This is a genomic window from Ruegeria halocynthiae, from assembly GCF_900106805.1.
Taxonomy (GTDB): Bacteria; Pseudomonadota; Alphaproteobacteria; order Rhodobacterales; family Rhodobacteraceae; genus Ruegeria; species Ruegeria halocynthiae.
On record NZ_FNNP01000004.1, the window covers coordinates 1 to 56,435 of the forward strand.

Genomic DNA, 56,435 nt, shown 5'->3' on the forward strand with positions numbered 1-56,435 from the left:
ACATTGGGCGCCGAGCGCAACGCCAAGGTCCGCCACGTCGTCGCCACCGGCAGCGCCTATCAGGAAATCCTGAAAACCGCAGAAGGCGCAGGCTCCGACCTCATCGTCATCGGTGCACACAAACCAGACCTCAAAGACTACCTCCTGGGCCCAAACGCAGCAAGAGTCGTCAGACACTCAACTGTGTCCGTATATGTCGTGCGTTAACGAAGACGAGCAGAAAGTGTTGAACATTGCAAAAGGTACAAGGCTAGGCCTGTGGGCTTAAAATGCAGCTGCATAGGTTCCTGATGACAGACGGCCAGTTGATCGGCGTTGCGAAGACCATGCCCTGGGACAGTAAGTCTTAACCCAATAGGGGTCGCCCAGCATATGTCAGGGGCAATCTTTTTCGCTTGCTTTGTCAGAGTACTCGTCCGATAGGGCGATATGTTCAAAAGCCGCGCGATAACCTTCATTCTGATCACACTTATGATCGACGCCATCGGCATCGGCATCGTGTTCCCCATCATGCCTGACTTGATGGATCGTGTGGGGGCGGGTGACACCGGGCAAGGGGCCTTTTGGGGCGGGCTGTTGATGGCGGCCTATGCTGGGGCATTGTTCCTGTGCGGACCCATCGTCGGCAGCATCTCGGACGCGGTTGGCCGCAGGCCCATCCTGATCGCGGCACTGATCATGCTGGCGCTGGATTATGTGATCATGGCACTGGCCGACAATTTCTGGCTGCTTCTTTTCGGGCGGACGTTAGCCGGGCTGGCGGGTGCGACCTATATCACCGCGACGGCCTATATTGCCGACATATCCTCACCAACCGAAAAAGCCGCAAATTTTGGCCTGATCGGTGCGGCATTCGGGATCGGGTTTGTGCTTGGTCCGGCCATCGGTGGTATTGCAGCCGAGATCAGCATCACCGCACCGTTCTGGATCGCGGCGGTTTTGTCGGCGGCGAATGCGATGTTTGGCGTATATGCTTTGCCCGAAAGCCTGACTCCGGAAAAACGCCGCCCCTTTGGCAAGCGTGATCTGAACCCGCTTAAATCGATCTTTGACGCGTTCCGGTTTCCGGGGCTGGCCGTGCCGCTGTTGTGCATTTTTATCTTTGAATTCGCAAACATGGTCTATCCAACCCTTTGGGCCTACTGGATTCGTGAGGTTTTTGGCTGGTCAACGCTTTATATCGGCCTGTCTCTGGCCGCGTACGGTGTGCTGTTGGCGTTCGTGCAGGCTGGTCTGATGCCGATCTTTATTCGGTGGATCGGGGATTACCGAACCCTGTTGCTGGGGATGGCATCGGCGCTGATCGGGATGATTGGCTTTGGATTTACTGCGACGGTTACGGCGCTCGTTATCTTTATTCTGCTGGCTGCGTTGTCTGATCTGGTTCCTGCATTGATCACGGCAATGGCTTCAAATCAGGCGGATGAAGACCGGCAGGGCCTGGTGCAGGGGGTTATCGCGTCACTGTCTTCTGTCGCGGCGGTTCTGTCCCCGTTGGTGATGACCGTTATCTTTCAAGCTTCGGTCGATGGTGAAGGGACCTATCTGCCGGGTGCACCATTCTTCTTCTCAGCCGCCATGGTGTTGGTGATGATGCCTTTTGTGTTTCGTCTGCGCGGTCATGCGTCATCCTGAAAACAAACGCACCCGCAGCAAGCTGCGAGTGTGTTGAATTCATAGCAGGTCATACGTGGTTACTGGATTTCGCCCATGCAGAGGTATTTGATCTCAAGGAAATCCTCAGTCCCGTATTTTGATCCCTCACGGCCTAGACCAGATTGCTTGACGCCGCCAAAGGGTGCGACCTCGGTCGAGATCAGGCCAGTGTTGACGCCGACCATGCCCGATTCCAGCGCTTCGGCCACGCGCCAGACGCGCGCCAGATCGCGGCTGTAGAAATACGAGGCCAGACCGAATTCGCTGTCATTAGCCATGGCAACAACATCGTCTTCTTCCTCGAATTTGAACAGAGGGGCGACGGGGCCAAAGGTTTCATCCTTCGCCACCACCATATCGCGGGTCACACCCGTCAGAACGGTGGGTTCAAAGAAGGTACCGCCCAGACCCGAGCGTTTGCCCCCCAGTGTAACAGTCGCGCCCTTGGATACCGCGTCCGAGATGTGTTCCTCGACCTTGGCAACCGCCGCGTCGTTGATCAGAGGGCCCGTTGTGATGCCGTCGCCGAACCCGTCACCCACGTTCAGGGCCTTGGTTTTCTCGGCCAGCTTGGTAGCGAATTCGTCATAGACGCCCGCCTGCACATAAATGCGGTTGGCGCAGACACAGGTCTGACCGTTATTGCGGAACTTGGCGATCATCGCACCGTCAACTGCGGCGTCTACATCGGCGTCATCGAACACGATGAAGGGCGCATTGCCGCCCAGCTCAAGCGACATCTTCTTGATGGTGCCCGCAGCCTGACGCATAAGAATCTGACCTACACGGGTCGAGCCGGTAAAGGTGATCTTGGCAACCTTGTCATTGGTGCAAAGTTCATTGCCGACGCCTGAACTGTCGGTGCCGGGGATCACGTTGAACACGCCCGCCGGGATGCCCGCGCGTTCGCCCAGCACCGCCATGGCGATGGCTGACAGCGGCGTCAGCGTTGCAGGGCGCGCCACGAAGGTACAGCCCACTGCCAGCGCCGGACCAACCTTGCGCGCGATCATCGCGTTGGGGAAGTTCCATGGCGTGATCGAACCCACTACGCCTACAGGTTGCTTTAGCACAACGATGCGCTTGTCACGCTGGTGGCCAGGAATGATGTCACCATAGATGCGTTTAGCTTCTTCCGCGAACCATTCGATGAATGACGCACCATAAAGGACTTCGCCACGGGCCTCTGCCCAGGGCTTGCCCATTTCGGCGGTCAGGATGGTGGCAAGATCGTCGGCATTATCGACCATCAGATCGAACCATTTGCGCAAGATCGCTGCGCGTTCCTTACCCGTCTGTGCAGCCCATTCTTTCTTCGCTGCATAAGCCGCGTCGATCGTGCTGGCGGTGCCTTCGATGTCGATGTCGGTTACGTTGGCGATCAGATCACCGGTGGCCGGGTTATGGACAGGGAAAGTCGCGCCACCCTCAACCCATTCGCCGTTGATATAGGCGCGGGTCTCCAGAAGGCTGGGGTCTTTCAGCTCCAGCTTGGTCACTTTGGTATCCAGCATGTTCAGGCTCCTTTGGCAGCGTCGACCGAAGCTTCAAGGATATCCATGGCCTCGGCGAAGATTTCATCCTGTACCGTCAGCGGTGCAAGGAATCGAATTACGTTTCCATATACGCCACATGTCAGCAGGATCAATCCACGCTTCAGGGCCTCGGCGCGCACGGCGTTGGCCATATCTGGGTTCGGGGCGCTGCCGTCAGCGGTATTGAACTCGGTTGCGATCATGAAGCCCGGGCCGCGAATATCGACGATTTCAGGTGTGCGGGCGCGGATCGATTCCAGGCGCTGTTTCAAACGCGATCCCAGCTCATTGGCGCGTGCGCAAAGGTTTTCTTCCTCGATCACATCCATCACTGCATGGGCAGCGGCGATTCCCAACGGGTTGCCGCCATAGGTGCCACCCAGACCTCCGGGATGGGCTGCATCCATCAAATCGGCGCGCCCGGTAACAGCAGCCAAAGGCAAACCGCCTGCCAGACCTTTGGCCATTGTCGTGATGTCTGCGGACACATCATAGGCGTCCATGGCAAACAGGTTGCCGGTGCGAGCAAAGCCAGTCTGAACCTCATCAGCGATCAGAACGATGCCGTGTTCGTCGCACAACGCGCGCAGGCCGCGCATCAGTTCGGCGGGGGCAGGGTAGAAGCCACCTTCGCCCTGAACCGGCTCAATGATGATCGCAGCAACGCGGCCCGGGTCGAGATCGGCCTTGAACAGCTTGATCAGTGCGCCCAGCGATTCTTCGGTTGATGTGCCGTGCAGTTCGACGGGAAAGGGCACGTGATAGGTGTCGGGCATCATCGCGCCGAAACCAGCCTTGTAGGGCTGTACTTTTCCGGTCAGCGACATGCCCATGAAGGTCCGGCCGTGGAATGCGCCGCCAAAGGCGATTACGGCCGGGCGTCCGGTGGCAGCACGTGCGATCTTGACTGCGTTTTCAACCGCTTCGGCGCCAGTGGTGACAAAGACTGTTTTCTTGGTGAAATCACCCGGCACATTTTCGTTCAGGCGTTCGGCCAGGCGGATGTAGTTTTCGTAGGGCAGAACCTGATGGCAGGTATGGGTGAAGTTCGCAGCCTGTTTTTGCACCGCCTCCATGACCTTGGGGTGGCAGTGCCCGGTATTCACAACGGCGATACCTGCGGCGAAATCGATATAGCGCTTGCCCTCTACATCCCAAACCTCGGAGTTCTTGGCGCGCTCGACATAGATCTGCGTCTGCATCCCTACGCCCTGTGCGATCGAGGTGTTACGGCGTTCAGCAATCTGAGCGTTCAGCATCTTGCGACCTTTCCGGTTATCGGGCGCTGCGCCCGTATGTTTGACCGCGCGACTGTAGTAGCTGCGCCTGCAAGCGAAAGCCTGTTTCTTGTGATTCATAAGCCATTGATTTACCGTCCTGGGACTATTGAAGTGTTGCGGATATTGAACATGAAGAACACCAGTCAAGAGGATCTGACCCTCGGGCTGCGCTTGCGAACCCTGCGCGAACGGGCGGGCCTGTCGCAGCGGGCGCTGGCCAAGAAGTCGGATGTTCCGAACTCGACCATCTCGCTGATCGAGTCGGGCAAGATGAACCCATCGGTCGGCGCGCTCAGGCGGATATTGCAGGGGATACCAATTGGCATGTCCGATTTCTTCTCATTCGAGATTGAGCCCGAGCAAACCGTGTTCTACGCCGCAGAAAATCTGACTGAGATCGGCAAGGGCGGGCTGTCGCTGCGGCAGGTGGGTTCGAACCTGCATGGCCGCGCAATGATGATCCTGCAGGAAACCTATGAGTTGGGGGCTGATACGGGTCGGGTGATGTACGTGCATGAGGCCGAAGAGGGCGGCATTGTCATCTCGGGCCGGGTCGAAGTGACGGTGGGCGATCAACGCAAGGTGCTGGGGCCGGGCGACGCCTATTACTTTGACAGTCGCACGCCACATCGGTTCCGTCAGGTTGGGCCCGAAGTTTGCCGGGTTGTCAGCGCCTGCACACCGCCGACTTTCTGAGTATCGGTGCGAAATATCAGCACTATGCATCATAGTGTTGCAATATTGGGCAGCCTGATCCACAGTATGGTGCATAATGCGGGAATGTCCCTGCATATCTCACCGGGCGATCCCAGCCCAATTCGGAGAATACCGGAATGAATAAGAAGCCAGCCACTCTGCCACGTGGCTATCGCACCTGCACCGCTTCGCTTGCTGTCGCCGACGTTCCCGCAGCGCTGCAGTTCTATGAGCGTGCGTTTGATGCAAAGGTCCAAGCCCATGACGCGGATGAAGCCCCCGGGTTTGCCTCGATCAAGATCGGCAACTCAATGCTGTTTGTCACCGCCGGATGGGGTGCGCATGGCCCTGCCGTACCGGGCACAGTCACACCGGTCGGGCATCACATGTATGTCGAAGATACCGATGCCACCCTCGCGACCGCGCTGGATAATGGTGCCAGCCTGATCGCCGATGCGACCGATACCTATTGGGGCGAACGCTGCGCCACGATTGCTGATCCTTTCGGCCATGTCTGGACGTTGGCGACGCGTGTTGAAAACCTCAAACCAGCGGATATCAGTGAACGGCGCAAAGCGCTGCTGGATGCCGCTCAGACCGAGGCTGCATGAACGACGCCCCGCTTCCAACTTTTACGATTCGCCAAAACGATCTGGCCATCCTCGCGGCTGAAAACCGCATCGGGGACTATCCTGTCGCCGTGCGTACTGCGCGCGAGGTGGTCAGCGGTGGCTTTGCCAACCAGTCAGCCCATCCCAACACCTGGACAGTCTATTTTCTGGTCGATGGCCAGTGGGCGCTGGTGGAGTCCACCCGTGGTCTGCGACGGGAGTGGTCCAGCCTCGATCGGTTGGAAAAGTGGCTGCGCAGTTGCGGGTTCCGGTTCTTCTGGGTCCGCAACGACATCGATTTTGTGGAACCGCAGGCAGAAGATACCGCCGAGGAAGAGGCCGTATGAGGGCAGTGGCCTCTGAATTCCATGGCCTGAGGACAGCAGGCTTGCACGAACACACGGTTTTATGTTCCGATGAAGAACGCCGGATCACAACGGCGGTCGCAATCGGCAAGAAAAAGAGAAGAAAAACGAAATGACCCCCTTTGCGATAACCGGAATCCAGATGCATGTCGGTGCGTTGCAGTCGAATGTCGACGCGATGCTGCATAGGATCGACATTATGATGGCGCGGTTCCCCTGGACTCAGATGGCGTTGTTCAGCGAACTTGCCCCTTATGGCCCGCTCGACCGTTTTGCGCAGCCCTTTCCCAATGATGATCTGTCGCGCTTTCAGGATGCGGCGCGGCGTTACGGAATTTGGCTGATCCCCGGCTCGATGTTTGAAAAACGCGAAGACGGGCGCGTTTTCAATACCTCGGTGGTGATCAACCCGGATGGTGAGATTGTATCGAAGTACTCTAAGATGTTTCCGTTCAAACCCTATGAACAGAACATCGCTTCGGGCACGGATTTCTGTATTTTCGACGTCCCGGATGTGGGCCGTTTTGGCCTGTCGATCTGCTATGACATCTGGTTCCCCGAAACCACACGCCACCTGACCTCGCAAGGGGTCGAGGTTCTGCTGCATCCGGTCCTGACCGGCACCACCGACCGCGAGGCCGAGCTGTCGATCGCCAAAGCCACCGCTGCACAGTTTCAGTGTTACGTGTTCGACGTGAACGGCCTAGCTGCCGGTGGCGTTGGCCGATCGCTGGTCGTTGACCCATCGGCTACCGTGCTTCACCAGTCGGCGGGACAAGAGGACATCTTCCCGATTGAGATCGATCTCGATCAGGTTCGGCGCCAACGCGAGGTCGGGCTGAAAGGTTTGGGGCAGGTTCTCAAAAGCTTCCGCGACCGCGAGGCGGACTTCCCTGTTTACGACCGTACCAGCGGCGCGGATGCCTATCTACACACGCTAGGCCCGCTGCGCATCCCGCAGAAAGGCGACGTTGCAGGCGTCGCTGCATCCGACCCCAGAACGGCGCTGGGATATAGTGAAGACGCCGAAACCAAGCCCGATAATCTTTATCTCTACAAAGGGCGCTCTGGCACAGACTGATCCCGAAGCAGCTTTTCGGTATCGGCAGAAAGGACACATTTCATGCACGGCATTTCCGATAGCGAAAAGCTCCACACTATCTCGGATTACTACAGCGCCTCGCAACTGAGGGCAGACCGGTGGAGCGCGTTACGGGAAACAGCCGAATCTCTGGATCAGAGTGCAAGCGATAAGGATCGGGACCGCGCACGGCAGTTGCTTCAGGCGCTGGCCCCGATCGAGATGTATTTTGCCTTTCCGGGTGGGTCGGCCTTCGACTATTTGCGCCGGTTGCTGGATCACGGCAATTTTGCGGATTTCTCAACAGCTGTACGCCGGGTATCGCGGGCGCTCACCTCGGGCGCGTATCGTCGGCGCTCGATCCCGCTGATTGCGGATGAGACCGAAGTTGATGAGTTCGAGGATGAGTCTACCCAAAGCCATGAGGCCCGCGCTTTGGGGCGGCCTTATTTTGAGGTGATGATCGTCGACAATGTCAACGAACATCAGGAGCGCTTTCTGCAATCCAGCCTGCAACGGATGCGCCGCAGCGAAGATCCGTTCATTTACGAAACTGTGGTGGTTCCCAGTGTCGAGGACGCGCTGATCGGGGTTCTGTTCAACCAGAATATTCAGGCGGTCATTGTCCGTCCGGGTCAAAGCCTGAAGTCCAAGAATGAAACCAACGTTTTGGGCCGCTATATCAGCCTTTATGGTGAGGGCGCTGATCTTGATACGCTGTCACCCTCAGAATACGGGCCTGAAACCTGCCGTCGGATCGGAATGTTGCGCCCGGAACTGGATGCCTACCTGATTACCGACCGCTCTGCCGAGGATATTGCGGGTCTGGATCTGGGTCTGTGCCGGCGTGTGTTTTACAACCAAGAAGATTTTCTGGAACTGCACCTCAATATCCTGCGCGGGGTGCAGCGGCGCTATAAAACGCCGTTCTTTACGGCCCTCAAGGAATACTCAAAGCAGCCGACCGGTGTGTTCCATGCCATGCCCATCAGCCGCGGCAAATCCATCACCCGCAGTCACTGGATTCAGGATATGGGGGCGTTCTACGGTTCGAACATCTTCATGGCGGAAACATCAGCCACTTCGGGCGGATTGGATTCCCTGCTGGAACCCAGAGGCCCGATCAAAGAGGCGCAAGAGGCCGCCGCCCGAGCATTCGGCTCAAAACAGACCTTCTTTGCCACCAATGGAACATCGACCTGCAACAAGATCGTCGTTCAGGCGCTGGTCCGACCCGGCGACATTGTTCTGGTTGATCGTGATTGCCACAAATCGCATCACTACGGCATGGTGCTGGCGGGGGCGAGCGTGGTCTATATGGACAGCTATCCGCTGCACGAATACTCGATGTACGGCGCGGTCCCGATCCGCGAGATCAAGCACAAGCTGCTGGCCTTGCGGGCCGCGGGAAAGCTTGACCGGGTGCGGATGGTGCTGCTGACCAACTGCACCTTCGATGGCATTGTCTACAACGTACAACGGGTGACGCAGGAATGTCTGGCGATCAAGAAGGATCTGGTTTTCCTGTGGGATGAGGCGTGGTTCGCCTATGCAAGATTTGCACCCAATTCCCGTGTGCGGACGGCTATGCGGTCGGCCAATATTTTGCGCGAACAATTCCGTACAACCGAACAAGCCGAAGCTTACGAGGCTCAACAAGCGACTCTCGAAGGCGCGGACGATGAGGTATGGTTGAACACACGCCTGATTGCGCCCCCCGATGCACGGGTCCGGGTCTATGCCACGCAATCAACGCATAAGACGCTGACATCCTTGCGGCAGGGCTCGATGATCCACGTCAATGACCAACAGTTCAAAGGTTCAGTGGAAGAGGCCTTTCATGAGGCCTACATGACCCATACCTCGACCTCGCCGAACTATCAGATTATCGCCTCGCTGGATGTAGGTCGCAGACAGGTCGAGATTGAAGGCTATGAATTCGTCCAGCGGCAGGTCGAAAGTGCGATGGCGATCCGCCGGGCGGTGTCGACCCATCCGCTTCTCAAAAAGTACTTCAGGCTGGTTACGGCGGGTGACATGATCCCTGAGGAATATCGTGAAAGTGGCATGACCAGCTATTTCGATCCCGATCAGGGTTGGGCCGATGTCTGGGATTGCTGGGCCAAGGACGAGTTTGTTCTGGATGCCACCCGCATCACCCTGCATGTGGGCGCGACGGGCTGGGATGGCGATACGTTCAAGACCAAGATCTTGATGGATAAATACGGCATCCAGATCAACAAGACCTCGCGCAATACCGTGCTGTTCATGACCAATATCGGCACCACGCGTAGCTCGGTCGCTTATCTGATCGAGGTGCTGGTCGAGATCGCCAAAGAACTGGACGATCTGATGGACGACGCGTCGAAGATGGAAAAACGGGCTTTTGACAAGCGCGTCAGCAACCTGATCGAACACGTCCCGCCTTTGCCCGATTTCAGTCGGTTCCACGATGCGTTCCGCTGTGAAGCAGATACCGAAGCTGGTGACATTCGCACGGCGTTTTTCTTGTCTTATGACGAAGACAATTGCGATTACGTCGAGCCCGACAAAGACATGCTGGAACGCCTGGAAGCTGGGGAAGAGATGGTCTCGGCCACCTTCGTGATCCCCTATCCGCCGGGCTTTCCAATTCTGGTGCCGGGGCAAGTGATCAGCCCCGAAATTCTGAAATTCATGCAGGAACTGGATGTTTCGGAAATTCACGGATTCCGCGCCGACCTGGGTCTGCGCATTTTTAGCGAAGACGCTTTGAAATCAGTGAAGAACCCCTAAGGGGTCAGGGAGGACAACAAATATGCCAAAAAAGGTACTGAAGAACATCTCGGAGATCCGCCGGTATTTTCACACCAACAAGGACCCGATCTATTTTGTATCGGCGACCAATTTTAACCTGTTGGGGCTGGATGAATGGGTGATGAATTTCACCTATATCTGCTACATGGATTGCTTTGACGGACGACACCCGAACGTGTTCGTGCCTTCCGAAATGCCGCATGATGAGTTCCAGTCAATCGAAGACATCAACAACTATCTGCTGCAGCACAAAGAGGTCATCGATCTGGTCAAACGGCGCGGTGGCAAACCAAAATTCGTTTTCCTGATGTTTGATGAAACGACAGAGAAACTGGTCAAGGAACTGGGCGGTCAGCTGTGGTTCCCCAAGGCCAAGCTGCGCACAAAATGCGACAACAAGATCGAAACCGTCCGTATCGGCAACAAAGCGGGCGTGCCTTCGGTGCCCAACACGCTGAGCGTGGTCAAAAGCTATGACCATCTTCAGAAGATCTGCAACAAGGCCGGGCTGGGCCACGATCTTGTGCTGCAATCGGCCTTTGGCGACAGCGGTCACACAACTTTCTTCATCAAGTCTGAGGCTGACTTCAATAAACACAAGGATGAAATCGTCGGCGAGGGCGAAATCAAGATCATGAAGCGCATCGATTGTCGCGGCGCAGCGATCGAGGCCTGTGCGACCTCGGAAGGCACAATTGTTGGCCCGCTGATGACCGAGTTGGTGGGTTTCAATGAACTCACCCCTTATCGCGGCGGTTGGTGCGGGAATGAAATCTTCTCAACCGCGTTCCCTCCGAAAGCCCGCGAACAGGCGCGGCAATTGACCTTCCAGTTCGGTGAGGAATTGCGCAAATCCGGCTATCGCGGCTATTTCGAACTCGACTTCCTGATCGACAAGAAAACCGACGAGCTGTGGTTGGGTGAGCTGAACCCCCGCATCACCGGCGCCAGCTCGATGACCAACCATGCGGCCTTTGCCCATGCGGACGCGCCGCTGTTTCTGTTCCACTTGCTGGAATTTGCGAAGAAGCCATTCGAGCTGGATGTCGAGGAACTGAATGCCCGTTGGGCCGACCCGGACATGATCGACAGCTGGTCACAGATGGTGATCAAACACACCGATGACAGCGTGGATCGTATCACTCACGCTCCGCAATCGGGCATCTACAAGATGCTGGAAGATGGCCGCGTGGTGTTCGACCGGTTTGACTATCACCGCCGCGCGGTGGGTGAGAATGAGGCATTCTTCCTGCGTATCTCAAATGTCGGTGATTACCGCTACGAAGGTGCTGATCTGGGCATACTTGTGACGCGTGGGCGGTCGATGACCAAAGGTTTCAAGTTGACGGACAAGTCCAAAAAGTGGATTCACGGCATCACGTCGGCCTATACGGCTGAACCTCTGCCCGCTGCGCAGCCGATGGAAGACCCTGCGTTCAAAATTATGTAGAAAGCTCCATGGCGCTTGTTTTTCGCTCAATCGACGAGGCGCAGCCCGGTCCCAAACTGGCCGGGCTGTTTGCCGAATACTGGCCCGCCTACCGCAAATGGTGGGCGCAAGAGGGGTATTCGGCCCGCCCGACCTATCGCGAATGCCTGCGCGCCTTGCAACAGCACATGCCCGAGATCCTGCCGCTATATGAAGAGGTGGTCGAACTTGTCGGCGGCAGCGACAGCCAGGCACGGTTTCTCAGCTTCTATTGCCCGCCGAAGTATTTGTCGGGATGCAGTCAGGCGATCTGGCGCGGCAAGACGCCGTTTCTGGTGCGCAACTATGACTATCACCCAAAAACATTTGATGCGGCGCTGCTGAAAACCTGCTGGGACGGTCGCGGCGTGATCGGGATGAGCGATGGCGTTCTGGGGCTGCTTGATGGGATCAACGATACCGGTCTGACCGTTTCGCTCACCTTCGGTGGTCGGCGCGAGGTGGGCGACGGGTTTGGCGTTCCGTTGATCCTGCGCTATGTCCTGCAAACCTGCGAGACAACGGCCGAGGCGGTCGACTGCCTGTGCCGCATCCCCTGCCATATGAGCTATAACGTCACCATTCTGGATGCCAAGTATAACCACAGCACGGTTTACCTTGCGCCCGACCGGCACCCGCAAATCTCGGATCTGCCCGTGGCGACAAACCATCAGGGCCATGTCGAATGGTCGACACATGCACGCTTTACGGCCACCGTGGAACGTGAGCGTTTTCTGCTTAACCGCCTAAACCAGCACCCGGAGAGCGAAAAGCGCTTCATCGATGCCTTCCTGCGCCCGCCACTTTATTCCACCGCGTTCAAATCGGGTTTCGGTACGCTCTATACGGCGATCTATCGGCCTGCGAAGAAGCAACTGCAACTGCGTTGGCCCGGCGCGAACTGGGATCTGTCTTTCGACAGCTTCAACGAAGATGAACTGAGCTTGTTGTTGCCGGAGAATCCCGAACCCGCGGTCTGAGATCGCTTAATTGCGCGTGTCTCGGGCAGGGCAGCGAAGAACATGGATTGCTGGCACCCGTCAAATACCTTGCTCTTGGACAGGTGACGCAATAGTTGGGGCGCGTCGCGCGCCGGTATCAGAGATGATCCGGCGGGATTGATATCACACATGTTTAGACCCATTTGGACCTGATACAGCATGACCGGCACTTCCCAGAATTGGCAGAAATTCCTACCTTACATCGCCACCGCACTTGTTATGGTTCTGATTTGGGCTTGGTACCTGACCGATCTCGGGGTCGGGAACATCTATCATTACGATGAGTTTTACACCTACGACCGCAGCTCCGGGTTTGCCCGGAATGGCGATTGGCTGGCGGTTTACTCAAACAACGAGCCAAGCCTGAAGAAGCCACCCATGCAATACTGGATGTCGGCGCTGCTTATGCAATTTGGGGTGTCCGACATTCTTGCCCTGCGCCTTCCGTCGATGATTTTTGCGCTGGCCGCGTTGATGGCGACCGCATTGCTGGCGCGGGTAATGATCCCGCGAAGCCCATGGGCAATGCTGCCTTCGGTGCTGTTGGTGGCCAGTTCGCTTCAGTTCTGGCAACATGCCACATCCGCGATGCTGGACACCGGCGCGGTGTTTTTCTCGACGCTCAGTATTGCGGCCCTGCTTGCAGCAATTGAGAAGCCGAAATACTGGCCCTATTTCGGCGCGACCATCGTTCTGGCCGCTTTGCAGAAAAGCCCGACACCGCTGGCCTTTCTGGCACTGGCGTTGCTGACGTTGAAAATCACCAACAGATGGCAGGCAGAACCCTTCAGCGACGTCTGGCGGAACAGAACCTTTCGACGGACGCTCAAATTCGCCATACCACTGGCCTTTGCCTGGCCGATCCTGCAAGAGCTTCGCTTTCTCTTTGATGGCTCGCTGGATGGCAACATCAAAGGGGAAATGCTGGACCGCTTCCGCCCGTCCCTCAGTGATCGTGGGTTTGGAAAGCTCTACGATCTTGTAATCGCGGGGGACCCCTGGCCTCGATTGTTGGGGTTTGTTGCCATTTGCGCACTTCCTTTCGTGCAACAGCGTCCCAGACTTCTGGCCGCGACTGGTATTGCGGTTTTCTTCGTCATTATGATGTGGGCTGCCGCAGGGAAGGTATACGCAAGATACACGCTGCTTATACTGCCGATGCTGATGGTGGCAGCAACGGGTTTGCTGTTTTCGGTCAAGCGCCTGCGCTGGGCCGGAATGGGGGCTGCGCTGGGCCTGTGTTTCCTTTCGGGTGGCGTGTTCTATGACCGCGCGGCCACAGATCTGGGCAAGGGCAGGGTGCGACTGGGTGTGCCCGAGGCAGAGATTCTGGCACCGCTCGGCGCGAAGTTGCAATCGGATGAAACGCTGCTGGTCTGCGCATATGACCGAAAGATGCGTGTCCCGCCCGGGGCCGCTTCGGTGTTCGCCTCAAATGGCAGGCCGTTCATCTACCTCAGACGACTGCAATTGCAGAAATATCTGGACAGGTTTGGCTATTCTTCCGGTCCGTTGCGGGGGCTGTGCACCGAAGCCGAACTTTCTGAGCTGGCGCCAGGGCTTGTCGGACTGGCGACAGAGCCGACAGCGGTCGACGGTTTGGTCTATTGGTCGGCAACCGGTGTAAGGGATCCGTCAGACTAGGCAAAATCACGCGATCCAGAAGGTAACTATGTGCAATGCTGCGGTTTGCGGTACGGTCGCCACTTGAATTTCTATCGTTGATCAATCAAAAGCCACTGTGACGGAAACAAACGAAGTTTATCGCGATGCATGTTGATCATGATGCCAATGCTGACAATCGACCTACTGTGTCGGTCGTGATTCCCATGCATAATGAGCAAGGGGCAGTGTCCGGTCTTGTGCAGGGCATTAGTGCCGCTGCCTCGGAACTGCCTGCGTTCGAGATTATCGCGGTGGATGACGGCTCGACCGATGGCACCTACGAGGCGCTGAAGGAGATGCAGAAAGACTGCCCGCAGCTGCGCATCCTGCAGCACAGGATCGCTGGCGGCCAAAGTGCGGCTGTTCATTCCGGGGTTAAAGCGGCGCGTGCCAATATCTGTTGCACGCTGGATGGCGATGGCCAGAACCCCCCCGAAGAGCTGCCAAAGATCTGGGCGCCGCTGGTATCGGGGGATGATGCCTCGATCGGGCTTGTGGCGGGGCAACGGGTTGGCCGGAAAGATACCGCGTCGAAAAAGCTTGCCTCGCGCTTTGCGAATGCGCTGCGAGGCTGGATGCTGAAGGACGGCACACGCGACACAGGTTGCGGGTTCAAGGCGTTCCGGACACAGGCGTTTCTTGATCTGCCGTTTTTTAACCATATGCACCGTTACCTTCCTGCCCTGTTCAAAGCCTATGGCTGGAATATTGCGCTGGTTGACGTCGCGCATCAGCAGCGCTTGTCGGGCGAATCCAAATACACCAATTTCGGGCGGGCCATGGTCGGTATCTGGGATCTGTTCGGTGTTGTCTGGCTGACCCGTCGCGCGAAATCCGTCTCGGCAAAGGAGGCGTCCCGGTCATGAAGGAAACCATTCTCGAAATTTTTCATGTCGATAGCCCGACCGAGGCGCTTTGGGTATTTATCGGTCTGGCCGGGCAATTGATGTTCAGCGCCCGTTTCATCGTTCAATGGATCACATCCGAGCGCGCGAAGAAGTCCGTCATTCCGATCGCATTCTGGTATCTGTCGATCGGTGGCGGGCTTATCCTACTCAGCTATGCGATCTACCGTCGTGACCCGGTGTTTATTCTGGGCCAATCGATGGGCTTGTCGATTTACCTGCGCAACATCTTCCTGATTCGCGCCGAAAACCGCTGAACGCTTAAGGCGCCCTTAGAAAACTTGCCACCTACCGAATGCCTGCCGGCTGCACCCGCTCAGCGGGTCGTGGCCTATGAAGCCTTGTGTGAACAACTCCTTCTTGTTTCTGGGATTTTTATGTTAGTATCGCGCGAATAGATATTCATATTTGTATTCGGAGGTTGTTTTCTCTTGCCCGATACCTCACCCAGACTGTTCAAGCTGCGCCCTCTAGAAAAGAAAGATCTCGAATCCGTCACTCACTGGTTTCAGGATTTGAATGACCTCGCCCTGTTTGACCGGGCCTTGCGCATTCCACCAAATCAGATGCAGACCGAGCAGATATGGGAGGATGTGATCAGCTCTTCACGTGATTGTGACAAGTGCTGGTTCGTGATCGAATCCGGCAGTGGTGATCTGGTTGGAATGATCGGGCTTGAGGCGATCTCGAACATCAACCGCGATGCGGTGGTTCCGGTGTTCGTTGACAAATCCATCCGACGCCAGGGCGTGGCGGTACGGGCGGTTGCCCTGATGCTGGACTTCGCATTCCGGCAGCTAGGACTAAACCGGATTACCTCATATTACCGATCCGATAACCACAGCAGCCGCGATCTGATCAGCCGTGTGGGCTGCAAGATCGAGGGCACCATGCGTCAAGCCTGGTTCGCGGACGGGCAGTTCCACGATATGGTCGTTGTTGGCATGTTACAGCAGGATTGGAAGGTGCGCCGGCAGGTACTGGAACAGGAGCTGGGTCCGGAAACGGTGGTTGGTTTTGATGCCTCCGGTTGGTCATGGCCCCCTGACGCAGGTGCAGAAACCTGAAATGTTGCGAATTTTGAGTTATTTTTTGTTAAAACAGCCTTGTCGGATTCGACAAGACAACCCAATCGAGTATTGCCAGTGAACACGACCGGTTCGGACCCTTCAATCAAACAGAAACTCGGGGCGGTGCTATTCGCCGATGTCGTCGGGTATTCCCGCCTGATGAGCGAGAACGAGATGGATACGTATAATGCGTTGAAGTCATTGTTATCGCAGCTAGAGGCGACCTGCTCAAAATATCAGGGCAAGATCATCGAGGTGCGCGGCGACGGCATTCTCGTTCTGTTTGACACTGCCACCAGCGCGGTTGAATTCAGCATCGAGCTGCACCGGATCGCGGCGCAGCACAATAGTGACCGTCTAGAGCACGAGCAGATCAAATTCCGCGCCGGCGTTCATATGGGTGAGGTGCTGTTGGACGAACGTGGCATCCACGGCGACAACGTAAACATCGCCGCGCGCCTGCAAGAGATCGCCGAACCCGAGCGGGTGTATGTCAGCGCCGCTGTCTATGACCAGATTCGCAACCGCCTGCGCTATGGGTACGAATTCCTTGGGTCCAAACAACTCAAGAACATCCTGTCTCCGGTGGCTACCTACTGTGTTCGTACCGAGGTTGAAGGCGCCACCATGGCTGCCACCCTGCGCCCTGAAATGCAGCTTGAGGTTCTGGAACGGCCCGATATCCCATCGGTTGCCATATTGCCTTTTGCCAGTCAGGGTGGGGATGAGGATGACAGCTGGGTCGCTGAAGGGCTGACTGATGACATCATCATGAATCTGTCCAAGTTCCGGAATCTGTTCATCATTGCCCGGAATTCCTCGTTCTTCTTCAAAACCCAGTCGATGGCGCCGCAAGAGGCCGCACGGCGTTTGAATGTTCGATATATCGCACGGGGCAGCGTGCGCCGCTCGTCCAGCCGCATCCGGATCACGGCCGAGCTGATCGACGCCAACACCGAACGCACCATCTGGGGTGAGCGGTTTGATCGCAAGCTCGACGATATCTTCGACATTCTGGACGAGGTGACGGAATGTATTGTCGCAGCCACCGCCGTGATGATCGAGTCGCACGAAAAGCAGCGCATGGTACAGACGGTGCCATCAGATTTGCGGGCCTATGGCTCGGTTCTGCAGGGGCAGCATCATATCTTCAAATACACGCGCAACGACAATCGCAAAGCGCAGCATTGCTATGAATCCGCGCTCGAACGCGATGAGGGATATGCAAGGGCCGCAGCGGCCCTGTCACGTACACTCAACATCGATTGGCGCTATTCCTGGACCGAAGACCCAAGCAGCGCACTGGACAGGGCCCTGTCGCTGGCCCAGCGCGCGGTAGAGCTCGACCCTACAGATGCGCGCGGTTTTGGAGAGCTGGGATATGTCCAGCTCTATCGCAAAGAATTTGATTCCGCGATCGAGTCCTACAAACGTGCGCTGCAGTTGAACCCCAATGACGCGGACATGCATTCGGATTACGCTGATGCGTTGGCCCATTGGGGCGACAATGACACCGCTATCCAACACCTGCAGCAGGCGATGCGCCTGAATCCTTACTTCCCCGATCAGTATCTCTGGCATCTGGGCGGCGCTTACTACAACCTCAAGCGCTATGACGATGTAATTTCGTGCGTGAACAAGATGAATAATCCCACCGAAGGGCAACGGGTCCTGGCCGCCAGCTATGCGCATAAGGGCGAATTGGATATGGCGCGTCAAATCGCCGACAAACATCGCGCGGTGCATCCCAATTTCTCACTGTCGCGCTGGGCAAAGGTTCAGCCGGACCGCCTGTCCGACGATACCCAGCATTTTGTCGAGGGTTTAAAAAAGGCCGGGTTCTGAGCAAAAACTGGTTGGTGCAATCCCCTTGCCAAAAGCTGTGTGGGCCCAAATGTAACACGCGGTGCAGCTGACGCTCGCAATACGAGCATTTAAGCAGATTCTGGCGTGAGCGTGGTTACTTGGCCGGGTGGTCGCGCGCAGCAAAATCGTCATTCGTCGAATCTCTTGAAACGAATTGGCAAATTCGTGATAGCTCCAGATCATGGCATCGACATCCGCGCAAAACCGCCCCTCTATCCCTTACGCATTTGCGGTTGCTGGTGTTCTTTGTGCCTCAATCTGTTTTGGGCTAGTTCCCTACTTTAGCCGCAGCCTGACTGAGCAAGGCATCGCACCCTATGCAGTTGCATTTTACCGCTACATAGTTGCAGCATTTTTTCTGCTGCCCGTTCTCATCTTGCACCGAAAAGAATGGCGAGAGATCATTTGGGGCCTGTCAGCCGGAGCCGTAATGGGACTTGGCTGGATTGGATATGTAACGGCATTGGAGAAGTTGCCCACGTCGACGGTGGGTGTGCTGTACATGACGTACCCGGTGTTCACTCTGATCATCGCCTGGGTCGTATTTGCAGATGCTCCCACGCGGCGTGCATTGTTGGCTTCCGGCCTGATCGTGGTGGCGGCTTTCATTGCTGGCGCGCCCGGGTCAGTCCCAACAGAGCATCTAACTACGCTGCTGATATCTCTTGCCGCACCATTCGGTTTTGGTTTCGGAATCTGCGTCCTAGTGCATCGGTTGTCACGGATAGCGCCGTTGGCGCGTATTGCGTCAGTTTCTCTGGGGTCTGTCCTGGGACTCGCACCGCTCATTCTCGGCGCCGACGTCCAAGAGCTTCTCCCAAGAGATCAATCCGATTGGTTTCTCATTATGGGTATTGGACTTGTCACGGCATTTGTACCCCAGCTTATCTACACGATCTGCTCACCGGTCATCGGAGCATCTCAAACAGCGGTGGTCGGAAGTATCGAGTTACCCACGATGTTTGCCGTGGGGTTTCTCGCCTTTGGTGAAGCGATCACTTTGCCTCAAACTTTTGCATGTGCGCTAGTATTGGGCGCAATCACGATAACAAAAAGTCGAAAGACACACACCGTCTCGACTGTGATATCGAAATCACCGAAGCGGTAGCATGGGTTAAACCCGATCATTGAGGTGTTGCTGATCACACACCTGCAGGTACGTGATCAGCAACATTGCTCGCATGAGGTATGGCTTGCTTGCGCGCCCCTCATTCGTACTCAGTCGGTCCTATTCGCCGCGCGCCTTTGCGCCGCTCACTTTGGCCCCGCTGACCTTGGCGCCGGACACCTTGGCCCCGCTGACTTTCGCACCCGAAACCTTCGCTCCACTGACTTTTGCTCCGGATACCTTGGCTCCGGCCATCATCGGGGCGTCGTATTCGAAATAGACGTCCAGCAGCACTTCTTCGATCTGACCAGCCGCGATATCCATGCGGAGGGTATAATCAGCCTGATCGTAGTTCCAGACACGAATATCGCTGGCAATCTGGTAGTCTGCCGCAGCCACGCCCGAGACCGATGGGTTCATCGGTGCGCGCGCGGTTTGCTGCGTGGTATCACTCCCAGCGCTATCCAGTTTGAACCCGTAGGGCAGGTTGCCGCCCGTGGCACTTTCGCCGTGACCGTGGACCAGAAAAATCGTCGGTTCGGGCATCTCGTAATAGGTGCCGTCGTAGGCGAAGCCGTAAATCCGGGCCAGCCGTGCATCGCCTCCGAACTGGTCGCCGATAAAATTATTTACGCCGCGACCCCTCCTGCGGTCATCCTGTTCGATGAACAGTTGCTCTTTGTGCCGGTTCGCGGTCTGCTGCCAATATGTGTTCTTGAACTGGCGGCCTCGGCGGATATAGACAAACGAGTCGTGCGAGACCTTCTTGCGCTTGTCGAATTTGAACTTGGCGTCGGCCGTTTTGACCACCTTGTAGATACCGGACTTTTCGTTTGCCGCATCACCAACCTGGACCAGAACCCTGTCGTCTTCCCGAACAGCCACACCGTCAATCTTGGTAAATTTTGTATCAAAATTATAGTTGTCGGCGACCTCTTCAGCCAGGCGAACTGAGCGTTGTTTCAATTTCAGATCGCTTAACTCTCGCCCAAACAATAATACCTCGGAAAAACTGAGTAAGGACTCAGACATATCACTTTCTCCCTATCGGGGGTCGACGGAGCCATGGGCCTCGCCTGTCCCAGTTTGCGCATTCAGTGCGCGTCGATTGTCAAATTATCACCCCGTGCGGATAAACTGACATAAAATGGCGGCAAAAACAAAGACTTTAAGGTTCTTTCACCTCGGGCGACAATGTACGTACCGAAGCCGCATGGCTGGACCCGTCCGGCTTGGTTAGCCGAGGCCCCGGCCGCGTCAGTCCGATCTCGCGCATTCGGAAATTGCTTTCGATGATCTGCCGGAACGCACCGCCGGTTATCTCCTGATCAACCACGACCAGCGCGCGTTCGACACCGAAATAACTCAGCAAGTCGGCATCCAGCTTTTCCCACGCGTCCGCCAGGTAAGAGCCAAGTAAATCCCGCGCTTCAATCAACGCGACGCGAAAGCCCTCGGGATTGGCTGCGTAATGCTCGTCGAACAGGTCCTGCATGATCGCGTTATATTCTTCGGTCCCTTCCAGCTCGTCGGACAGGTCCTCCATCTCTGGGTTGATCACGCCATGGGCGACCAGCCTTTCGTGATAGATATCGACCAGAATATCAAACATTGCGCCGGTTAGCGGTTCCGAAAGCGCGTGCTCACTGGACCACCCATGCGAGAATTCGGACAGGGTGCGGTCATTTGCGGCAATGCGGATCTGGGCATTCTGCGAAAGCTCGGCAAAGCGGCTAAGTCGATTATAGGTATAGAGATTTCCGCGCGTATTCTTCAGCACCTCATCTACCACCGAGCCGAAATGCAACGAGGCCAGCAACGCCACCATATCAGCCGCTGATTCATGGAACCCGTAATACTCGCCCGTGGCGTCATCCTCGGATGGTAAGCCGATGACGCTGTAGATGATGGCATGTCCGATTTCATGCGCCACCACGTCAAAGTTCAGGCTGTAGGGCCGGTATTCGTCACCATGTTCACGGGTGCCGCCGGTTTCCAGAAAGCCCCAGCCTATGTGTGCGTTATCGAGTCCGGGTAGCAGCGACAGCTCCAGCCGTTCGAAATCACGTTCAAAATGCCACGGGATCGAACGGCCGAAATACCCCTCCCACACATCCATGGTAAAATGGGCCGATCCGAACAGATGTGCAGCCTCAAACGCCGGATCGTCGGGATCGATATGGATGAAATTGCCGAACTCGTCCGGCTCGGGTGGGGGCAGGATATAGCCGTCCCAGGCGGGCAGATACATCTGGGGGCCATCTTCGCCCTCGATCATCGCGCCATAAGGGGTCGTCTTGTCGATCGGGTACATCGCATACATACGCGGCCCCGAAGGCCCCGGCCCGATTGTGCCTTGCGGAGCCGAAATTTCAACCAGTTCGGGTTTCAAGCCCGGTTCCAGATACGGCGATTGCGGATAGAGCAAGAACCGCGTGCCCGGAGTTTCATTTTCCGAGTAGTCGGGCCAGATCGTCAATGTTTCCTCCCGTTATCCGTCCGGCTGAATGCCCGACATTACATCGGGCTGCTGATCAGCCGGGTTGAAGTCCAAATGGCAAAACAAGAATTCTGCTTCGATCAGATCGACAAAGGCATCACGCCCCTCAAGACCCAACCCTATTGCATATGATTCAAGATCATCCGGCATCGCTCGGTCAAGGCGTGTTTCAAAATACCACATCAGTGATTGCGTTCTGTTCGCCGTGACATTGGCGTTGTCTGGTTCCAAAAGCTGCTCGGCCTTGCGCTGGGCACGCGCACGCAAGGTGCCATAGTCGCCCGAGTGCCGAAGCTCGGCCAACAATGCGTCATCCAGATCGTCGGCCAGCGCCCCGACTGCAATATCAATGCGTGACCTGTCGGCCAGCATCGCCTCGTATTGTGTAAGGCTCAGGTCATTTTCCTGCAGCCATTGTAATAGATCGGCGTGGCGGGGCAGCCGGGCCTCTCGCCGATGCTCGGCCATCTGCCGCAGCAAGGCTTGTTTATCGGGTTCGCGGCCTTGCCTGTGGGTCTTGTCCTTCGACAGCAGACTTAGCGCAGCGCGGTCACGCAGACGGTTATAAAGCGCCGGGTCAAGCCGCAACTCATCCACCAGCGCCCGTGCGCCGCTTTCCTGTCGTGTGGTTTCGGTGTCGACCCGGGTGCAGAGTTCGCGCCAGGCCAGCGTGCGCTCGACGCGCTGAGGAACTGGTGTGACAGCGCCCGCCGCCAAATACCGGGCCATTTCAGCCAGCATCGCCCGCGCGTCATCGCCTTTGGCGTCAACCCGACCCTTGGGCAGCCAGCGTTGAAAGCCTTCCAGATCGGGTTGCCCTGCCATGATCCGGTCCCAGACCCGATCCCGGTAGTTAAGTTCCTTGGCGGTACGCAGCAGCGCAGAGCCCGCCGCAGTCCCTAGTTGACCTTCAGTCTGTGCCTGCTCGATCGTAGCGCGGATCGATACCATCGGCTCACTCAGTGGAGGAAACCCAAGTTCGGCAGGGCCGTGCAGAACCGCCACTTCGTCATCGTCTTCAATCGCACCGCTCAGGTAATCCTCGAATATCTGCCCGATCCCGATCATGCCGAAATCGGCCAGCTCCGCGGCGCGCAATGCACCCATGCTGGCACTGCCAAAGACTGGTATGCCCTGCTCCATCGCCCAGAGGATTTCCTTGTGCCAGACCGAAGGCACCCCGTCGAAATAGCCATCAATAATCCCGATCGCGCGGGGTTGGCCCCGCACCGCACGATACACGTCGCCCTGCTGAACCGGAGGCAGGATCGTTGCGTCAAAGTATTTCCGAACCACTTCGGCCTGCAGCGTGGGCCCGACAAAGACAACCGCACTCATGACGTCACCGCCTGCGCCCGGGGTCCGGCGATGAAATCGAGGTCGTCATGGGGGGCTTCAAGTCCCGGTATCACGGCGCGAACTACGGCAATGTCGATCTCGGGCCGCGACAGATCGACGGTCACGACCTGATCCATACCCACCGATGCGAGATGGGTCAGCAATAGCGACAAATCTTCGGAGAACGATTCGGTTACATAGGTCGGGCACGAGGAGAAATCGTCGGTCGCAGGCGAACCATCGATCAAGTCGTGAACGTATCGGCTACGCCAGCTCCGCGCGCTGTCGGAGAACTCCTCGGGGTCCAGATCATCCCGTGCACCCGAGATATAAGTCAGCCGGGTTTGCGCTGCCTCGGTCAATGCGCGCAGCAATGCGATGGCGCGATCCGGATGGCAGCCATCTCCAATGCCGATATGGCCCGCCGCTCCACCTATTTCACCGATCGCGCAGCGAAAGCTGGCGATGCCGATATCCGATGTCGTGTCCCATATCCCAAGTTCGAGCCCCGCCGCCGAAAACCGATCCATCGCCTGACGGCAACGGGGATCATCCACCGTTGCCGGGTCGACCCGTGGCGTTGCGCCCTGATGATGCCAAAGTGTGGTCGCGTCACGCTCGATCAGCTCGCAGATCGCATGGCAGCTGGCTTCGATTACATCATTGCCCGAGGCCAACCCGTTGGTGGTTCTCGGAAACGCCCGCTGCCCGCCCACCGGCGATGTGGTGTAATCGGTATCCACCATCTCATAAGGCACCCAACAGGTCTGGTCTGATGGCAGGACGCGCCCCTGCACCCACAACATCGCGCGGTGCGGGTCAAATTGCCCGCCAGTCACACGGGGCAGACGGTCGATATCTACCACGCGATCCTGTGCCAGATCGGCGAAACTGGACAAGCGCAGCGGCAGTTCGATCCGTTCTGCGTGCCATGATTCAATCGCCTCCATCACGCCCGATGCCTGAGCTGCGCTCAGCGATAGCCCCTTGCCCAGAGAAACAGCGACCGAGCGTGAGTTCGGACGCGTCACCATGACAGTCGGCAATCCAACCCGGTCCAGCCCGGTCAGATTGGCGATACGGCTGATGCCCATTTGCTTGAGAAACGGTTTGACGATGGCAAGGGTCTCTTCCGGGTCGCGCAGCCGGTGGGTATCCAGCACATAAGTCTTTTGCGAAATTCCGGGCATTCAAATGACCTTGGCAAATATCTGATAAACCAACCAAACCCGACAGGCGGATCAGGTCGGCATCAGGATGAGGGATCATTGCGAACGGGTCAACAGCGATGCTGCCGAGCGATCCGTACTTGAAAGAACCGCGCACTGCCGTTAAACGAGCTTCCGCGTCGCCTCAATAGCTCAGCTGGTAGAGCAGGTCCTTCGTAAGGACAAGGTCGGGGGTTCGAGTCCCTCTTGAGGCACCACTATTCTATTTAACTATTAGTTTCAGAACGGAAATTACTTCCGGTCGGTTAACGCCTTTTATCTAAGCAAGATGTTCTTTTCAGTTATGGTGAAGGCAACGCGCCTAACCGGCAGGCACACACGCGTAGTCTTGGCTTTGCAAACGGTCCAGCAGCGCCGCAAGGCTATCGCGATAGTGGTTGCGGGTTTCGCGCTGGTCATTCTTGCCAATTACCTGCCTTAGCCAAAGAAAAAGCCGCCCCGTAAGGCGGCAGTTCTTCAAGCGAGGGGGTGCTTTGGGTTATTGGGCCGCCATCGGCATCCGCGCGATCTGACAACGCTGCCACAGAGCCGAGAGCGCACCGATCAGTTGGTCGATATCCTCATCCGTGTGAACCGGAGACGGCGTGATGCGCAGACGTTCGGTGCCTTTGGGAACTGTGGGATAGTTGATGGGCTGGATGTAGATGCCGAACTCCTCCAGCAGCGTGTCCGAGATGAACTTGCACTTCACCGGGTCGCCGACCATCACCGGGATGATGTGACTGGGGTTGGGTAGATGTGGAATACCCTCGGCATCTAGCCGCGCACGAACTTGGGCCACACGGGTTTGTTGCAGGTCACGTTCGGCTTTGGACTGTTTTAGATGCCGGATAGAGGCCGCAGCCCCGGCGGCAATCGAAGGCGGAAGGGCGGTGGTAAAGATGAACCCGCTGGCGAAGCTACGTACAAAATCGCAAAGCGCCGCCGAGGCTGCGATATAGCCACCAACAACGCCAAACGCTTTACCCAGAGTGCCCTCGATCACGGTCAAACGATCCATCAGTCCTTCGCGTTCGGCTATGCCACCGCCGCGCGGGCCGTATAGGCCAACCGCATGGACCTCATCCAGATAGGTCATCGCACCATACTTGTCGGCCAGATCGCAAATCTCTTTGATCGGCGCGATATCACCGTCCATCGAATAGACAGATTCGAACGCGATCATTTTGGGGGCCTCCGGGTCGGCGGCAGCCAGTTTCGCCTCAAGGTCTTCCAGATCGTTGTGCTTCCAGATCACTTTTTGCGCGCGTGAGTGGCGTATACCTTCGATCATCGAGGCGTGGTTCAGCGCGTCGGAAAATACGATCAGGCCGGGGATTTTAGCTGCTAGCGTCCCAAGAGCGGCCCAGTTCGACACATAGCCGGACGTGAAAAGCAACGCCGCCTCTTTGCCGTGCAGATCGGCCAGCTCGGTTTCCAGCAACACATGGTCATGTGTGGTTCCGGAAATGTTACGCGTCCCACCCGCGCCCGCACCGCAACGGTTCAACGCGTCATGCATGGCTTCAATCACGGTTGGATGCTGGCCCATACCCAGGTAGTCATTCGAGCACCAGATGCGAACGTCTCGCTGCACAGAACCATCGGTTTGTCGTGCATTTGGGAATGCACCACAACGGCGTTGCAGGTCGATGAAAACACGGTAATTTCCTTCGTCACGCAAAGTGTCGAGGCTCTGAGTAAAAAATTGCTCGTAGTCCATCTTACTTGCTCCCCGGAATACTGGCTTTGGGCTGAAGATAGGTCAGCGGACAATCCCGCAACATGACAATTGTCAAGTTCACGGAACATAATACTATGGTGCATATCTGCCGGCTCTGTCATAGCGTGGGACAGGGATGGACCAACCGAGCGTTTGCGCCGGCAGGAAGTAACAGGGGTATTTTCTTGTCTCACGAAGCACAAAAGGCGATCGCACGGCAGTCGCTGCTGCTGCGCAGTTTACCGGAACAGCATGTGGAAACCTTGCTGAGCCACGCGATCTGGCGCCAATATGACCGCGGTGAGACGATTTTCCTGCAGGAGGAAACGGCGCGGGCCATCCACGTCGTGCTTGAGGGTTGGGTCAAACTGTTTCGCATGACCCCCACCGGTGCCGAAGCGGTGGTGAGCGTCTTTACCCGTGGCGACAGTTTTGGCGAAGCCGTGGCGCTGCGCAATGTTCCCTACCCGGTCTCGGCCGAGGCGGTATCGGCCTGCGATGTCATGCATATCCCCAGCCCGATCCTGATTTCGTTGATGAAGGAAGATCCCGAAATCGGTATCTCGATCCTGGCCGCGACTTTCACCCATCTGCATTCTCTGGTGGCACAGCTTGAACAGCTCAAGGCGCAGACAGGCGCGCAGCGCGTGGCAGAGTTTTTGTTGAATCTTTGCGACAGTGATAAGGGCGGGTGCGATGTCGCTCTGCCTTACGACAAGATGCTGATTGCAGGCCGTCTGGGCATGAAACCCGAAAGCCTGAGCCGGGCGTTTTCAAGGCTCAAGGCGGTGGGGGTCAAGATCAACCGCAACCATGCCGAAATCTCGGATATCGCTTTGTTGCGGGATTATGCGGAAAGCGATCCGGCGGAAAACTGGGGGCGGTAACCCGGCATTCCTGCCGGGTCGGTGTGTTTCAGACGGTTGCGCCCTTGCGGCGAATAGCAGTGCCCAGACTGCCAGCGCAGACCCCAACAATGATTGCGATCGACAACGCCATCGCTCCAACGTGGGAAAATTGCCACCCAGCAAATAGCATGGGTGCGATCAGACCAACCAGACCGCCCATCAGGGCGCCCAGCCAATATTGGCGCGTCATCATGCCCAGTGCCAGACCCAGAATGCCGGGCAGGCCCAAGACATTGCCACCGATGGTTCCAAGTAACTCTAACATCTCTGCCCCACCTTAATCCGAGCTTTTGTTCAGGAACGAGCGGATATCGTCCCCTGACGCGGCTGCGTGTTTCTGTAGAACCTCACCATCCACTGCTTCCGAGATCTTCTGGTAGGTTTCCAGATAGTCGGGCGGCAGGCTGTGCGCGATGCCCTGATGGCAGTCGATGCAGGTCATTCCAGTGTCAATCGCGCGCTGATGTTCGCTGGCGGCGCGGGTTTCCTGAAGGGTGAAATCCATATAGTCAAAGTTGTGACAGTTGCGGCATTCGCGGCTGTCGGATTCCTTCATCTTCTTCCATACGGCAGAGGCCATGGCGAGACGATGATCCTCATACTTCTCTGGCGTGCTGATTGTACCGGCAAGTTCGTGATAAACGTCCTTCACGGCCATGATCTTGGCTTTGATCTTGTGGTTCCACTCGTCCGGGACGTGACAATCTGAACAGATCGCGCGCACGCCCGAGTGGTTGTTGTAGTGGATCGTCTCGCGGTATTCGCCAAGGTTCGTTTCCATCGTGTGACACGAGGTGCAGAACTCTTCCGTATTCGTCAGCTCCAGCGCCCAGTGGAACCCACCCCAGAACAGGATGCCTGCCAGAAATCCGGCCAGCAGGATGAAACCGACGCTGAGGACGGCAATCGGGCTCCAGAACCAGGTCCAGAGGCGCCGGATGAGCCCTTGTTTTTCTTGGGAGTCGGACATGTCGCGCTCTCCTTTTCGACCTGAGTTCAGTTCCCGGAGGAAGGTTCAAAAGTATTATCGACCAGTGGCAGCGCATCGGCTTGCGGTACGTGACACTGATTGCAGAAGTACCGTGTGCCCGCGATCTGATCCAACTCTCGCCCTTCGCGGTCCAGATAGTGGGTCATCGACAGTGTTGGCGCGTTGCGCTCACCGGCTTTGGTCCAGTCGTGGCACGACAGGCACTGATTGGTGCGCAGATCGATCTGGTATTGCTCGATCGAGTGCGGGACCAGCGGTGGCTGCTGGCGATAGTTGCGCTGCATACGGCCTTCGACGGTGCGATGCACCTGATCCACAATGGCAGGTTCATCCACCTCGGCGCCGCGTAGGCTGGTGACCCCGGCGGATTGCGCAAGGGCCAGGCCACCGAGGAGCAGCGGCGGGATCAGGGCAAGGCCCATAAGGATCGGCTTTTTCATTGTCTCACTCCTTCAAAAAGGTCTTGAGGCGCGCGACTGGGGCGCGGCGGTTGGTTCCGATGGCGCGACGCTCAGGGCGTCGAACCGATGGGTGAATTTGAAAACGTCTTCGGCGCAGATATCGATACAGCGGCCGCAATTGGAGCAATCGGGCGACAGGATCAGCGGGGTGTCGTCGCCTTTGCCTTTCAACGCGGGCGAGATGACGTGGTTTTCCGGGCAGACGGCATAGCAGTCCATGCAATCGTCGCAGGCGCTGCGGCTCGCAGCGCTGACCCGCAGCAGCGCTTTGCTGCCCACCAGACCGTAGAACGCGCCCACGGGGCAAATATGACCGCACCATCCGTGGCGTGAGACAAACAGGTCGAACAGGAAGATCGCGGCGACCATCGCCCAGACAAATCCCATGCCAAATACCAGCCCGCGATGCAGCATGGTGATCGGGTTGACCAATTCCCACGCAATTGCGCCGGTCAGGCCAGATACGATCAGGACGGTCGCCATGATCCAGAGGCGTGTTCCACGTTTGGGCTGCCATCCCTTTTGCAGACCCAGCTTGCGATGCAGCCAATGCGCGCCGTCTGTGACGGGGTTGATCGGGCAGACCCATGAACAATAGACGCGGCCTCCGATCAGAGCATAAGTCACAAGTACGATGGCCGCGCCGATGGCCGCAGTCAGTTCGGGCCAGTGTCCGGCGATCAGGCTTTGCAGAAAGACAAATGGGTCAGTCAGCGGCAGTACACCCAGTGTCAGCGACCCGGCCAAAGTGCCCTGCACGATCCAGATTCCGAACCATGGCCCGAGCAAAAACAACATCAGAAAGCACAACTGGCTGGTGCGTCGCAACAGCAGGTATTTATGGGCACCCAGCCAGCCTTTGGTGGCAATGGCCTCTTGCCCGAGCGGCATACGAGTGCGGGCGGTCATTGGGTGACCTCCGGCAATTGGAAACTGGGCTCAAACCCACCCGGAGCGACAAGGTTATCCGTCCCCGGACCCGGCAAGCGGTCAGGTAGATCAATGATGCCTTCGACAAGGGGGGAACCCTTGGCCTCTTTCTCTTCCCAACCTTTGCGATAGTGGTCTGCGCTGCTGCCACGAGCCAGACGGGCAGGCAGTACCTTGATCGCGGCCTCGGGCAGAACGCAGCTTTTTTCGCACATACCACAACCGGTGCAGTGATCGGCGTGAACGGTTGGGATAAAGATCGCGTGGTGACCCGAGCGCGCGTTGTGCTCGACTTCCAGCGTGATGGCTTCGTCGATGACGGGGCAGACGCGATAGCAGACATCGCAGCGCAGGCCGAGGAAGTTCAGGCAGTTTTCCTGATCGACCAGAACGGCCACACCCATCTTGGCGTCGTCGATGTTGTCCAATCCGGGGTCCAGCGCCCCTGTCGGGCAAGCCGCGACGCAGGGGATGTCGTCACACATCTCGCAGGGAACATCGCGCGCGGTGAAATACGGTGTTCCAGTGGCCACCGCATCGACACCCAGTTCCGCCAGTTTCAGCGTGTCATAGGGGCACTCCCGCACGCACAGACCGCAGCGGATACAGGCGGACAGAAAGTCATTTTCCAGCAAGGCACCGGGGGGCCGCAACGCTTCGGCTGGCAACGCCCGTGCGTCCCGCGCCAGCCAGGCCAGCACCGAACCGGCTGCCACGCAGCCGCCCGCTGCGCGCGCCGAGTCCTGCAGGAACCGACGCCGCTGCGGCGAGAGGGGTGTGCCAACACGAGACATGGGGACGACCTTTGCCTTGCCAGCCTGTTACGCGCGCTCGACCTTGCAGGCGCATTTCTTGAAGTCGGTCTCTTTCGACAGTGGGCATGTCGCGTCCAACGTCAGCTTGTTGGTTAACTGGCTCTCATCGAACCATGGCATGTACACAAGTCCACGCGGCACTTTGTTCCGGCCCCGGGTTTCGACCCGGCTGGCGACCTCACCGCGACGAGTGGACAGTACGATTTCCTGTCCCCGGCGCAGGCCACGGTCGCGGGCGTCTTCTGGGTGCATGTAGACCACAGCGGCAGGATAGGCGCGGTGCAATTCAGGCACACGGCGGGTCATAGAACCCGAGTGCCAGTGTTCCAGAACACGCCCGGTGCAAAGCCACAGATCGTACTCTCCATCCGGCTCCTCGGCGGCGGGTTCGTATGGGGCAAAGATGATTTTGGCCTTGCCGTCCTTATGGCCATAGAACTTCACCTCAGAACCTTCGGGTACGTAAGGATCATAGCCTTCGCGGAAGCGATAGAGCGTCTCTTTGCCGTCCACGACCGGCCAGCGCATGCCGCGCGCCTGGTGGTACATTTCGAACGGCGCCAGATCGTGTGCGTGGCCGCGACCGAACTCGGCATACTCCTCGAACAGGCCCTTCTGCACGTAGTAGCCAAAGTGCTCGGACTCGTCATTGTCGAACCCTTCGGCGGTTTCCGACAGCGGGAATTTGTCGATCGTGCCGTTGGCGAATAGTACGTCATACATGGTCTTGCCGCGATGTTCGGGCATGGTGGCCAGCAGTTCCTCGCCCCAAACCTCTTCAACGGTGAAGCGTTTTGAGAACTCCATCAACTGCCAGAGGTCAGATTTCGCCTCACCCGGGGCTTTCACCTGCTGGCGCCAGAACTGCGTGCGACGCTCGGCGTTGCCATAGGCGCCTTCCTTCTCGACCCACATAGCGGTGGGCAGGATCAGGTCGGCGGACAGGGCGGTGACGGTCGGATAAGGATCGGACACGGCGATGAAGTTTTCCGGGTTGCGATAGCCGGGGTAACCTTCTTCGTTGATGTTGGGTGCGGCCTGCATGTTGTTGGTGCATTGCACCCAGTAGGCGTTCAGATCGCCGTCTTTCAGTTTGCGGTGCTGCAATACGGCGTGGAAGCCGGGTTTGGGCGGGATGGTGCCTGCAGGGATTTTCCACGCGGTCTCGCAAATCTCGCGGTGCTTGTCGTTTGCTACGACCATATCGGCGGGCAGGCGGTGGGCAAAGGTACCAACCTCACGCGCGGTCCCACAGGCCGAAGGTTGGCCGGTCAACGAGAAGGGCGAGTTGCCCGGTTCAGATATTTTTCCGACCAGCAGGTGCACATTGTACATCAGCGAGTTCGCCCATGATCCACGTGTGTGCTGATTGAAGCCCATGGTCCAAAGGCTCATCACCTTGCGGTTTGGATCGGCATATTGCTGGGCCAGACGCTCGAGCTGAGAGGCGGGAACGCCGGACAGTTCAGAGGTGTATTCCAGCGTGTATTTTGAAACCGCCTCGGCATATTCCTCAAAGCTGATCGGTTCCATCTTACCCGAATTCGGGTTTTCGGCCTCTTGCTGCAGCGGGTGACTGTCGCGCAGGCCATAACCGATATCGGTGGCGGTCTTGGTGATGTTGACGTGTTTGTTGACGAAATCTTCGTTCACCGCGCCGTTCTGAATGATGTAGTTGGCGATATAATTCAGAATCGCCAGGTCGGTTTGCGGCGCAAAGACCATGCCATTGTCGGCCAGCTCGAACGAGCGGTGTTCATAGGTCGACAGCACATGCACCTCGGCCCCCGGTTTGGTCAGACGCGTGTCGGTCAGGCGCGACCACAGGATGGGGTGCATCTCGGCCATGTTCGAACCCCACAGTACGAACGTATCGGCATGTTCAAAATCATCATAGCAGCCCATCGGCTCATCAATGCCGAATGTACGCATGAAGCCGACTACTGCAGAGGCCATGCAGTGGCGTGCGTTCGGATCGATGTTGTTGGAACGGAAACCGGCTTTCATCATCTTGGCAGCGGCATAGCCCTCCCAGACGGTCCACTGGCCCGAGCCGAACATGCCCACACTGGTTGGCCCCTTCTTGGCAAGGGCTTCTTTCCATTTGGTGGCCATAACGTCGAAGGCTTCGTCCCAGCTGACAGGCTCGAATTCACCGTTCTTGTCGTATTCGCCATTGGTCTTGCGCAACATCGGCGTGGTCAGGCGGTCTTTGCCGTACATGATCTTGGACAGGAAATAACCCTTGATACAGTTCAGCCCTCGGTTCACCGGCGCGTCGGGGTCGCCCTGGGTGGCGACCACGCGTCCGTCCTTGGTGCCGATAAGAACCGAGCATCCGGTGCCGCAGAACCGGCAGGCGGCTTTGTCCCAGCGGATGTCCGGGTTTCCGGCCTGAGCGTTGGCTTGCCCGGTTGCAAGGGGAAGACCAGCGGCCGAGGCCGTTGCGGCGGCGGCAGTCGACTTCAGGAAGGTCCGACGGGATTCAGAGATGGTCATGACAAGGGTCTCCGGCTTTAGATCTGGCGAGAAGCGTTGAGGTGCGGACGGGTCTCCGCGAGGTCTTCAAAATGATGATAGGTCAAGGTCAGAGAGATCACACCCGGGATCTGGTGTAGATCCGTGATCGTCTCGGACGCCATTTTTTCAGGCGTATCCTCAACCACAACGACAAGGCGGCCATCTTCGGTCGCCGCATGAACTTCGGCCCCGTCTGTACCCGCAATCGCATCTTTGGCGCTCTGCGTGGTTTCGGGGGTTACATGGACGAGGCAACCACAAATATTCATAGAGTAACCTCATTCGTTGGTGGGGTGTGGCGTTCAAAGCTGACGGATCCGGCAGGGCAGGCGCTGGCGCAGGCACCGCAGCCGGTGCAGGTATCGGCATCGAGTACGGGTTCCGCGCGACCACCGGTTTGCAACCGAAAGCGGATGGCGCCGTGTTCGCAGTTGTCCTGACAGATCCGGCAACTGACACCATTCATCGACAGGCATGATGCGGCGACCTTGGCGCGCCAAGGCCAGGCCTCGACTTGCTCGGGGTTGAGCGCACCGGTTGGGCAGGCGCTGGCGCAGTCGCCGCAGAATGTGCAGGGACCTGCATCCAGTTGCACAACGGGCCAACCCTGTGAATCGAATTTGATGATATCTTCGGGGCAGGCCTCGCGGCATTCATCGCAACGTGTGCACAGATCAAGAAACTCGTCCGCATCTGCCCCAGGAGGGCGGATGGACGTCTGATCATTGCGCGACACCTTTCCCTTAAGAAATGCGCGGCGGCTTGCTAGCTTATTCATGCGCTTGCTACCTTGTGCGAAACGGGCAGAGGTCGGGCCTACCCTGAGTCGGGTTTTAGTGTACCTCGAACCTTAGAATATTGACCTATGTCATTTTCCGAGCTGATATTTTTCCCGGAAATGTAAAAATCATGCATAAAACATGCATTATTTCAAAAGTTTGGGTTGCTCGGAGGGTAAAAGGGCGAGGTCACATAAGATGTAACGGCAGGCTCAGGCGCGCTTTTCACCGATCGACGTGACGCCCAGAACGGACAGCACCCGGGCCTCGATCTGCTTGGCGTTCATACCGGCAACGGCGTACATGTCCGCAGGGCTGGCCTGATCAATAAAGGTATCCGGCAGCACCATCGAGCGATATTTGAGACCCTGATCGAACACACCTTCATCCGACAGAAGCTGCGCCACATGGCTGCCAAAACCGCCAACCGCGCCTTCCTCGATCGTGATCAGTGCTTCGTGGTTCGCGGCCAGCTGTAGAATCAGATCCCGATCAAGCGGCTTGGCAAAGCGGGCATCGGCAATGGTCGGATTGATCCCTTTGGCCGCCAGTGATTCCGCAGCTTTGCGCACTTCGGCTAACCTCGTGCCAAAGGACAGCAGTGCCACACGCGCGCCGGACTGGATCATACGGCCCTTGCCAATTTGTAGCACCTCGCCGCGATCAGGCAGATCCACACCGACCCCCTCACCCCGAGGATAACGAAATGCGATGGGGCCATCGTCATGGGCGGCGGCGGTGGCTATCATATGCATCAGCTCGGCCTCGTCCGCAGCGGCCATGACCACCATGCCCGGTAGGTTGGCGAGATAGGCGATATCGAATGACCCGGCATGTGTGGCACCATCCGCACCCACCAGACCGGCTCGGTCGATGGCGAAGCGGACTGGCAGTCGCTGGATCGCCACGTCATGTACAACCTGATCGTAGCCTCGTTGAAGGAAGGTAGAATACATCGCGCAGAAGGGCTTCATCCCTCCGGCCGCCAGGGCGGCGGAAAAGGTCACGCCATGCTGTTCAGCAATTGCCACGTCGAAACAGCGTGACGGGTATCTCTCGGCAAACAGGTTCAGCCCAGTGCCATCCGGCATCGCAGCCGTCACCGCCACGATCTTGTCATCCTGTGCAGCTGCTTCGGCCAGCGCCTTACCGAATACTGACGTGTAGGAGGGCGCATTCGAGGGCGTCTTTTTCTGTTCGCCCGTCACAACGTCGAATTTCGCCGTCGCATGACCCTTGTCCCGGGCCTGCTCCGCCGGCGCATAGCCCTTGCCCTTCTTGGTCAACACATGGATCAGGATAGGTCCGGAGGCTTTGGACTTAACTGCCCGCAGTACCGGCAGCAACTGATCCAGATCGTGCCCGTCGATCGGCCCAAGGTAGGAAAAACCCAGTTCTTCAAACAGTGTTCCACCCATCGCCATGCCTTTCAGCATATCTTTGGCCCGCTTGGCGCCTTCACGGAAGGGCTCGGGTAGCAGGGAAACCGCCCCTTTGGCGGCGGCTTTGAGATCGTGGAACGGTTCCTCAGCGTAGATACGCGACAGATAGGTCGACAGCGCGCCAACCGGTGGTGCAATGCTCATCTCGTTGTCATTCAGGATGACGATCAGGCGTTTGCCGAGATGCCCGGCGTTGTTCATCGCCTCAAAGGCCATGCCCGCCGACATTGATCCGTCACCGATGACCGCAATTGCATCGCCCAAACCTTCGGGCGTTACACCACCCAGATCGCGGGCCACGGCAAATCCCAGTGCGGCACTGATCGAGGTCGAGCTATGCGCAGCGCCAAACGGGTCATAGGGGCTTTCGCTGCGTTTGGTGAAGCCGCTCAGACCATCTTTCATGCGCAGGCTGCGAATGCGATCGCGACGCTCGGTCAGGATCTTGTGCGGATAGCATTGATGGCCCACGTCCCAGATAATCTTGTCGCGCGGTGTATCGAACACGGCGTGCAGGGCGGTGGTCAGTTCGACGACACCCAGCCCGGCGCCCAGGTGCCCGCCGGTGACGGACACGGCCGAGATCGTCTCGGCCCGCAATTCGTGCGCCAGTTGGTGCAACTGCACGTCCGAGAACTGTTTGAGGTCCGCAGGGCGGTTCACAAGATCCAGCAGAGGGGTATGCGGACGGTCGGTTGTCATCTGTAGCGCGTTCCTTGCGGCTTAGCTGTCCCGGGCAATAACGAAGCGGGCGGCGTCCTTCAAGGTTTCAGCCTGCGTTCCGTACCCATCCAATGCAGAACAAGCCTGATCCACCAGTTCCGCCGCGCGGGATTTCGCTGCGTCCAGACCCAGATGCGAGACAAAAGTGGCCTTGCCCGCTTGGGTGTCCTTCTGCAGGCGTTTGCCCGCTAATTCGGCATCGCCTTCGATATCCAAGATGTCATCGGCGATTTGAAAAGCAAGGCCAAGAGCTTGGGCATATTGGCGCAAGGGTCCTGTGTCTGCGTGCGCAAGCCGTGCACCCGCACAGACAGACCAGTCGATCAGCGCGCCGGTCTTGCCTGCTTGTAATCGGGTTATTTCTTCCAATGTCAGAGGTGACGCTGCCGTCTCGGCCGCGATATCCAGCGCCTGGCCCAGTACCATACCCTGTGCGCCACTCGCTTTGGCCAGTGTCAGGGCCATCTCAGCACGAATTTCGCCAGTACCGACTTCGGCATTGGTGCAAAGTTCAAAGGCCAAAGTCTGCAAGGCATCTCCGGCCAGAACTGCGGTGCCGTCATCCCATTTCACATGTACCGTCGGGCGTCCGCGCCGCATTTCGTCGTTGTCCATGCAGGGCAGGTCGTCATGGACCAGAGAATAGGCGTGTAATGCTTCGATCCCCGTCGCGGGCCAGATTGCCTGTGCCGGACCAACCCCATGCATCCGCGCGCTTTCCAGAACAAGAAACCCACGCAGCCGTTTTCCGCCGCACGTGGCATAGGCCATTGCATGGGTTATATCCAGATCGTCCAGCGCGCCCAGAACCAGATCAAAGTGATTCTGAATCCGTGCGGCATCCTGCACCAGTCTTTCACGAAACATTTACTGACCTTCGACAGGTGTCGTCCCGGTCGGCTGCCCATCTGCGTCCAGAGTGATCGCGGCAACCTTTTCCTCGGCCCGCTTCAACTCGTCTTCGCAGCGTTTCTTCAACTTCGCGCCACGTTCATACAGCGCGATCGACTGGTCCAGCGCGACATCGCCGCGTTCCAGCTGGCCCACCACGACCTCAAGCTCTTTCATCGCCTGTTCGAACGTCATCTGATCAACTGGGGTATCGGTCATCGTGCTGCCTTTATCAGTTCTTCCACATGGGCGCGTGTCGCCTCGGCCAGTGCGTTCAGATCATACCCACCTTCCAAAGTCGAGATGATACGGCCCCCACAAACTTCATCGGCGATCTTACACAGCTCTGACGTGATCCAGGCAAAATCGCCCGTGGACCAGTTGAGATTGGCCAACGGGTCATCCTGGTGTGCATCGAACCCTGCTGAAATGATGATCAGGTCCGGATTGAACGCCCGCAGACGTGGAAAGGCCTTTGTTTCATAGGCTGCCCGCATCTCCGCTCCGCCTGTGCCTGGGGCCAAAGGTATGTTCAGAACCGTCTCATAAGCGCCAGTTTCGTCAGGACGGCCAGAACCGGGCCACAATGGCATTTGCTGACTGGTGATCACCAAGGCGCGCTTCTCATCCCACAACAGGTTCTGCGTGCCATTGCCGTGGTGCACGTCGAAATCCACCACCGCCACGCGGCTCAACCCGTGATGATCCAGCGCGTGCTTGGCGGCCAGCGCGGCATTCCCGAACAGACAGAACCCCATGGCCGTCTCGGTCTCGGCATGATGCCCAGGTGGTCGTATGGCACAAAACGCATTCGGCACCTCGCCACCCAGAACCAGATCAACCGCCCGCACAACCGCACCCGCGGCACGATAGGCCGCATCAACCGACCCGGTCGACATAAACGTGTCTCCGTCGATTTGCTTGAACCCCTCCGGGGGCCGGCTGTCGAGGATACCATTAATGTGGTTTTGCGGATGTACCCGCAGCAGATCGTCATCCGCCGCCAAAGGGGCCGTTACGCGCTGCAAATCCAAATCTTCCAGTGCATGAAGGATATGTTCCAACCGTGCCACACGTTCCGGATGCCCCTCCGGAGTCACGTGATTTAGACAATCTGCATGGGTCAAAAGGGCGGTTTTCATCGGGGTCCCAACTTCATCTGGCTAAAAATACCTTCGCCGAAGGCATAAGATCGCCGCGCAGCGGCTTAATCAATCCGGTGCCAGCATATAGCCCGCACCACGTACGGTCTGCAGATACCGAGGCTGTTTCGGATCCTGCTCCAGCTTTCGACGCAGGCGGGTTATTTGTACATCCACCGCACGTTCCTGCGCCTGACCCTTGTCACGACCCAAATCCTCGACAAGCTTGGCGCGGCTGATCGGTTCACCGGGCTGGGCCGAGAAAATCTTCATCAGCTGGCTTTCAGTCGCAGTAAGACGCACCGGGTCCTCACCCTGCCACATCTCACCCCGCTCGATATCATAGCGAATTGGCCCAAGATGCAGAATCTTCGCCACCGCGTCCTGAGCAGGCGTTTCCGGCATCCGGCGTAAAATGGCATTGATTCTGAGCAACAGCTCCTTTGGCTCAAACGGTTTGGCCAGATAATCATCTGCGCCTGCCTCCAACCCGGCAATCCGATGCTCGGTTTCGCCCTTGGCCGTCAGCAGCAGGATCGGGGTGGAATGCGTTTCGCGCAAGGCCCGCGTCAGGCTTACGCCGTCCTCACCGGGCATCATAACATCCAGCACGATCAAATCGAAATCCAACCCCGACAACACCCGACGCGCATGTGCTGCATCCCGCGCGGATGTCACCAGGAATCCACTGCGCATCAGGAATTTCTTGAGCAGATCGCGAATGCGCTCGTCATCGTCGACGATCAGAAGATGGGCGTCCATTTCGCTCATGAAGTCGTATCCCGCAGTTTTGCATATGCACGACGCATATCAACATCCATCATTGCTTCAAGCACTTTACGAAACCCCGCTACCGCCTCGGGACCTGCATCTTTGTAGGCCGTACGCATCCGGGCGCGCTGGGCGTCGGACAGTTTGGCCTCTAGTGCCTGACCCTTTTCAGTCAGAAATAGGTGGCGTTCGCGTTTGTCCACTGTTCCGACCCGGCTTTCGACTAGGCCGTCTTCGATCAAGCTACGCAGAACGCGGTTCAGCGATTGTTTGGTGACACCCAATATAGCCAACAGATTGTTGACCGTCGTCCCCGGCGCTCGGTTGATGAAATGGATGGCTCGATGATGGGCACGGCCATAGGCCAATTCGGTCAGGATACGGTCGGGATCAGCGGTAAAGCCGCGATAGGCAAAAAACATGGCCTCGATGCCCTGCCTCAGTTGCTCATCTGTCAGAAACAACAGGCTTTCTCCGCCAAAGACCGGGGCGGGACGGATGTCGGACATGTCAGACCTCATTACTCAATATAGCCTGACTTTATGTCAGCGTTATTGACATTCCAAGAGTGCACAGGTATCGAATCGCAGTTTTTGCGCAACATTATGTCCGATGCGGACCTAACTGGCGCAACATTCTGAAATATAGCACGGTTCAGGAGAATTCACATGGCAGGGTATGACGATCGCGATGGTGTCATCTGGATGGATGGTGAATTGGTGCCATGGCGTGAGGCCAATGTGCACATTCTGTCCCACGCGATGCACTATGCGTCCTCGGTGTTCGAGGGTGAGCGCGCCTATAATGGCAAAATCTTCAAAAGCCGCGCGCATTCCGAACGCCTGATTGCTTCGGCCGAGGCGCTGGATATGCCAATGCCTTACAGCGTTGACCAGATCGAAGCTGCCAAGGAAGAGGCGCTGAAAGCCAGCGGTTTGCAAGATGCTTATGTACGCGCGCTGGTCTGGCGCGGATCGGGCGAGGACATGGGTGTGGCTTCTGCCAAGAACCCAGTTCGGATGGCCATCGCGGTCTGGCCCTGGGGTGCCTATTACGGCGACGCCAAGATGCAGGGCGCCAAGCTGGACATCGCAGAATGGAAACGCCCGAGCCCGGAAACCATCCCGGTACATGCCAAGGCAGCGGGTCTCTATATGATCTGCACCATTTCCAAACATAAGGCCGAGGCCAAGGGGTGCTCGGACGCTTTGTTCATGGATTTTAATGGCAATGTGGCCGAGGCGACGGGTGCCAATGTCTTTTTTGTCAAGGATGGCGAGGTGCATACCCCTCTGGCCGATTGCTTCCTGAATGGTATCACCCGCCAGACGGTCATTCAGATGCTGAAAGACAAGGGCGTCACCGTTCACGAACGCCGGATCAGACCCGAAGAGATGGCGGATTTCGAACAGTGTTGGCTGACCGGCACAGCGGCCGAAGTCACGCCGGTCGGGCAAATCGGTGACTACACGTTTGAAGTTGGCGATCTGACACGCGAAATCGCCGAAGACTACGAAAAGCTGGTCCGCGCGTAAGTTAATATCGTTTCGAACCCCCGCTCAGGCGGGGGTTTTGATTGCAGATCGTGTAAATGTGTATGCAGATCGTCCCACGATATGGACGTTCCTGCACGAGACCGTATTCTTGATCTATGTTGGATCTTCTCAGCGATATTCTCACCCGCCTGTCTTTGCGCGGTACGTTTTACTTTCGCACATCATTTACCCCTCCGTTCGGGATACAGGTGCCCGGATTTGAGAACGTGGCCCGCTTTCACTTTGTTCAACGCGGTGAACTGAAGGTTCATCTGTCTGCAACTGGCGAGACGCTGCGGTTAAGGCAGGGCGATCTGATCCTGATCCCCCACGGCGCGCCACACGCGTTGTTGTGTAACGAGGTCAAACCGTATGATGCTCTGCCGCTTGAGCAGGTGTTGGAACAGTCCGGTTATACTGGCGATGGCGTGCTGGTCTATGGCGGGGCGGAAGAAGAGCGTGATACGCAGCTGATCTGCGGCCATTTTTCGTTTACGGGACCCGCCGGGCGAAACGGAACCGGGCATATGCTGATTGACAGATTGCCACCTTTCATACTGATCGAAAATTACGGTGAGGACGCGGGCGCCTGGATCGAGGCGACCTTGCGTATGATCGGATCTGAAGTGTCCGGTGCCCGCATTGGCGGCGATCTGATTGCATTGAAACTGTCCGAGGTGCTGTTTGCGCAGGCGATCCGGGCCTATCTTGAACATCAAAGCCCCGATGATGCCGCGCTAGCCGGGTTCGCTGATCCGCGCGTCTCAAGGGCACTGACGGCGTTTCATCAATCTCCGGCGCAGGAATGGAGCGTCGCAACGCTCGCGCGCGAGGCGGCAATGTCACGCACTGCATTTGCCCAGCTTTTTGCCCAGAAGATGGGAACTACCCCAATGCAGTACCTGACCGATTGGCGGATGCAGATCGCCTGCCATGGGTTGACCGAAAGCCGTTGGAACGTGGCAGATGCTGCTGCCGAAGTGGGGTACGCCTCTGAGGCTGCGTTTTCTCGCGTCTTCAAGAAGCAGGTCGGTCTGTCGCCCGCCGCATATCGCGCAATGCACTGATCGTGCAACAATTCGAACGAACTGCAAGGTTTGGTAAACGATCTGGACTACTACGTTCAGCACATCGCTCCTATTCTTTGATCATCACTGATTGAAGAAAGGAAGCTGAAATGTCCCTGCGTTTTGTCACCCGCTCTGTACATGCGTATCTCGACTATCCGGTTGCGATTGCGCTGATGGTATTGCCTTTTGTTCTGGGGCTTGGCCAGTCCAACCCGATGGCGCTCTGGCTGTCCGTGGTTACGGGAGTGGCCGCCTTCGTGTTGACCGTTTTGACAGATCATCATCTCGGAATTTGGCGGGTGCTACCTTACAAGTTCCACCTCGCCGTAGACCTTCTAGTCGGCATCACGTTCCTGATGGCGCCCAGCCTGTTCGGATTCTCGGGAATTGATGCGCTGTTTTACTGGTTGAACGGGGCCGCAGTTGTCGTGGTTATCTCGCTCAGCGCGCCGGAAAAGGGCGTTATGGTCTGACCGAACACCAGATCTGCAAATCACTGATGGGCCGTGCGGAATTCTGGATGGCCCCTTCATATCACGCTCTAACAAAGCAATTTGTGCCGTATGGGCTGGCTATGATTTAGCAGATTTTCAGGCTTGAAAATTCCGACAAAAACCATCAGATATAACGCAACGCCAGATGACGAACATCAAGCATCAGGTTCCGGGGCGATCTGTGGGCTTAGCAATTGCAGATGTGAAGGCCTGCCATCGTCCCGGAAACGACCAATGGGAGGCCGCGCTTGCGCGAACGTTTCGAAGAATTGATGGCCGACTCTTGCTGCGCTTCGCGTGATTGCGACGCACTGACATCGGACGTCGCAGCCTATTTCGACCACAAAACCTGTAATGCCGAGCGCTGTCGGGCACTTGAAGAGAGCGCAGCCGCAAAGCCACAGCCTGTCAGGCGCAATTCAACGCGCGCGCTGCATGAGGGCAGCTTGCGGGATTAGAAATCGACGCCGCGCTGGGCTTTGATACCGGCCTGAAACGGGTGTTTTTCTTCGGTCATCTCTGTCACCAAATCCGCATAGTCGCGTAAGGCCTGCGGGGCATCCCGACCGGTCAGGAATACGCTGGTTTTATCTGAGCGCGCCTGAAGCCCCTCAATAACAGTCTCTACTGAAATGTATTCGTAACGCAGGGCGATGTTGATTTCGTCCAGAACAACCAGATCGTATTCGCCGCTATTCATCAGATCACACGCTTTGTTAAAAGCCGCGGTCGCAGCAGCGATGTCGCGGTCTCGGTCCTGCGTGTCCCAGGTAAAGCCTTCGCCCATTGTGTGCCAGGTGACGAGATCGCGTTCTTCAAAGAACCGGCGCTCACCCGTTTTCCATTTGCCCTTGATGAACTGAACCACGGCCACCTTCTGACCCCAGCCCAAGGCCCGGATCACAACACCAAAGGCAGCCGAGGATTTGCCTTTGCCTTTGCCGGTGTTGATCAGTACCAGCCCCCGGCCGGGATCAACTGCTTCCGAGACTTTCTTACGGTGCTTGGTCTGCACCTCTTGCATCTTCTCTTTGTGATTCTGTGCGTCGCTCATCAGGAAACCTCATCGGAGTATCGCGCCCCAAACTAGGGGAAGTTTGCAAAAGGTAAAGTCACGCTTTGGGGTCAGTAACGGACCGCGCCTTGGTTCGATCCAGACCAAGCTGACGCTCGCGCAGGATCACCACGACGTTGCCGGCAATCACAAGCGCCGCACCGCCCAGCATCACCAGGGTTGGAAGCTCATCGAACCAAATATAGCCGATGATGATGGCGAACAGCATTGTTGTGTAATCATAGGGAGCCAACATTGAGGCTTGGCCAAACTTGTACGAGGATGTCACCAGAATCTGTGCTACTCCGCCGATCAAACCGATTGTCACCAGCAATGCGGCTTGTTCCCAGCTTGGGATAACCCAGCCCCAAAAGACCGTCAGACCCGAAAGCAAGGTCGCGGTGAGAGAGAAATAGAATACGATCGCAGCGGGGTGATCCACCTGCACCAATTGGCGAATATGTATCTGTACAAAGGCGCGCGCAACGGTTGCTGCCAGTACGCACAGCGCGCCGATTGTTGCAGCTGTCTCAGCGTTTCCCGATCCAAGTCGCGGCCAGATCATGATCACTACGCCGACAAGGCCAAGCGCAACAGCACCGATACGGATCATGCGTATCCGCTCACCCAGCATGAACGCAGCCAGAATCAGCGTAAAAATGGGGGTGGCGTAGCCTATGGCCGTGACCTCGGGTAACGGCAACAGGCTGAGGCCGGTAAAGGTCAAACCCATGGCCGAGGTGCCTAAAACGCCGCGCCAGAAATGGCCCATGGGCTTTTTGGCGATAAAGCCTTGCGCCAGTTCTCCGCGCCAGATCAGCCAGGCGATGATGACCGGAATAGCGAATAGCGAGCGAAAAAACACCATTTCCCCAGGTGGGAAATCCGCTGAAAGTGCCTTGACCAAAGCGGACATAACCGTGAACAGCACAAGCGCACCGAGTTTCAGCGCCACGGCAAGCGCCGGACGATGCGATGTTAAGGATTTCGCCATGGCGCGACCCTGCGCTTTTGTGTGCAAAAGATCAACAGGTCGAGAGGCTTGCGTCAGAGATTCGCCCAATCAGGTGGAAGCGGAGTGTCAATCTCTTTGGACAGGTCTTGCAGAAACCGGATCATGCGCGCCGAACGCTCTTTAGCAACGACCTTGCCCTTGGTGGTAAGCATAACGTTGGGAAGCTTGAGTAGCTTGATCTTCCAGTGATCGATCGAGAACCGTTGATCATCCATTGGTCGAGAGTCACCGAATGGATCGGTCGTGTCATACAGCGCTCGTCCCAATGCGCCCGACACAGAGAATGTGCGCGCAATGCCAATCGCACCAAGTGCATCCAGGCGATCCGCATCCCGAAGGATACAAGCCTCAGGCGTTTCAGGGTCGATATTGGCGGAATAGCTGTGCGCCGCAATGGCGTGTTGCGTGGCGCGAGTTTCAACTTCGGTAAAGCCAAGTTCAGCAAGAATAGGCTCTGATTTAGTGGCCGATTGTTGTGAGGCCAGATGCCGGTTTGGATCGTCTTTGGGTAAGTTGACCAAATCGTGCAGATAACTTGCTGCCAACAAGACGCGCTGGTTGCTGTGCACATCTGCTATTGCCTGAGCGTTCAGCCAAACCCGATCAAGATGTGCAAGATCATGCGCCGGATCGATCAGCATTCGCTGCGTGACGACCGCCCGAAGCCTTGCACGCAGATCAGCCAATCTGTCCACGGTTCTCGCCAATCTGGCCCCGGTGCAAAAGCAGGTGATCGAGGATCACGCAGGCCATCATCGCTTCGCCTACAGGCACGGCGCGGATACCTACGCAAGGGTCGTGGCGTCCTTTAGTGATAATCTCGGTCTCTTCGCCGGATTTGGTGATTGTCTTGCGTGAGGTCAGGATAGACGAGGTGGGTTTGACCGCAAAGCGGACTACAACATCCTGTCCGGTGGAAATTCCGCCCAAAATGCCTCCCGAGTGGTTCGAGCTGTATTGCGGGCCATTCTGACCCATAAAGATTTCATCCGCATTGGCATCACCGGTCAATTCTGCAGCCGCCATACCCTCGCCTATTTCCACGCCCTTGACGGCGTTAATCGACATCATCGCAGCCGCAAGATCAGTGTCTAACTTGGCGTAAATTGGTGCTCCCAGCCCAGCGGGGACACCGCGTGCGACAACCTCGACAACCGCGCCGACCGAGTTCCCTGATTTACGCAAGTCATCGAGATAAACTGCCCAATCCTCAGCGGACTTGGCGTCCGGTGTCCAGAATGGATTCTGTTCGATCTGCGACCAGTCGAAATTAGAGCGATCAATTTTGTGAGGACCGATCTGGGTCATATAACCGGTGATCTGCACATTCGGGGCGATCTGCTTGATCGCCTCGCGCGCCAACCCTCCGGCGGCGACGCGCGATGCGGTTTCGCGTGCTGAACTGCGCCCGCCACCGCGATAATCACGGATCCCGTATTTCTGCCAATAAGTGATATCGGCATGGCCTGGACGGAACTTGTCCACGATGTCGCCGTAGTCTTTCGAACGCTGATCGGTGTTTTCGATCAGCAACTGAACGGGCGTACCGGTGGTCTGACCTTCGAAAACCCCAGACAGGATTTTTATCTGATCCGGCTCGCGCCGCTGGGTAGTGAATTTGTTCTGACCTGGTTTGCGCTTGTCCAGCCAGTGCTGAATCATGGCCTCATCAACCTCAACACCCGGAGGGCAGCCATCGACGGTGGCCCCCAAGGCAGGACCGTGGCTTTCACCCCAGGTGGTGACGCGGAAAAGGTGTCCAAAGCTGTTCATCGACATGGGGCGTGCTCCTTTGCGGAATGTGATTAGCGGGCGTAGGGCTTGGCCTCAAGCGGATTTGCGGTCGGGGTGCGATCCCCGACCGCTTGCAGTTACGCCGCAGCGGCGATGTGCGCGCGGGTTTCGGTGACTTTCAGTGCGGCCTGCGCGGCCTCTCGCCCCTTCTGCACAAAGTGATCCCGGTAGATGGCGTTGTGGTGGTCGGTTTCCTGATACTGATGCGGGGTCAGCGAGACTGACAGGACCGGGACACCGGTGTCCATACCCGCACGCATCAGTCCATCGACCACGGCCTGAGCAACGAAGTCGTGCCGGTAGATGCCTCCATCTACCACAAAGGCCGAACAGGCGATGGCTGCGTACCGGCCGGTTTGAGCCAGATCACGCGCGATCAGCGGCATTTCAAACGCGCCGGGGGCGTCGAAAATGTCGACCTGATCGGCGGGGATGAGCTCCAGAAACCCATCCAGCGCGCGATCCACGATATCAGAATGCCAATTAGCTTTGACGAAAGCATAGCGGGTGTGTGTCATCATGATCTCCTTTCAGTTTGGTGGCCGGATGGCGGTTGCGAAACTGGTTTCCACTTTCGCTGCCAGCACGGCATGACACTTCACCCAAGGCGATCACGAGCAGTCGCACCGTATCACCGGTGCGGCTTGCACGTTCTCTTTCATCCGGACTGTAACCGTCGGCTCTGGCCTCTCACCAGATCTGCTGACACCTTTCCATGGTTCCACGATCAATCCGAAAACCGGTTCCCACTTTTCGGATCGTGGAGACGGCGAGGCCGCTCGCGGGCTTACGGTTCAAGCCCGCATACCGCCGGTGGGGAATTTCGCCCCGCCCTGAGAACGAGCCGGACCTTGCCAAGCGGACACGGTTTCTGCAAGAGGATTCCGCAGGAGGACCAACATGCACCCCAACCCAGCCTTTCGGGCCGAAGCCAGGTCACGCCATATCGATTTTGCCCGTGACCGCGCCTTTGGTGTTCTGGCGGTGTCGACGCCGAATGCGCCATTGCTAAGCCACGTTCCATTCTTGCTGAGCAAGGATGCCGCATGGGCGGATCTGCATCTGGTGCGATCAAACCCGATCGTGCGCCTGTTGAAGCAGCCGCAATCGGCGCAGATCGCCGTTTCGGGGCCGGATGGATACATCTCGCCCGATTGGTATGGGGTCGATGATCAAGTCCCGACCTGGAACTATGTGGCGGTGCATCTGACTGGCGTTCTCGAAATGCGCCCCGCCGAAGAACTGCGAAGCCTGTTGGATCAACAGGCCGCTGATTTCGAGAACCGTCTGTTGCCAAAGCCGCCATGGCTGGCGTCGAAGATGACACCGGATGCGCTGGAACGGATGATGCGGATGATCGTGCCATGCCGCCTGAATATCTCTGACATCAATGGCACCTGGAAACTGAATCAGAACAAGTCTGATGCCGCGCGCCAAAGCGCCGCCGATCACGTGCAATCCGCTGGAATTGGCACTGAGGTCCCGAAATTGGCCTCTCTCATGCGCGAGGCCATCAGTTAAGAGGCACCTGTTTTACTGCGCCGTAAAGGTGGTAAGATAGGCGGCAATATCATCCGCTCCTTTCTTCAGCTTTACACTCATGTTCGGACGGGCAGTTTCATCGTTCAGATACTCTTTGATGAAACCAACGGGATCCTGGGAATAGGCGGCGATGTTTTCTTCTGTCCAAACCAGCCCATCCTGACCGGCGCGGATCATGTCATCGGTAAACATGCCGATGGGCAGACGCTCGCTTCCGTTTAGATAGTCGTTCTCAGTCCCGGCGACTCGACCAACCACGCCATAGAGATTCGGCCCTGTGATACCGCCTTTGACCAAAACTTCGCCATCTTTGATGATCGCGTGACAGGATGAACACCTGTTATAGAGCTGCTCGCCCTTCGCCGGATCGCCGGCCGCAATGGCTTGCGCTGAGGTCAAAAGCGAAATGAGAACTGCGATTGCTGCAATCTTTGGCATTGGAAAGCTCCGGCTGAGAGGTGATCTGTTTTGGCCTTTCAAGTATTCCCGTTAAAAGTTCAATCTGTTTTTTGCTGTACTCTAAGATTCTGAAATATCTATTTTATATTAATAATTTAAATGTGACGTAATCGCGTTAAATTAGAAATTTAGGAGGTCAAACTGTGACGGAATTTCGGGTAATATCAGCCATTCCATCATGGCGCGCGCTTAGTTCGGCCTAGGCCTCGACGGAGGCCGGCAGATGCCGAATCACACCCTCTCTGTGTCTCGCCAGTGAGATGCCCTGAGGGGCAAAATTCTGCATTAGATATTGAAATTATACCCCTTCACCGTGACATGATTGCTTAGATGCGGCGTATTGCGCGTTTAAGACCGCTGGACGAACTCTATTCTCCCCGATAGATACCCCCTCTAAGACGCCGCAGTCCATGCGGTGCGCGAGCTATATGCCCGTTCGCGGGCGCCAGACAATTCGGAGATAACCTCGTGTCCCACGCTGAAGACCACGAAGGCACCCGCAGAGATTTCCTCTACTACGTCGCTGGCGGCGCAGGTGTCGTTGCGACGGGGGCTGCCGTTTGGCCCCTGGTGAATCAAATGAATCCCTCGGCAGACGTTCAGGCGCTGTCCTCGATCCGCCAGGATGTCAGTGGGGTTGAGCCGGGCACGCAGCTCACCGTGAAGTGGCTGGGTAAGCCTGTGTTCATCCGCCACCGTACCGGTGCTGAAATTCAGGAAGCACAAGAGCAAGATGCCGAAGGCGTCGATGCATTGCCCGATCCGCTGGCGCGCAATTTCAACCTGAACGCCGACGCACCGGCCACTGACGCAAACCGCGTTCTGCCTTCACCCGAAGGCGAAGCACCCGGAGCGTGGATCGTGCAGATGGGCGTTTGCACCCATCTGGGCTGTGTTCCGCTGGGCGACGCCGGAGATTTCGGCGGCTGGTTCTGTCCCTGCCACGGCTCGCACTACGATTTGTCCGGCCGTATCCGCAAAGGCCCTGCGCCTGAAAACCTGCCCATTCCGCCTGTCGAATGGGTTGACGCCACCACCATCAAACTCGGCTAAGGGAGACCCAACTTATGTCCGGCATTCCCCACGATCACTATGAGCCGAAGACAAATGGAGAGAAGTGGCTGAACAGCCGTCTGCCCATCGTCGGCCTGCTTTATGACACCCTGATGATTCCCACCCCCAAGAACCTGAACTGGTGGTGGATCTGGGGCATCGTTCTGGCGTTCTGCCTGGCGTTGCAGATTGTAACCGGCATCGTTCTGGTGATGCACTACACCCCGCATGTTGATCTGGCCTTTGCCAGCATCGAGCACATCATGCGCAACGTGAATGGTGGCTATATGCTGCGCTACATTCACATGAATGGCGCGTCGCTGTTCTTTGTTGCGGTTTACATCCACATCTTCCGCGGCCTGTTCTACGGTTCGTACAAAGCCCCGCGTGAGATCACGTGGATCATCGGGATGCTGATCTACCTGATGATGATGGGCACCGCCTTCATGGGCTATGTTCTGCCCTGGGGTCAGATGTCCTTTTGGGGTGCGACTGTGATCACCGGCCTGTTTGGCGCCATCCCATTTGTTGGTGAAGCGATCCAGACCTGGCTGCTGGGCGGACCCGCGGTGGACAACGCCACGCTGAACCGCTTCTTCTCGCTGCACTACCTGCTGCCCTTCGTGATTGCGGCGCTGGTGATCGTGCATATCTGGGCCTTCCACACCACCGGCAACAACAACCCCACGGGTGTTGATGTCCGCAAAGGTTCGAAAGCCGAGGCCGAGAAAGACACCCTGCCGTTTTGGCCCTACTTCGTGATCAAGGATTTGTTCGCGCTGGCTGTCATTCTGGTCGTGTTCTGGGCCATCGTCGGCTACATGCCGAACTATCTGGGTCACCCGGACAACTACATCGAAGCCAACCCGCTGGTTACGCCTGCGCATATCGTTCCCGAATGGTACTTCCTGCCATTCTACGCGATCCTGCGGGCCTTCACCGGTGAGGTCTGGGTTGTGCAGTTCGCCAGCTTCATCACCGGCGGTATTGTCGACGCCAAGTTCTTTGGTGTTCTGGCGATGTTCGGCGCGATCCTGGCAATGGCTCTGGCGCCTTGGCTGGACACATCAACCGTGCGTTCGGGTAAATACCGCCCGATGTTCAAGTGGTGGTTTTATCTGCTGATCGTCGACTTCTTTGCCTTGATGTGGCTGGGTGCGATGCCCGCGGAAGAGCCCTATGCGACCTTCTCGCTTATCGCGTCCGCCTACTGGTTCGCCTATTTCTTCGTGATCCTGCCGATCCTGGGTGTCATCGAGAAACCCGAGGCCCAGCCGGAAACCATCGAAGAAGACTTCAACGCGCATTATGGCAAGGCTGACGCCGACGCCACGCCGGCCGAGTAAGAGGGACAAAGACCAATGTTCAAGAAACTTGCAATCGGAGCCGCGTTCGCCCTGGCCCTTGCACCCGCCTCGACCTTTGCGGCAGGTGGCGGTGAGCAACACATCGAAGACTTTGACTTTTCGTTCGAAGGGCCGTTTGGCACCTGGGATCAGAACCAACTTCAGCGCGGTCTGCAGATCTATACCGAGGTCTGCGCGGCTTGCCATGGTCTGCGGTACATACCTCTTCGGACGTTGGAAGACCTGGGATATTCGGAAGAACAGGTCATCACCTACGCAGCCGACAATTTCGAGGTGTTCGATCCCGAGCTGGACGATTTCCGCCCGGCCATTCCAACCGACCACTTCCCGGCCAACAACGGTGTTGGTGCACCTGACTTGAGCCTGATGGCCAAGGCGCGTGCGGGCTTCCACGGGCCTTACGGTCTGGGCATCAACCAGTTGGTCAAAGGCATGGGTGGTGCAGAGTATATTGCTTCGCTTCTGGATGGCTATACCGGCCATGAGAAAGAAGAAGCAGGCACGATCCTGTACGAAAACACCGCCTTCCCGGGTGGTTGGATTTCGATGGCACCGCCTCTGTCCGACGAGCAGGTTGATTTTGCTGACGGTCACTCCAACTCCGTTGAGCACATGTCCGAAGATGTTGCGGCCTTCCTGATGTGGACGGCGGAACCGAAGATGATGGATCGCAAGAATGCCGGTTTTGTCGGCGTCCTGTTCCTGACGGTCCTGTCGGTGCTGCTATACTTGGTGAACAAGCGCCTGTGGGCACCTCACAAAGGCAAAGCCCGCAAGGACTAAGATCCATTGAATTCGAAAAACAAAGAACCCCCGCACCTGGTCGGTTGCGGGAGTTTTTCTTTGCGAGGTTGGGCAGAAGGGGCCAGCCCCTTCTTGGCCTGCGGCCAATTCAACCCCGAGATATTTTTAGCCAGATGAAGGGCGGATCAGGCCTGGAGTTGGCGAGAGGTCTGTCCTGTGATCTTCGTCGTCACGATCCGACCCTCTTGCTGCGGAGTGTCGAATGACACTTCGGTGAACTGTTCGGTCCGGCCCATATGGGGGTTTTCCATCAATATATTGTGGACTTTGCCGACCTGGACTGAAAGGTGCTTGGCGACCTGCTCCTCTCCCTTTGTGCGCAAGCGGGCTGCGCGGTCCTTAATGACGTTCCCGTTCACCTGTTGCGGGATGCGAGCGGCCGGAGTGCCTTCGCGTTTTGAATAGGGAAATACGTGTAGCCACGTCAGATCGCAGTCTTCGATCAGTTTCAGTGAACTCTCGAAATGCGCTTCCGTCTCGGTTGGAAACCCCGCAATAATATCGGCACCAAATGTCATCTCTGGGCGCAGCTTGCGCACCTCTTCGGTAAAGCAGATGGCATCATCGCGCAGGTGGCGACGCTTCATCCGCTTCAGGATCAGATCATCGCCATGTTGTAATGACAAATGCAGATGGGGCATCAGGCGCGGCTCGGTTGCGATGGCTCGCATCAGGTTCTCATCCACTTCAATCGAATCGATCGAACTGATCCGCAGGCGCGGGAGATCGGGCACCAGCCTAAGAATGCGCATAACGAGATCGCCCAGTTTCGGAACCGCAGGCAGGTCAGCGCCCCACGAGGTGAGGTCGACGCCGGTGAGCACGACCTCATTATAGCCCTTGTCGACAAGTCGTTTGATCTGATCCACCACAACACCCGCCGGGACGCTGCGCGAGTTGCCGCGGCCATAGGGGATGATGCAGAAGGTACAGCGGTGGTCGCAGCCGTTCTGTACTTGTACATAGGCTCGTGAGCGGGTGCCGAAGCCATCTATCAGATGTCCGGCGGTTTCGGTGACTGACATGATGTCGTCCACCTGTACGGCCTCGGTTTGCCCGATGAAATCTGCGGCCATCCCTTGCCAGGTTTCGGGCTGCATCTTTTCAGTGTTTCCAATCACCACATCGACCTCATCCATCCGGGAAAAGGTATCGGGTTCCGTCTGCGCAGCGCAGCCCGTGACGATCAGCCGGGCGTCGGGATTTTCGCGCCGTAACCTTCGAATCTCCTGCCGCGCCTTGCGCACGGCCTCTGCCGTTACAGCGCAGGTGTTTACGATCACCGCATCGCCCAATCCCGCCTGCTGCGACAGCTCTTTCATCGCTTCGGTCTCATAGGCGTTCAGACGGCAGCCCAGAGTGCTGAACTTTGGCGGGTTCATTCCAGAGACCTCAGAAATTCAGGAGTCAGCGTTCCCGAAAAGACATGGGCCGTGGCCCCGGTCATCCAAACCCCATCATCTTGCCAGTCGATCCAGATCGTGCCTCCGTCAAGATCCACTTGCACCTTGCGTCCGGTCAAGCCACGTCGGGCGGCCGCAACAGCAGTGGCGCAGGACGACGATCCCGAAGCCAGCGTAATCCCCACACCCCGCTCCCACACGCGCATACGAATGTGATCAGGTCCGGTAATCTGCGCGACCTGTACATTGGTGCGCGCAGGATAGAGCGGATGGTATTCATAGCGCGCACCGAATTCTTCCAGCGGGATGGCTTCGGCGTTATCCACAAAGAAGGTACAATGTGGATTGCCCATGCCAGTTGCTGTTGGGGCGCCCTCGATTGGCAGCTCGAGCGTGTCGACCTCTTCTGCCAGAGGGATCTCATGCCAAAGAAGCTGCGGAGCGCCCATGTTGATCGATGTCAGCCCATCGCCTGCGTCGCGCGCCAACAGAGTGCCGCGTTCGGTGGTCAGTGTCAGTTCGGGCTTACCCGTCTCTTCCATCAGAAACCGCGCAATGCATCGCGTGGCATTGCCACAGGCAGCCGAGGTTGACCCGTCGGAATTGAAGAACACCAGATGAGCGTCCGACTCTCCGTTCTCGATGACTGCGAGTTGGTCGAATCCCACACCGAACCGGCGGTGACCGATCCCTTTGGCCAATGCCGGAGCTATTGGCATGGAATGCGCGCGCGCATCCACGATGACAAAGTCATTGCCTAGCCCATGCATCTTCATAAAGGGCAAACCGGTATCATTAATGCGTTGCATGGCGGGCATATAACTCTGGTCGCAACATGAATCCAGCCCGAGATGAAGAATCCTCAAAAAAGGGGTTGACCCCTCTGCGCCACCTGCCTAATTAGGCCGCCTATCGGGACGCTGGACTTGTTTGAAACAAAGGCGAACCGAGGTGCAACTTAGGGCTTGAACCTGGCTGGGAACATACCTTACTGAGCACCACGGATCGAGAAGATCCAACAAAAGAGTGGGCCGTTAGCTCAGTTGGTAGAGCAACTGACTTTTAATCAGTGGGTCGCAGGTTCGAATCCTGCACGGCTCACCACTTTTTCTATTAAAATCAAGGTGATGCGAAGCTATCACTTCAGATGGCATCCGAGCCGTTGGTATTCCGGAAGCAATACGGAAGCACTGTGACAAAGATTGAAGTGTGCCTATTAGACCACAATGAGGGCGCTTTACTTCTAGTGTGTCGCAGACGGCCACCAAGCAGACCTTCGCTGCAGGTGCAAATTCAACCTATCACGCACAAGTTCTCAATAAAATCTCAAGCGGTTGAATTATGTTAGCGAACACGCAACAGACAGCGAACATTCCCCATTGCGCACTGTAGCAACCAAGTAGAAATGTCACTCGGCCTGCAAAATAGAAATGTCACCACAGGGCGCGACGGTAGCATAGCCTGACAGGGCGGAGACCTCAAATATCGCAGGGCTGCAAAGCCTTGCGGGGAGTTTGGTTGGCAACGTTCCTCAGCCTAATGGCTGCGGCTGGTTCGAGACCTAATAGTCTCTTCCATTCGGTTCCATTGATCTGGTGCCGAGATCGATTGCTGGCATTTGATACGAAGCTCGCGTCCTTCTGCGATCAGCTGTCTTGCTTCATCGTATCTGTGTTGGGAGATCAATATGGCAGAAAGTTCTTCCAGCACGCTGTTGTAGCCACCTGGTGCTTCCAGGGGGTTGGCGCGATGCGGATCTAATTTGCTTTTCAGCTGTGCTTCCAGATCTTTCGGGCGTCCCAACAGAGCTCTAACCTCCGCCAGATTTTTCTCTCTGGTTTGGTCCACTATCTTAAGCGTGATGCCGAGCTGGCGCCGGAGTGTAACAGCTTCGTTCAGATTGGCTTCCGCCTCTTCCAGATTGCCTTCTTGCATTTCGAAGTTAGCGAGCGCTGCCAGCAATTCGACAACCATAAGTTTTTCAACATCTGAAGAGCGTGAAATCCTGCTTAGGGTCCGATTTATTACGCTTCTTGCTTCATCAAATTTTGATTGTTCAGTGAGCACCCATGCATAGTCATTTGCGCGCTTGACATGCAATTCATCGAGCGGCTGTAACAGATCCAGTTCGAAAGCTTGTTTGAACAACAGTTCTGCGGCCTCAAAGTTCTCGGGGAAGTCCAGATTATCGCAGGCTTCATGGGCACGTTCCGACAACTCCATCGATTGCAATTTTGGGTCTGGCATCTGTTTGTAATTTCTTGAATTATTATCGTATCTGTCAGGGCACCTACCCTCTGCTATTGCCCCTGAGCGTTCAGTTTGACCCGCAGTAATTCTCGGAAAGCTCCGCGTTCTTCGCTGTCGATCCTTCCGTCGTCATTTTGATCCATCTTTAGAACTACAGAGTCTGTGAAGTTGGAAAACTCACCTTCTGAAACGGCACCATCCAGATTGTAGTCCAAATTGAGCGTCGGGAGCATCGGAATAAAGTCGTGGGGTTTCCGAGTATACTGGGCAGATATTGACTCATGATAGGTTTTGAGTTCGTCGAGCGTAACGGAACGGTCACCATTTGAGTCGGCGCGCATAAATTCTTCTGTGTGTTCCCTGACGATCTGCTCCACTTGTTCAGACGTTGGTCTTAACCTTACCCCATTGGCGTCAATTGAAATCTGTGCCTTGTACAAGAACGCAGGTCTAAGCTCTTCCTCTGTTATAATGTAATCGCCGTTCAAATCTCTTTTGATCTTGTTTGAGAGAAGCTGAGCCCACCCCCCTGAATTGTGGATTGCAGCTAGTAACTCAAAGTCTGCTTCTGAGATCCCGGGCTTGTCGTCTATATCGTTGCGGAAGAACTTGAATAGGACCTCCTGTTTCAGATCCGCCACGTTGCTGTGCCGTCCAGCCCAACCGGAAATTTCCAGCGCAAGCTGAAGATCATCGTCATATGAGGCCGCCAAACCCTCGGTGGAGAAACTAAGCAGTATGGAAGCTCCGAGTCCGAAATTAATCAAAAGGTTGCGCATATTTAAGCACTCATGTCGTTAAGTAAATTCTCTTCGATGGCTACTAAGAAAGTGTACAATTTTGATGGCGAGCGCTTTGGATAAACCGGCAGACCTACTGGCGTCCGCGTGTTGGATACGGGAAAGACCAAGAGGGAAGCGCTTCTAAGGCCCAGAAGTATCACCACCGCATAGATCACTTGAAGATGATCCCGGCCGAGGTGAAGTTCGTCGGAACAACTCCCCTTCTCGGACCGCTAAAGCTCGATTGGGCGGTTTTGATCCTGTGGTGGCTGGACCGGAATCCGGGCCTAAGGCGTGCGAAATGAAAGACGAATGGCTGGAAGACCTGCGCCGCGATTGCGCGGCACAGAACACACCTTTGCTGACCGAAGAGTCTTTCGACTGAGCCGAGATAGGCTCAGGCTATCTTTTCCGCCATCCGAACTTCATTGACCGTGAGGTCTGCAAGCATTCGCATTGCCCACGAAAGCGCGCCAGAGGTCAGCAAGAAAATTTCCGGAACAACCACCCATTCGCCGACCCAGACACCCCCAGAACGCTCATGTTGGTGCAGAGTAAGCTCTCCGATTTGCTCCGATCTTTGGCGCCCCAGCCTTGCAACGGCTTCGGCAAATTCGCTGGTCCGTTGGTTGCGCTTATGGTGCATCGAGGACGACGCACCCTTGCCGTTTTCATGGCATTCGCAAATCTCGCCGATGTCGCTGGATGAGAGCAGGTTAATGTTGTGTGCGATCTTGCAGATCGACGCACAGAGCCCGCCGAGCGCAGAGGCAATATCGGCAACGCCATCACGTGCATTCTGCCAATGTGGTTCGGCTGCGTTTAACCCAAGCGCCTCAGCCATACCGGCCTTTACCTCGGCCCCTTTTCCATTTTCGTAGTTGGACAGATCGCCCAAGGGTCCGCCGACCTGAACCAGCACCCCGCGCCTTTCCGCTTCGGTGATCACCTCGCGACGACGCAAAAGCTCTGCGCGCCAGACCTCAAACTTGGTCCGGAGCAGCATTGGGATCGCGTGTTGCCCGTTGGTGCGCCCGATCATCCGGGTTTCTGGATGCGCCTCGATCAGACCCGTCAGGGAGGACACGAGTTGATCGAGGTCGCTTAATGCGGTCGCCAGACCGAGCTTCATTTGCACCGCAAGCGCTGTGTCCATGATGTCTTGTGTCGTGCTTTTGAAATGGACGAACTTGGCGAGATCCTTTCCGACGTGTTCGCGCAGCTGCCGAACCAATCCTACTATGGGCCGTCCGACCAGCCCCATGTCCTGCCGCAAACGCTCCTGATCAAGCTTTCCGATACAAAACCCGTCCAGTGCAGCGACAGCTTCATTCGGCACGAGACCCGCATCACTTTGCACACGCGCCAGCGTTTGTTCCACTTTGATCCATGCAGAGATTGTCGATGATTCCGACCAGATGCGGCGCATATCTGTGCTGGAAAAGCTACCTTGCATGAGCTGCCATTCAAGCATCGCCCAACCCTCCTTGCGCCAGTTTGCGTTCTTTCATGATGCCGCGAATGCGGAAGGCAATGGCCCCGGCACCAAGGATCAGGAAAGCAAGCGC

General features: G+C 56.9%; 57 protein-coding genes, 2 tRNA genes and 1 riboswitch (1 of these 60 running past the window's edge). Of the genes, 26 read left to right on the forward strand and 33 right to left on the reverse strand.

Features of this window, described 5'->3' with window-relative positions; translation table 11 throughout:
* Positions 1-207: universal stress protein (locus BLU89_RS12280; RefSeq protein ID WP_176797693.1), on the forward strand; the 207-nt coding region annotated here is incomplete at its 5' end.
* Positions 208-429: 222 nt separating this feature from the next.
* Positions 430-1,635 (forward strand): MFS transporter, encoded by a 1,206-nt coding sequence (locus BLU89_RS12285; protein ID WP_074737137.1) that lies wholly within the window; start codon positions 430-432, stop codon positions 1,633-1,635.
* 59 nt (positions 1,636-1,694) lie between these two features.
* On the opposite strand, the gene BLU89_RS12290 is transcribed toward BLU89_RS12285, so the two are convergent.
* Complete coding sequence (locus BLU89_RS12290; RefSeq protein WP_074737138.1) at positions 1,695-3,170, reverse strand: NAD-dependent succinate-semialdehyde dehydrogenase; 1,476 nt, start codon at positions 3,168-3,170, stop codon at positions 1,695-1,697.
* Between the two features lie 2 nt (positions 3,171-3,172).
* A complete protein-coding gene (locus BLU89_RS12295) occupies positions 3,173-4,450 on the reverse strand; it encodes a 4-aminobutyrate--2-oxoglutarate transaminase (protein ID WP_074737139.1) in 1,278 nt (425 codons plus the stop codon).
* A gap of 150 nt (positions 4,451-4,600) precedes the next feature.
* On the opposite strand from BLU89_RS12295, the gene BLU89_RS12300 reads away from it, so the two are divergent.
* From BLU89_RS12300 to BLU89_RS12360, 13 genes are all read left to right on the forward strand, one after another.
* Positions 4,601-5,167, forward strand: coding sequence for a cupin domain-containing protein (locus BLU89_RS12300; RefSeq protein WP_074737380.1), 567 nt, complete (start codon positions 4,601-4,603; stop codon positions 5,165-5,167).
* 137 nt (positions 5,168-5,304) lie between these two features.
* A complete protein-coding gene (locus tag BLU89_RS12305; RefSeq protein WP_074737140.1) occupies positions 5,305-5,778 on the forward strand; it encodes a VOC family protein in 474 nt (157 codons plus the stop codon).
* Positions 5,775-6,125: a hypothetical protein gene (locus BLU89_RS12310; protein ID WP_074737141.1), complete on the forward strand. Its 351-nt coding sequence runs from the start codon at positions 5,775-5,777 to the stop codon at positions 6,123-6,125. The genes BLU89_RS12305 and BLU89_RS12310 overlap by 4 nt, the downstream gene beginning before the upstream one ends.
* Positions 6,126-6,255: 130 nt before the next feature.
* Complete coding sequence (locus BLU89_RS12315; protein WP_074737142.1) at positions 6,256-7,224, forward strand: carbon-nitrogen hydrolase family protein; 969 nt, start codon at positions 6,256-6,258, stop codon at positions 7,222-7,224.
* A 42-nt stretch (positions 7,225-7,266) separates the two neighbouring features.
* Entirely contained in the window at positions 7,267-9,999 is a 2,733-nt protein-coding gene (locus BLU89_RS12320) for an aminotransferase class I/II-fold pyridoxal phosphate-dependent enzyme (RefSeq protein ID WP_074737143.1), read from the forward strand.
* A 22-nt stretch (positions 10,000-10,021) separates the two neighbouring features.
* Complete coding sequence (locus BLU89_RS12325) at positions 10,022-11,470, forward strand: biotin carboxylase (RefSeq protein ID WP_074737144.1); 1,449 nt, start codon at positions 10,022-10,024, stop codon at positions 11,468-11,470.
* 8 nt (positions 11,471-11,478) lie between these two features.
* Positions 11,479-12,468: a C45 family autoproteolytic acyltransferase/hydrolase gene (locus BLU89_RS12330; RefSeq protein WP_074737145.1), complete on the forward strand. Its 990-nt coding sequence runs from the start codon at positions 11,479-11,481 to the stop codon at positions 12,466-12,468.
* A gap of 180 nt (positions 12,469-12,648) precedes the next feature.
* Positions 12,649-14,133 carry an ArnT family glycosyltransferase gene (locus BLU89_RS12335; RefSeq protein ID WP_074737146.1) on the forward strand — a complete coding sequence of 495 codons (1,485 nt, stop codon included), beginning with the start codon at positions 12,649-12,651 and terminating at the stop codon, positions 14,131-14,133.
* Positions 14,134-14,258: 125 nt separating this feature from the next.
* Positions 14,259-15,020, forward strand: coding sequence for a glycosyltransferase family 2 protein (locus tag BLU89_RS12340; RefSeq protein ID WP_074737147.1), 762 nt, complete (start codon positions 14,259-14,261; stop codon positions 15,018-15,020).
* Positions 15,017-15,316: a lipid-A-disaccharide synthase N-terminal domain-containing protein gene (locus tag BLU89_RS12345; RefSeq protein ID WP_074737148.1), complete on the forward strand. Its 300-nt coding sequence runs from the start codon at positions 15,017-15,019 to the stop codon at positions 15,314-15,316. The genes BLU89_RS12340 and BLU89_RS12345 overlap by 4 nt, the downstream gene beginning before the upstream one ends.
* A gap of 174 nt (positions 15,317-15,490) precedes the next feature.
* The gene (locus BLU89_RS12350) at positions 15,491-16,126 is read left to right on the forward strand and encodes a GNAT family N-acetyltransferase (RefSeq protein ID WP_074737149.1); all 636 of its coding nucleotides are present in this window, start codon (positions 15,491-15,493) and stop codon (positions 16,124-16,126) included.
* 78 nt (positions 16,127-16,204) lie between these two features.
* Positions 16,205-17,974 (forward strand): adenylate/guanylate cyclase domain-containing protein, encoded by a 1,770-nt coding sequence (locus BLU89_RS12355; protein ID WP_074737150.1) that lies wholly within the window; start codon positions 16,205-16,207, stop codon positions 17,972-17,974.
* A gap of 202 nt (positions 17,975-18,176) precedes the next feature.
* Positions 18,177-19,103 (forward strand): DMT family transporter, encoded by a 927-nt coding sequence (locus tag BLU89_RS12360; RefSeq protein WP_074737151.1) that lies wholly within the window; start codon positions 18,177-18,179, stop codon positions 19,101-19,103.
* Between the two features lie 120 nt (positions 19,104-19,223).
* On the opposite strand, the gene BLU89_RS12365 is transcribed toward BLU89_RS12360, so the two are convergent.
* The 4 genes from BLU89_RS12365 to BLU89_RS12380 all read right to left on the reverse strand — a co-directional run bounded on the left by BLU89_RS12365 (position 19,224) and on the right by BLU89_RS12380 (position 24,131).
* Positions 19,224-20,135, reverse strand: coding sequence for a pentapeptide repeat-containing protein (locus BLU89_RS12365; protein ID WP_074737152.1), 912 nt, complete (start codon positions 20,133-20,135; stop codon positions 19,224-19,226).
* Between the two features lie 136 nt (positions 20,136-20,271).
* Positions 20,272-21,582 (reverse strand): gluzincin family metallopeptidase, encoded by a 1,311-nt coding sequence (locus BLU89_RS12370; protein ID WP_074737153.1) that lies wholly within the window; start codon positions 21,580-21,582, stop codon positions 20,272-20,274.
* Positions 21,583-21,594: 12 nt separating this feature from the next.
* Positions 21,595-22,941, reverse strand: coding sequence for a TfuA-like protein (locus BLU89_RS12375; RefSeq protein ID WP_074737154.1), 1,347 nt, complete (start codon positions 22,939-22,941; stop codon positions 21,595-21,597).
* On the reverse strand, positions 22,938-24,131 hold the full coding sequence (locus BLU89_RS12380) for a YcaO-like family protein (protein WP_074737155.1): 1,194 nt from the start codon (positions 24,129-24,131) through the stop codon (positions 22,938-22,940). The genes BLU89_RS12375 and BLU89_RS12380 overlap by 4 nt, the downstream gene beginning before the upstream one ends.
* A 160-nt stretch (positions 24,132-24,291) precedes the next feature.
* Here BLU89_RS12380 and BLU89_RS12385 point away from each other — a divergent pair.
* Positions 24,292-24,367 (forward strand) — tRNA-Thr (locus tag BLU89_RS12385).
* A 281-nt stretch (positions 24,368-24,648) separates the two neighbouring features.
* Here BLU89_RS12385 and hemA read toward each other — a convergent pair.
* On the reverse strand, positions 24,649-25,872 hold the full coding sequence (hemA, locus tag BLU89_RS12390) for a 5-aminolevulinate synthase (protein ID WP_074737156.1): 1,224 nt from the start codon (positions 25,870-25,872) through the stop codon (positions 24,649-24,651).
* A 185-nt stretch (positions 25,873-26,057) separates the two neighbouring features.
* On the opposite strand from hemA, the gene BLU89_RS12395 reads away from it, so the two are divergent.
* A complete protein-coding gene (locus tag BLU89_RS12395; RefSeq protein ID WP_074737381.1) occupies positions 26,058-26,759 on the forward strand; it encodes a Crp/Fnr family transcriptional regulator in 702 nt (233 codons plus the stop codon).
* Between the two features lie 28 nt (positions 26,760-26,787).
* Here BLU89_RS12395 and BLU89_RS12400 read toward each other — a convergent pair whose 3' ends face one another.
* The 14 genes from BLU89_RS12400 to BLU89_RS12465 form a co-directional block, all read right to left on the reverse strand.
* Entirely contained in the window at positions 26,788-27,045 is a 258-nt protein-coding gene (locus BLU89_RS12400; RefSeq protein ID WP_074737157.1) for a hypothetical protein, read from the reverse strand.
* A gap of 12 nt (positions 27,046-27,057) precedes the next feature.
* A complete protein-coding gene (locus BLU89_RS12405; RefSeq protein WP_074737158.1) occupies positions 27,058-27,750 on the reverse strand; it encodes a NapC/NirT family cytochrome c in 693 nt (230 codons plus the stop codon).
* A gap of 26 nt (positions 27,751-27,776) precedes the next feature.
* Positions 27,777-28,211: a nitrate reductase cytochrome c-type subunit gene (locus BLU89_RS12410; RefSeq protein WP_074737159.1), complete on the reverse strand. Its 435-nt coding sequence runs from the start codon at positions 28,209-28,211 to the stop codon at positions 27,777-27,779.
* Between the two features lie 12 nt (positions 28,212-28,223).
* Positions 28,224-29,141, reverse strand: coding sequence for a quinol dehydrogenase ferredoxin subunit NapH (napH, locus tag BLU89_RS12415; protein WP_074737160.1), 918 nt, complete (start codon positions 29,139-29,141; stop codon positions 28,224-28,226).
* Positions 29,138-29,956: a ferredoxin-type protein NapG gene (napG, locus tag BLU89_RS12420; protein ID WP_074737161.1), complete on the reverse strand. Its 819-nt coding sequence runs from the start codon at positions 29,954-29,956 to the stop codon at positions 29,138-29,140. Before napG ends, napH begins: the two co-directional genes overlap by 4 nt.
* Positions 29,957-29,983: 27 nt before the next feature.
* Complete coding sequence (gene napA / locus BLU89_RS12425) at positions 29,984-32,476, reverse strand: nitrate reductase catalytic subunit NapA (protein ID WP_074737162.1); 2,493 nt, start codon at positions 32,474-32,476, stop codon at positions 29,984-29,986.
* 17 nt (positions 32,477-32,493) lie between these two features.
* On the reverse strand, positions 32,494-32,766 hold the full coding sequence (locus BLU89_RS12430; protein ID WP_074737163.1) for a chaperone NapD: 273 nt from the start codon (positions 32,764-32,766) through the stop codon (positions 32,494-32,496).
* Complete coding sequence (gene napF / locus BLU89_RS12435; RefSeq protein WP_074737164.1) at positions 32,763-33,275, reverse strand: ferredoxin-type protein NapF; 513 nt, start codon at positions 33,273-33,275, stop codon at positions 32,763-32,765. The genes BLU89_RS12430 and napF overlap by 4 nt, the downstream gene beginning before the upstream one ends.
* A 213-nt stretch (positions 33,276-33,488) precedes the next feature.
* On the reverse strand, positions 33,489-35,420 hold the full coding sequence (gene dxs / locus BLU89_RS12440) for a 1-deoxy-D-xylulose-5-phosphate synthase (RefSeq protein ID WP_074737165.1): 1,932 nt from the start codon (positions 35,418-35,420) through the stop codon (positions 33,489-33,491).
* 21 nt (positions 35,421-35,441) lie between these two features.
* Positions 35,442-36,308 carry a polyprenyl synthetase family protein gene (locus BLU89_RS12445; RefSeq protein ID WP_074737166.1) on the reverse strand — a complete coding sequence of 289 codons (867 nt, stop codon included), beginning with the start codon at positions 36,306-36,308 and terminating at the stop codon, positions 35,442-35,444.
* Positions 36,309-36,551: an exodeoxyribonuclease VII small subunit gene (locus tag BLU89_RS12450; RefSeq protein ID WP_074737167.1), complete on the reverse strand. Its 243-nt coding sequence runs from the start codon at positions 36,549-36,551 to the stop codon at positions 36,309-36,311. It abuts the gene before it with no gap.
* Positions 36,548-37,474 carry a histone deacetylase family protein gene (locus BLU89_RS12455; protein ID WP_074737168.1) on the reverse strand — a complete coding sequence of 309 codons (927 nt, stop codon included), beginning with the start codon at positions 37,472-37,474 and terminating at the stop codon, positions 36,548-36,550. Before BLU89_RS12455 ends, BLU89_RS12450 begins: the two co-directional genes overlap by 4 nt.
* A gap of 69 nt (positions 37,475-37,543) precedes the next feature.
* Positions 37,544-38,245, reverse strand: coding sequence for a response regulator (locus BLU89_RS12460; protein WP_074737169.1), 702 nt, complete (start codon positions 38,243-38,245; stop codon positions 37,544-37,546).
* A complete protein-coding gene (locus BLU89_RS12465; RefSeq protein ID WP_074737170.1) occupies positions 38,242-38,754 on the reverse strand; it encodes a MarR family winged helix-turn-helix transcriptional regulator in 513 nt (170 codons plus the stop codon). Before BLU89_RS12465 ends, BLU89_RS12460 begins: the two co-directional genes overlap by 4 nt.
* Before the next feature lie 159 nt (positions 38,755-38,913).
* Between BLU89_RS12465 and BLU89_RS12470 the strand changes: the two genes are divergently transcribed.
* The 3 genes from BLU89_RS12470 to BLU89_RS12480 all read left to right on the forward strand — a co-directional run bounded on the left by BLU89_RS12470 (position 38,914) and on the right by BLU89_RS12480 (position 41,323).
* Positions 38,914-39,780, forward strand: coding sequence for a branched-chain amino acid aminotransferase (locus tag BLU89_RS12470; protein ID WP_074737171.1), 867 nt, complete (start codon positions 38,914-38,916; stop codon positions 39,778-39,780).
* 116 nt (positions 39,781-39,896) lie between these two features.
* Entirely contained in the window at positions 39,897-40,847 is a 951-nt protein-coding gene (locus BLU89_RS12475) for an AraC family transcriptional regulator (protein ID WP_074737172.1), read from the forward strand.
* 110 nt (positions 40,848-40,957) lie between these two features.
* The gene (locus BLU89_RS12480) at positions 40,958-41,323 is read left to right on the forward strand and encodes an SPW repeat domain-containing protein (protein WP_074737173.1); all 366 of its coding nucleotides are present in this window, start codon (positions 40,958-40,960) and stop codon (positions 41,321-41,323) included.
* 475 nt (positions 41,324-41,798) lie between these two features.
* Here the strand turns inward: BLU89_RS12480 and cobO are convergent, their stop codons facing one another.
* The 5 genes from cobO to BLU89_RS12510 all read right to left on the reverse strand — a co-directional run bounded on the left by cobO (position 41,799) and on the right by BLU89_RS12510 (position 45,725).
* Complete coding sequence (gene cobO, locus BLU89_RS12490) at positions 41,799-42,398, reverse strand: cob(I)yrinic acid a,c-diamide adenosyltransferase (RefSeq protein ID WP_074737175.1); 600 nt, start codon at positions 42,396-42,398, stop codon at positions 41,799-41,801.
* 58 nt (positions 42,399-42,456) lie between these two features.
* The gene (locus BLU89_RS12495) at positions 42,457-43,392 is read right to left on the reverse strand and encodes a DMT family transporter (RefSeq protein ID WP_074737176.1); all 936 of its coding nucleotides are present in this window, start codon (positions 43,390-43,392) and stop codon (positions 42,457-42,459) included.
* A gap of 53 nt (positions 43,393-43,445) precedes the next feature.
* Positions 43,446-44,108 (reverse strand): HD domain-containing protein, encoded by a 663-nt coding sequence (locus tag BLU89_RS12500; protein WP_074737177.1) that lies wholly within the window; start codon positions 44,106-44,108, stop codon positions 43,446-43,448.
* Positions 44,092-45,192: a chorismate synthase gene (gene aroC, locus BLU89_RS12505; RefSeq protein ID WP_074737178.1), complete on the reverse strand. Its 1,101-nt coding sequence runs from the start codon at positions 45,190-45,192 to the stop codon at positions 44,092-44,094. The genes BLU89_RS12500 and aroC overlap by 17 nt, the downstream gene beginning before the upstream one ends.
* Positions 45,193-45,284: 92 nt before the next feature.
* Positions 45,285-45,725, reverse strand: coding sequence for a 6,7-dimethyl-8-ribityllumazine synthase (locus tag BLU89_RS12510; protein WP_074737382.1), 441 nt, complete (start codon positions 45,723-45,725; stop codon positions 45,285-45,287).
* A gap of 128 nt (positions 45,726-45,853) precedes the next feature.
* Positions 45,854-46,052: riboswitch (FMN riboswitch) on the reverse strand.
* A 55-nt stretch (positions 46,053-46,107) separates the two neighbouring features.
* Between BLU89_RS12510 and BLU89_RS12515 the strand changes: the two genes are divergently transcribed.
* Complete coding sequence (locus BLU89_RS12515; RefSeq protein WP_074737179.1) at positions 46,108-46,728, forward strand: FMN-binding negative transcriptional regulator; 621 nt, start codon at positions 46,108-46,110, stop codon at positions 46,726-46,728.
* Between the two features lie 12 nt (positions 46,729-46,740).
* Here the strand turns inward: BLU89_RS12515 and BLU89_RS12520 are convergent, their stop codons facing one another.
* Positions 46,741-47,187, reverse strand: a complete 447-nt coding sequence (locus tag BLU89_RS12520) for a c-type cytochrome (RefSeq protein WP_074737180.1) — start codon at positions 47,185-47,187, stop codon at positions 46,741-46,743.
* A 489-nt stretch (positions 47,188-47,676) separates the two neighbouring features.
* Between BLU89_RS12520 and petA the strand changes: the two genes are divergently transcribed.
* Genes petA through BLU89_RS12535 form a run of 3 tightly spaced genes read left to right on the forward strand, consistent with a single transcriptional unit; the run spans position 47,677 to position 50,411 of the window.
* Positions 47,677-48,261, forward strand: a complete 585-nt coding sequence (gene petA / locus BLU89_RS12525) for a ubiquinol-cytochrome c reductase iron-sulfur subunit (protein WP_074737181.1) — start codon at positions 47,677-47,679, stop codon at positions 48,259-48,261.
* Positions 48,262-48,275: 14 nt separating this feature from the next.
* Positions 48,276-49,607, forward strand: coding sequence for a cytochrome b (gene petB / locus BLU89_RS12530; protein ID WP_074737182.1), 1,332 nt, complete (start codon positions 48,276-48,278; stop codon positions 49,605-49,607).
* 15 nt (positions 49,608-49,622) lie between these two features.
* Positions 49,623-50,411, forward strand: coding sequence for a cytochrome c1 (locus BLU89_RS12535; protein WP_074737183.1), 789 nt, complete (start codon positions 49,623-49,625; stop codon positions 50,409-50,411).
* A 146-nt stretch (positions 50,412-50,557) separates the two neighbouring features.
* Here BLU89_RS12535 and mtaB read toward each other — a convergent pair whose 3' ends face one another.
* Together mtaB and dapF are read right to left on the reverse strand one after the other, a co-directional pair.
* On the reverse strand, positions 50,558-51,814 hold the full coding sequence (gene mtaB, locus BLU89_RS12540; RefSeq protein WP_074737184.1) for a tRNA (N(6)-L-threonylcarbamoyladenosine(37)-C(2))-methylthiotransferase MtaB: 1,257 nt from the start codon (positions 51,812-51,814) through the stop codon (positions 50,558-50,560).
* Positions 51,811-52,653, reverse strand: a complete 843-nt coding sequence (gene dapF, locus BLU89_RS12545) for a diaminopimelate epimerase (protein WP_074737185.1) — start codon at positions 52,651-52,653, stop codon at positions 51,811-51,813. Before dapF ends, mtaB begins: the two co-directional genes overlap by 4 nt.
* A gap of 210 nt (positions 52,654-52,863) precedes the next feature.
* Between dapF and BLU89_RS12550 the strand changes: the two genes are divergently transcribed.
* Positions 52,864-52,939, forward strand: a tRNA-Lys gene (locus BLU89_RS12550).
* Positions 52,940-53,371: 432 nt separating this feature from the next.
* Here BLU89_RS12550 and BLU89_RS12555 read toward each other — a convergent pair.
* On the reverse strand, positions 53,372-54,082 hold the full coding sequence (locus BLU89_RS12555) for a tetratricopeptide repeat protein (protein WP_074737186.1): 711 nt from the start codon (positions 54,080-54,082) through the stop codon (positions 53,372-53,374).
* 53 nt (positions 54,083-54,135) lie between these two features.
* Positions 54,136-54,864 carry an EF-hand domain-containing protein gene (locus BLU89_RS12560; protein WP_074737187.1) on the reverse strand — a complete coding sequence of 243 codons (729 nt, stop codon included), beginning with the start codon at positions 54,862-54,864 and terminating at the stop codon, positions 54,136-54,138.
* Between the two features lie 247 nt (positions 54,865-55,111).
* Here BLU89_RS12560 and BLU89_RS21320 point away from each other — a divergent pair, with 247 nt between their 5' ends.
* Positions 55,112-55,252: a DUF5131 family protein gene (locus tag BLU89_RS21320; protein ID WP_143030575.1), complete on the forward strand. Its 141-nt coding sequence runs from the start codon at positions 55,112-55,114 to the stop codon at positions 55,250-55,252.
* A 12-nt stretch (positions 55,253-55,264) separates the two neighbouring features.
* Here BLU89_RS21320 and BLU89_RS12565 read toward each other — a convergent pair whose 3' ends face one another.
* Together BLU89_RS12565 and BLU89_RS12570 are read right to left on the reverse strand one after the other, a co-directional pair.
* Positions 55,265-56,341 (reverse strand): lyase family protein, encoded by a 1,077-nt coding sequence (locus BLU89_RS12565; protein WP_074737188.1) that lies wholly within the window; start codon positions 56,339-56,341, stop codon positions 55,265-55,267.
* On the reverse strand, positions 56,334-56,435 hold the final stretch of the coding sequence (locus BLU89_RS12570; protein ID WP_074737189.1) for a tripartite tricarboxylate transporter permease. The gene runs 1,413 nt beyond the window's last position; only the last 102 of its 1,515 coding nucleotides appear in the window; its start codon lies off the right edge, out of view — the gene reads right to left on this strand; its stop codon occupies positions 56,334-56,336. The genes BLU89_RS12565 and BLU89_RS12570 overlap by 8 nt, the downstream gene beginning before the upstream one ends.

Excerpts from the sequence above, each read along its gene's own strand:
- BLU89_RS12495 (WP_074737176.1), bottom strand. The coding sequence starts at position 43,392 with ATGGCGAAATCCTTAACATCGCATCGTCCGGCGCTTGCCGTGGCGCTG.
- dxs (WP_074737165.1), bottom strand. The coding sequence starts at position 35,420 with ATGACAACCGACCGTCCGCATACCCCTCTGCTGGATCTTGTGAACCGC.
- BLU89_RS12410 (WP_074737159.1), bottom strand. The coding sequence starts at position 28,211 with ATGAAAAAGCCGATCCTTATGGGCCTTGCCCTGATCCCGCCGCTGCTC.
- BLU89_RS12555 (WP_074737186.1), bottom strand. The coding sequence starts at position 54,082 with ATGCCAGACCCAAAATTGCAATCGATGGAGTTGTCGGAACGTGCCCAT.
- BLU89_RS12445 (WP_074737166.1), bottom strand. The coding sequence starts at position 36,308 with ATGTTTCGTGAAAGACTGGTGCAGGATGCCGCACGGATTCAGAATCAC.
- BLU89_RS12480 (WP_074737173.1), top strand. The coding sequence starts at position 40,958 with ATGTCCCTGCGTTTTGTCACCCGCTCTGTACATGCGTATCTCGACTAT.
- BLU89_RS12475 (WP_074737172.1), top strand. The coding sequence starts at position 39,897 with ATGTTGGATCTTCTCAGCGATATTCTCACCCGCCTGTCTTTGCGCGGT.
- napH (WP_074737160.1), bottom strand. The coding sequence starts at position 29,141 with ATGACCGCCCGCACTCGTATGCCGCTCGGGCAAGAGGCCATTGCCACC.
- BLU89_RS12465 (WP_074737170.1), bottom strand. The coding sequence starts at position 38,754 with ATGTCCGACATCCGTCCCGCCCCGGTCTTTGGCGGAGAAAGCCTGTTG.
- napG (WP_074737161.1), bottom strand. The coding sequence starts at position 29,956 with ATGTCTCGTGTTGGCACACCCCTCTCGCCGCAGCGGCGTCGGTTCCTG.
- BLU89_RS12335 (WP_074737146.1), top strand. The coding sequence starts at position 12,649 with ATGACCGGCACTTCCCAGAATTGGCAGAAATTCCTACCTTACATCGCC.
- BLU89_RS12430 (WP_074737163.1), bottom strand. The coding sequence starts at position 32,766 with ATGAATATTTGTGGTTGCCTCGTCCATGTAACCCCCGAAACCACGCAG.
- napF (WP_074737164.1), bottom strand. The coding sequence starts at position 33,275 with ATGAATAAGCTAGCAAGCCGCCGCGCATTTCTTAAGGGAAAGGTGTCG.
- BLU89_RS12330 (WP_074737145.1), top strand. The coding sequence starts at position 11,479 with ATGGCGCTTGTTTTTCGCTCAATCGACGAGGCGCAGCCCGGTCCCAAA.
- BLU89_RS12345 (WP_074737148.1), top strand. The coding sequence starts at position 15,017 with ATGAAGGAAACCATTCTCGAAATTTTTCATGTCGATAGCCCGACCGAG.
- BLU89_RS12560 (WP_074737187.1), bottom strand. The coding sequence starts at position 54,864 with ATGCGCAACCTTTTGATTAATTTCGGACTCGGAGCTTCCATACTGCTT.
- BLU89_RS12300 (WP_074737380.1), top strand. The coding sequence starts at position 4,601 with ATGAAGAACACCAGTCAAGAGGATCTGACCCTCGGGCTGCGCTTGCGA.
- BLU89_RS12305 (WP_074737140.1), top strand. The coding sequence starts at position 5,305 with ATGAATAAGAAGCCAGCCACTCTGCCACGTGGCTATCGCACCTGCACC.
- BLU89_RS12455 (WP_074737168.1), bottom strand. The coding sequence starts at position 37,474 with ATGAAAACCGCCCTTTTGACCCATGCAGATTGTCTAAATCACGTGACT.
- BLU89_RS12310 (WP_074737141.1), top strand. The coding sequence starts at position 5,775 with ATGAACGACGCCCCGCTTCCAACTTTTACGATTCGCCAAAACGATCTG.
- BLU89_RS12325 (WP_074737144.1), top strand. The coding sequence starts at position 10,022 with ATGCCAAAAAAGGTACTGAAGAACATCTCGGAGATCCGCCGGTATTTT.
- BLU89_RS12375 (WP_074737154.1), bottom strand. The coding sequence starts at position 22,941 with ATGAGTGCGGTTGTCTTTGTCGGGCCCACGCTGCAGGCCGAAGTGGTT.
- BLU89_RS12315 (WP_074737142.1), top strand. The coding sequence starts at position 6,256 with ATGACCCCCTTTGCGATAACCGGAATCCAGATGCATGTCGGTGCGTTG.
- dapF (WP_074737185.1), bottom strand. The coding sequence starts at position 52,653 with ATGCCCGCCATGCAACGCATTAATGATACCGGTTTGCCCTTTATGAAG.
- BLU89_RS12405 (WP_074737158.1), bottom strand. The coding sequence starts at position 27,750 with ATGTCCGACTCCCAAGAAAAACAAGGGCTCATCCGGCGCCTCTGGACC.
- BLU89_RS12360 (WP_074737151.1), top strand. The coding sequence starts at position 18,177 with ATGGCATCGACATCCGCGCAAAACCGCCCCTCTATCCCTTACGCATTT.
- BLU89_RS12365 (WP_074737152.1), bottom strand. The coding sequence starts at position 20,135 with ATGTCTGAGTCCTTACTCAGTTTTTCCGAGGTATTATTGTTTGGGCGA.
- BLU89_RS12515 (WP_074737179.1), top strand. The coding sequence starts at position 46,108 with ATGCACCCCAACCCAGCCTTTCGGGCCGAAGCCAGGTCACGCCATATC.
- BLU89_RS12450 (WP_074737167.1), bottom strand. The coding sequence starts at position 36,551 with ATGACCGATACCCCAGTTGATCAGATGACGTTCGAACAGGCGATGAAA.
- BLU89_RS12510 (WP_074737382.1), bottom strand. The coding sequence starts at position 45,725 with ATGACACACACCCGCTATGCTTTCGTCAAAGCTAATTGGCATTCTGAT.
- BLU89_RS12380 (WP_074737155.1), bottom strand. The coding sequence starts at position 24,131 with ATGCCCGGAATTTCGCAAAAGACTTATGTGCTGGATACCCACCGGCTG.
- BLU89_RS12470 (WP_074737171.1), top strand. The coding sequence starts at position 38,914 with ATGGCAGGGTATGACGATCGCGATGGTGTCATCTGGATGGATGGTGAA.
- napA (WP_074737162.1), bottom strand. The coding sequence starts at position 32,476 with ATGACCATCTCTGAATCCCGTCGGACCTTCCTGAAGTCGACTGCCGCC.
- BLU89_RS12535 (WP_074737183.1), top strand. The coding sequence starts at position 49,623 with ATGTTCAAGAAACTTGCAATCGGAGCCGCGTTCGCCCTGGCCCTTGCA.
- BLU89_RS12460 (WP_074737169.1), bottom strand. The coding sequence starts at position 38,245 with ATGAGCGAAATGGACGCCCATCTTCTGATCGTCGACGATGACGAGCGC.
- hemA (WP_074737156.1), bottom strand. The coding sequence starts at position 25,872 with ATGGACTACGAGCAATTTTTTACTCAGAGCCTCGACACTTTGCGTGAC.
- BLU89_RS12340 (WP_074737147.1), top strand. The coding sequence starts at position 14,259 with ATGCATGTTGATCATGATGCCAATGCTGACAATCGACCTACTGTGTCG.
- cobO (WP_074737175.1), bottom strand. The coding sequence starts at position 42,398 with ATGAGCGACGCACAGAATCACAAAGAGAAGATGCAAGAGGTGCAGACC.
- mtaB (WP_074737184.1), bottom strand. The coding sequence starts at position 51,814 with ATGAACCCGCCAAAGTTCAGCACTCTGGGCTGCCGTCTGAACGCCTAT.
- BLU89_RS12290 (WP_074737138.1), bottom strand. The coding sequence starts at position 3,170 with ATGCTGGATACCAAAGTGACCAAGCTGGAGCTGAAAGACCCCAGCCTT.
- aroC (WP_074737178.1), bottom strand. The coding sequence starts at position 45,192 with ATGTCGATGAACAGCTTTGGACACCTTTTCCGCGTCACCACCTGGGGT.
- BLU89_RS12295 (WP_074737139.1), bottom strand. The coding sequence starts at position 4,450 with ATGCTGAACGCTCAGATTGCTGAACGCCGTAACACCTCGATCGCACAG.
- BLU89_RS12400 (WP_074737157.1), bottom strand. The coding sequence starts at position 27,045 with ATGTTAGAGTTACTTGGAACCATCGGTGGCAATGTCTTGGGCCTGCCC.
- BLU89_RS12520 (WP_074737180.1), bottom strand. The coding sequence starts at position 47,187 with ATGCCAAAGATTGCAGCAATCGCAGTTCTCATTTCGCTTTTGACCTCA.
- BLU89_RS12320 (WP_074737143.1), top strand. The coding sequence starts at position 7,267 with ATGCACGGCATTTCCGATAGCGAAAAGCTCCACACTATCTCGGATTAC.
- petB (WP_074737182.1), top strand. The coding sequence starts at position 48,276 with ATGTCCGGCATTCCCCACGATCACTATGAGCCGAAGACAAATGGAGAG.
- BLU89_RS12565 (WP_074737188.1), bottom strand. The coding sequence starts at position 56,341 with ATGCTTGAATGGCAGCTCATGCAAGGTAGCTTTTCCAGCACAGATATG.
- BLU89_RS12285 (WP_074737137.1), top strand. The coding sequence starts at position 430 with ATGTTCAAAAGCCGCGCGATAACCTTCATTCTGATCACACTTATGATC.